This window comes from Uruburuella testudinis, assembly GCF_022870865.1.
Lineage (GTDB): Bacteria > Pseudomonadota > Gammaproteobacteria > Burkholderiales > Neisseriaceae > Neisseria > Neisseria testudinis.
Map to the genome: position 1 here is coordinate 864,119 of NZ_CP091508.1, position 57,400 is coordinate 921,518.

53 protein-coding genes (2 of these 53 cut by a window edge) are annotated in these 57,400 nt (G+C 55.0%); 27 read left to right on the plus strand and 26 right to left on the minus strand.

The annotated features are described in order from the left end of the window. Positions 1–202, plus strand: the 3' portion of a protein-coding gene (locus tag LVJ83_RS03900) for a hypothetical protein (RefSeq protein WP_244786493.1). It extends 83 nt beyond the left edge of the window; the window shows 202 of its 285 coding nt (coding positions 84–285); its start codon lies off the left edge, out of view; its stop codon occupies positions 200–202. A gap of 155 nt (positions 203–357) precedes the next feature. Here LVJ83_RS03900 and LVJ83_RS03905 read toward each other — a convergent pair whose 3' ends face one another. The 5 genes from LVJ83_RS03905 to lpxK all read right to left on the minus strand — a co-directional run bounded on the left by LVJ83_RS03905 (position 358) and on the right by lpxK (position 3,625). Further along, positions 358–498 (minus strand): hypothetical protein, encoded by a 141-nt coding sequence (locus tag LVJ83_RS03905; protein WP_244786495.1) that lies wholly within the window; start codon positions 496–498, stop codon positions 358–360. Between the two features lie 106 nt (positions 499–604). Further along, positions 605–1,252, minus strand: coding sequence for an adenylate kinase (gene adk / locus LVJ83_RS03910; protein WP_244786497.1), 648 nt, complete (start codon positions 1,250–1,252; stop codon positions 605–607). A 393-nt stretch (positions 1,253–1,645) separates the two neighbouring features. Then, positions 1,646–2,413 (minus strand): 3-deoxy-manno-octulosonate cytidylyltransferase, encoded by a 768-nt coding sequence (gene kdsB, locus LVJ83_RS03915; protein ID WP_244786499.1) that lies wholly within the window; start codon positions 2,411–2,413, stop codon positions 1,646–1,648. Next, complete coding sequence (locus LVJ83_RS03920) at positions 2,410–2,592, minus strand: Trm112 family protein (protein WP_244786501.1); 183 nt, start codon at positions 2,590–2,592, stop codon at positions 2,410–2,412. Before LVJ83_RS03920 ends, kdsB begins: the two co-directional genes overlap by 4 nt. 13 nt (positions 2,593–2,605) lie before the next feature. Next, positions 2,606–3,625, minus strand: a complete 1,020-nt coding sequence (gene lpxK, locus LVJ83_RS03925) for a tetraacyldisaccharide 4'-kinase (RefSeq protein ID WP_244786503.1) — start codon at positions 3,623–3,625, stop codon at positions 2,606–2,608. 105 nt (positions 3,626–3,730) lie between these two features. Here lpxK and xseA point away from each other — a divergent pair, with 105 nt between their 5' ends. After that, on the plus strand, positions 3,731–5,086 hold the full coding sequence (gene xseA / locus LVJ83_RS03930) for an exodeoxyribonuclease VII large subunit (protein WP_244786505.1): 1,356 nt from the start codon (positions 3,731–3,733) through the stop codon (positions 5,084–5,086). A gap of 80 nt (positions 5,087–5,166) precedes the next feature. Here the strand turns inward: xseA and dapC are convergent, their stop codons facing one another. From dapC to LVJ83_RS03995, 13 genes are all read right to left on the minus strand, one after another. Further along, positions 5,167–6,354 carry a succinyldiaminopimelate transaminase gene (gene dapC / locus LVJ83_RS03935; protein WP_244786507.1) on the minus strand — a complete coding sequence of 396 codons (1,188 nt, stop codon included), beginning with the start codon at positions 6,352–6,354 and terminating at the stop codon, positions 5,167–5,169. A gap of 143 nt (positions 6,355–6,497) precedes the next feature. Next, positions 6,498–7,679 carry an NAD(P)H-dependent flavin oxidoreductase gene (locus LVJ83_RS03940; protein ID WP_244786509.1) on the minus strand — a complete coding sequence of 394 codons (1,182 nt, stop codon included), beginning with the start codon at positions 7,677–7,679 and terminating at the stop codon, positions 6,498–6,500. Positions 7,680–8,108: 429 nt separating this feature from the next. Further along, complete coding sequence (locus tag LVJ83_RS03945) at positions 8,109–8,936, minus strand: symmetrical bis(5'-nucleosyl)-tetraphosphatase (protein WP_244786511.1); 828 nt, start codon at positions 8,934–8,936, stop codon at positions 8,109–8,111. A 74-nt stretch (positions 8,937–9,010) separates the two neighbouring features. Then, complete coding sequence (locus LVJ83_RS03950) at positions 9,011–9,400, minus strand: RidA family protein (protein ID WP_244786513.1); 390 nt, start codon at positions 9,398–9,400, stop codon at positions 9,011–9,013. Positions 9,401–9,782: 382 nt separating this feature from the next. After that, on the minus strand, positions 9,783–10,958 hold the full coding sequence (gene hemW / locus LVJ83_RS03955) for a radical SAM family heme chaperone HemW (protein ID WP_244786515.1): 1,176 nt from the start codon (positions 10,956–10,958) through the stop codon (positions 9,783–9,785). Between the two features lie 168 nt (positions 10,959–11,126). Next, positions 11,127–11,732, minus strand: a complete 606-nt coding sequence (rdgB, locus tag LVJ83_RS03960; protein WP_244786517.1) for an RdgB/HAM1 family non-canonical purine NTP pyrophosphatase — start codon at positions 11,730–11,732, stop codon at positions 11,127–11,129. After that, complete coding sequence (locus tag LVJ83_RS03965) at positions 11,725–11,958, minus strand: NGO_0222 family membrane protein (RefSeq protein ID WP_244787644.1); 234 nt, start codon at positions 11,956–11,958, stop codon at positions 11,725–11,727. The genes rdgB and LVJ83_RS03965 overlap by 8 nt, the downstream gene beginning before the upstream one ends. 222 nt (positions 11,959–12,180) lie before the next feature. Then, positions 12,181–13,848: an ABC transporter ATP-binding protein/permease gene (locus LVJ83_RS03970; RefSeq protein WP_244786519.1), complete on the minus strand. Its 1,668-nt coding sequence runs from the start codon at positions 13,846–13,848 to the stop codon at positions 12,181–12,183. Positions 13,849–14,019: 171 nt separating this feature from the next. Beyond that, positions 14,020–16,764 carry a M16 family metallopeptidase gene (locus LVJ83_RS03975; protein WP_244786521.1) on the minus strand — a complete coding sequence of 915 codons (2,745 nt, stop codon included), beginning with the start codon at positions 16,762–16,764 and terminating at the stop codon, positions 14,020–14,022. 97 nt (positions 16,765–16,861) lie between these two features. Further along, entirely contained in the window at positions 16,862–19,390 is a 2,529-nt protein-coding gene (locus tag LVJ83_RS03980) for a TonB-dependent receptor plug domain-containing protein (protein ID WP_244786523.1), read from the minus strand. 615 nt (positions 19,391–20,005) lie between these two features. Next, positions 20,006–20,773, minus strand: coding sequence for an MOSC domain-containing protein (locus LVJ83_RS03985; RefSeq protein ID WP_244786525.1), 768 nt, complete (start codon positions 20,771–20,773; stop codon positions 20,006–20,008). Between the two features lie 249 nt (positions 20,774–21,022). Then, the gene (gene azu / locus LVJ83_RS03990) at positions 21,023–21,598 is read right to left on the minus strand and encodes an azurin (RefSeq protein ID WP_244786528.1); all 576 of its coding nucleotides are present in this window, start codon (positions 21,596–21,598) and stop codon (positions 21,023–21,025) included. A gap of 316 nt (positions 21,599–21,914) precedes the next feature. Continuing rightward, a complete protein-coding gene (locus tag LVJ83_RS03995) occupies positions 21,915–22,352 on the minus strand; it encodes a DciA family protein (RefSeq protein WP_244786534.1) in 438 nt (145 codons plus the stop codon). Positions 22,353–22,526: 174 nt separating this feature from the next. On the opposite strand from LVJ83_RS03995, the gene secA reads away from it, so the two are divergent. After that, complete coding sequence (secA, locus tag LVJ83_RS04000; RefSeq protein WP_244786536.1) at positions 22,527–25,283, plus strand: preprotein translocase subunit SecA; 2,757 nt, start codon at positions 22,527–22,529, stop codon at positions 25,281–25,283. A 348-nt stretch (positions 25,284–25,631) separates the two neighbouring features. Here the strand turns inward: secA and aspA are convergent, their stop codons facing one another. The 5 genes from aspA to gdhA all read right to left on the minus strand — a co-directional run bounded on the left by aspA (position 25,632) and on the right by gdhA (position 31,451). Then, positions 25,632–27,083, minus strand: coding sequence for an aspartate ammonia-lyase (gene aspA / locus LVJ83_RS04005; RefSeq protein ID WP_244786538.1), 1,452 nt, complete (start codon positions 27,081–27,083; stop codon positions 25,632–25,634). Positions 27,084–27,689: 606 nt separating this feature from the next. After that, the gene (gene lapB / locus LVJ83_RS04010; protein WP_244786540.1) at positions 27,690–28,859 is read right to left on the minus strand and encodes a lipopolysaccharide assembly protein LapB; all 1,170 of its coding nucleotides are present in this window, start codon (positions 28,857–28,859) and stop codon (positions 27,690–27,692) included. A 6-nt stretch (positions 28,860–28,865) separates the two neighbouring features. Continuing rightward, positions 28,866–29,180 carry a LapA family protein gene (locus tag LVJ83_RS04015; protein ID WP_244786542.1) on the minus strand — a complete coding sequence of 105 codons (315 nt, stop codon included), beginning with the start codon at positions 29,178–29,180 and terminating at the stop codon, positions 28,866–28,868. A 222-nt stretch (positions 29,181–29,402) separates the two neighbouring features. Next, positions 29,403–29,885, minus strand: coding sequence for a DMP19 family protein (locus LVJ83_RS04020; protein WP_244786544.1), 483 nt, complete (start codon positions 29,883–29,885; stop codon positions 29,403–29,405). Between the two features lie 228 nt (positions 29,886–30,113). Further along, positions 30,114–31,451: an NADP-specific glutamate dehydrogenase gene (gdhA, locus tag LVJ83_RS04025; protein ID WP_244786546.1), complete on the minus strand. Its 1,338-nt coding sequence runs from the start codon at positions 31,449–31,451 to the stop codon at positions 30,114–30,116. Positions 31,452–31,879: 428 nt separating this feature from the next. On the opposite strand from gdhA, the gene LVJ83_RS04030 reads away from it, so the two are divergent. The 4 genes from LVJ83_RS04030 (at position 31,880) to LVJ83_RS04045 (ending at position 36,654) form a co-directional block, all read left to right on the plus strand. Then, positions 31,880–32,674 carry a thymidylate synthase gene (locus tag LVJ83_RS04030; RefSeq protein WP_244786548.1) on the plus strand — a complete coding sequence of 265 codons (795 nt, stop codon included), beginning with the start codon at positions 31,880–31,882 and terminating at the stop codon, positions 32,672–32,674. Positions 32,675–32,756: 82 nt separating this feature from the next. Then, positions 32,757–34,382: an ABC transporter substrate-binding protein gene (locus tag LVJ83_RS04035; protein WP_244786550.1), complete on the plus strand. Its 1,626-nt coding sequence runs from the start codon at positions 32,757–32,759 to the stop codon at positions 34,380–34,382. A gap of 168 nt (positions 34,383–34,550) precedes the next feature. Further along, complete coding sequence (locus LVJ83_RS04040; protein WP_244786552.1) at positions 34,551–34,829, plus strand: hypothetical protein; 279 nt, start codon at positions 34,551–34,553, stop codon at positions 34,827–34,829. A 199-nt stretch (positions 34,830–35,028) separates the two neighbouring features. Beyond that, complete coding sequence (locus LVJ83_RS04045) at positions 35,029–36,654, plus strand: ABC-F family ATPase (protein WP_244786554.1); 1,626 nt, start codon at positions 35,029–35,031, stop codon at positions 36,652–36,654. 72 nt (positions 36,655–36,726) lie between these two features. On the opposite strand, the gene LVJ83_RS04050 is transcribed toward LVJ83_RS04045, so the two are convergent. Beyond that, the gene (locus LVJ83_RS04050; protein WP_244786555.1) at positions 36,727–37,380 is read right to left on the minus strand and encodes a carbonic anhydrase; all 654 of its coding nucleotides are present in this window, start codon (positions 37,378–37,380) and stop codon (positions 36,727–36,729) included. Between the two features lie 460 nt (positions 37,381–37,840). Between LVJ83_RS04050 and LVJ83_RS04055 the strand changes: the two genes are divergently transcribed. The 12 genes from LVJ83_RS04055 to LVJ83_RS04110 all read left to right on the plus strand — a co-directional run bounded on the left by LVJ83_RS04055 (position 37,841) and on the right by LVJ83_RS04110 (position 48,238). Beyond that, positions 37,841–39,559, plus strand: a complete 1,719-nt coding sequence (locus tag LVJ83_RS04055; RefSeq protein ID WP_244786557.1) for a proline--tRNA ligase — start codon at positions 37,841–37,843, stop codon at positions 39,557–39,559. A gap of 72 nt (positions 39,560–39,631) precedes the next feature. Next, entirely contained in the window at positions 39,632–40,285 is a 654-nt protein-coding gene (locus LVJ83_RS04060) for a fumarylacetoacetate hydrolase family protein (protein WP_244786559.1), read from the plus strand. 136 nt (positions 40,286–40,421) lie between these two features. Continuing rightward, positions 40,422–41,252, plus strand: coding sequence for an amino acid ABC transporter substrate-binding protein (locus LVJ83_RS04065; protein WP_244786561.1), 831 nt, complete (start codon positions 40,422–40,424; stop codon positions 41,250–41,252). Positions 41,253–41,274: 22 nt separating this feature from the next. Next, a complete protein-coding gene (locus LVJ83_RS04070) occupies positions 41,275–41,958 on the plus strand; it encodes an amino acid ABC transporter permease (protein WP_425316019.1) in 684 nt (227 codons plus the stop codon). Between the two features lie 9 nt (positions 41,959–41,967). Further along, positions 41,968–42,720 carry an amino acid ABC transporter ATP-binding protein gene (locus tag LVJ83_RS04075; protein ID WP_244786565.1) on the plus strand — a complete coding sequence of 251 codons (753 nt, stop codon included), beginning with the start codon at positions 41,968–41,970 and terminating at the stop codon, positions 42,718–42,720. 208 nt (positions 42,721–42,928) lie between these two features. Next, positions 42,929–43,564, plus strand: coding sequence for a phosphoribosylanthranilate isomerase (locus tag LVJ83_RS04080; RefSeq protein ID WP_244786567.1), 636 nt, complete (start codon positions 42,929–42,931; stop codon positions 43,562–43,564). After that, positions 43,561–43,755, plus strand: a complete 195-nt coding sequence (locus LVJ83_RS04085) for a hypothetical protein (protein ID WP_244786569.1) — start codon at positions 43,561–43,563, stop codon at positions 43,753–43,755. The genes LVJ83_RS04080 and LVJ83_RS04085 overlap by 4 nt, the downstream gene beginning before the upstream one ends. Positions 43,756–43,813: 58 nt before the next feature. Continuing rightward, entirely contained in the window at positions 43,814–44,377 is a 564-nt protein-coding gene (locus tag LVJ83_RS04090; RefSeq protein WP_244786571.1) for an ADP-ribosylglycohydrolase family protein, read from the plus strand. 63 nt (positions 44,378–44,440) lie between these two features. Further along, positions 44,441–45,643 carry a tryptophan synthase subunit beta gene (trpB, locus tag LVJ83_RS04095; RefSeq protein ID WP_244786573.1) on the plus strand — a complete coding sequence of 401 codons (1,203 nt, stop codon included), beginning with the start codon at positions 44,441–44,443 and terminating at the stop codon, positions 45,641–45,643. Positions 45,644–46,009: 366 nt separating this feature from the next. Then, positions 46,010–46,282, plus strand: a complete 273-nt coding sequence (locus tag LVJ83_RS04100; protein ID WP_244786575.1) for an ACT domain-containing protein — start codon at positions 46,010–46,012, stop codon at positions 46,280–46,282. A gap of 12 nt (positions 46,283–46,294) precedes the next feature. After that, entirely contained in the window at positions 46,295–47,656 is a 1,362-nt protein-coding gene (locus tag LVJ83_RS04105) for a PFL family protein (RefSeq protein WP_244786577.1), read from the plus strand. A gap of 423 nt (positions 47,657–48,079) precedes the next feature. Then, positions 48,080–48,238 (plus strand): hypothetical protein, encoded by a 159-nt coding sequence (locus LVJ83_RS04110; RefSeq protein ID WP_244786579.1) that lies wholly within the window; start codon positions 48,080–48,082, stop codon positions 48,236–48,238. A gap of 389 nt (positions 48,239–48,627) precedes the next feature. Here the strand turns inward: LVJ83_RS04110 and LVJ83_RS04115 are convergent, their stop codons facing one another. Together LVJ83_RS04115 and LVJ83_RS04120 are read right to left on the minus strand one after the other, a co-directional pair. Beyond that, positions 48,628–49,992 (minus strand): DEAD/DEAH box helicase, encoded by a 1,365-nt coding sequence (locus LVJ83_RS04115; RefSeq protein ID WP_244786581.1) that lies wholly within the window; start codon positions 49,990–49,992, stop codon positions 48,628–48,630. A gap of 423 nt (positions 49,993–50,415) precedes the next feature. Further along, a complete protein-coding gene (locus LVJ83_RS04120) occupies positions 50,416–51,012 on the minus strand; it encodes a CNP1-like family protein (RefSeq protein WP_244786583.1) in 597 nt (198 codons plus the stop codon). Between the two features lie 97 nt (positions 51,013–51,109). Between LVJ83_RS04120 and LVJ83_RS04125 the strand changes: the two genes are divergently transcribed. The 8 genes from LVJ83_RS04125 to greA all read left to right on the plus strand — a co-directional run. After that, positions 51,110–51,334 (plus strand): sulfurtransferase TusA family protein, encoded by a 225-nt coding sequence (locus LVJ83_RS04125; RefSeq protein WP_244787646.1) that lies wholly within the window; start codon positions 51,110–51,112, stop codon positions 51,332–51,334. A gap of 14 nt (positions 51,335–51,348) precedes the next feature. Next, a complete protein-coding gene (locus LVJ83_RS04130; RefSeq protein WP_244786585.1) occupies positions 51,349–51,927 on the plus strand; it encodes an NMCC_0638 family (lipo)protein in 579 nt (192 codons plus the stop codon). A 404-nt stretch (positions 51,928–52,331) separates the two neighbouring features. Beyond that, positions 52,332–53,375: a dihydroorotase gene (gene pyrC / locus LVJ83_RS04135; protein WP_244786587.1), complete on the plus strand. Its 1,044-nt coding sequence runs from the start codon at positions 52,332–52,334 to the stop codon at positions 53,373–53,375. Between the two features lie 338 nt (positions 53,376–53,713). Then, entirely contained in the window at positions 53,714–54,337 is a 624-nt protein-coding gene (locus LVJ83_RS04140; RefSeq protein WP_244786589.1) for a lytic transglycosylase domain-containing protein, read from the plus strand. 242 nt (positions 54,338–54,579) lie between these two features. After that, the gene (locus LVJ83_RS04145; RefSeq protein ID WP_244786592.1) at positions 54,580–55,977 is read left to right on the plus strand and encodes an MFS transporter; all 1,398 of its coding nucleotides are present in this window, start codon (positions 54,580–54,582) and stop codon (positions 55,975–55,977) included. Further along, positions 55,964–56,488: a single-stranded DNA-binding protein gene (locus LVJ83_RS04150; RefSeq protein WP_244786594.1), complete on the plus strand. Its 525-nt coding sequence runs from the start codon at positions 55,964–55,966 to the stop codon at positions 56,486–56,488. The genes LVJ83_RS04145 and LVJ83_RS04150 overlap by 14 nt, the downstream gene beginning before the upstream one ends. A gap of 103 nt (positions 56,489–56,591) precedes the next feature. Next, the gene (locus LVJ83_RS04155; protein ID WP_244786596.1) at positions 56,592–56,849 is read left to right on the plus strand and encodes a hypothetical protein; all 258 of its coding nucleotides are present in this window, start codon (positions 56,592–56,594) and stop codon (positions 56,847–56,849) included. A gap of 153 nt (positions 56,850–57,002) precedes the next feature. Next, positions 57,003–57,400, plus strand: the 5' portion of a protein-coding gene (greA, locus tag LVJ83_RS04160) for a transcription elongation factor GreA (protein WP_244786598.1). 79 nt of this gene lie beyond the right edge of the window; only the first 398 of its 477 coding nucleotides appear in the window; the start codon lies at positions 57,003–57,005; the stop codon falls past the right edge of the window.

Genomic DNA, 57,400 nt, shown 5'->3' on the forward strand with positions numbered 1-57,400 from the left:
CCACGGGAGAGGGAACTCGGTTGCTGTTGTGTTTGCCGTTACGCGTTTTTTGCCGTTGCGCATTTTGGTCGGCGTTTGTTTTTATCGCCAATCTTACCGTTTCAGCAACCTGGCTCCCTCCTGTGGGGGAGGGCTGGGGAGAGGGCGGCAAACCGCAGGTTTGCTTTATTGCGCTTTCCACTATCATTTTCAGACGGCCTGACCGTTATGCAAGCCTTGCGGCTTGTGCCCTCTCCCTAACCTTCTCCCACGGGAGAGGGAATTCGGTTGCTGTTGTGTTTGCCGTTGCGTGTTTTTTGCCGTTGCGGTGTTTGGGGCGGCGTTTGTTTTTCCCGCCAATCTTACCGTTTGAGCAAGCTAGATATCCTGCCCATTCGATTGATGGGTGGTCTTTGCTTCTGAAAACGCATCTACCGTTTCAGTAAACCTCGCAAGATGTTCAACTTTACTGCGTTTTTTGCTTGGCATCTGCATTTCCAGAGGCAAAAATCCCCTCATCAACAACACATCAGGATACCCTGGGGTATCCTGATGTGTTGTTGATGAGGGACAAAAAGCGCTCATCAATCGAATGGTCAGGAAGCCCTAAGGCTTCCTGAAAAGCTTATTTGCCCAATGCGGCCAAGACTTGTGTTTTCACGCTTTCAACTGCTTGCGTGCCGTCGACTTTGATGTATTTCGGTGCGTGTTCGCCGCTCAGTTGGCTGTAAAAGCCCACCAGCACTTCGGTTTGCTCGTGGTAAACGGCCAGGCGTTTTTGCACCACTTCTTCTTTGTCGTCATCACGTTGAATCAGCTCTTCGCCGGTTACATCGTCTTTACCTTCTGTTTTGGGCGGGTTGTGGGCGATGTGGTAGGTGCGGCCTGAAGCCAGGTGTACGCGGCGGCCGCTCATGCGGTTGACGATGACTTCGTCGGGCACGTCGATTTCTACCACAGCATCCAAATCCACGCCGGCTTCCACCATGGCTTCGGCTTGTGCGAGTGTGCGCGGAAAGCCGTCAAACAGGAAACCGTTGGCGCAATCGGCTTGGGCAATGCGCTCTTTTACCATGCCGATGATGATGTCGTCGCGCACCAGGCCGCCTTCATCGATGATTTTTTTGGCTTCCAGCCCCAGCGGTGTGCCGGCTTTGATGGCGGCGCGCAGCATGTCGCCGGTGGAGATTTGCGGGATGTTGAAGGCAGCAGTGATGAATTGTGCTTGAGTGCCTTTGCCTGCGCCGGGAGCGCCGAGCAGTAATACTTTCATGTGTGGTTCCTTAACAATGTGGAAAAATATTAAATGGGAAGCGTATCTGCTGAGATGATATTAATACGTTTATAGGCCGTCTGAAAAGCTTTATGCCGTCATCAAAATAATTTGACTGCATTAATTTCCCCCGATGTCTGCATATATTATCAGGACGCCCTAATCTTGAGCAGTATTCGGCACGGCTTCGTGTTGCATCTTGCAGCGGACAATCTGCTTCATCACAAAATAGCCGGAAGGCATCAGCACACCATTGTTTAGCAGCAGATTTTCATGGAAGCGGCTATCGCCCGGTGCTCCATAGCGATAGCCGTGCGGGAATCATTTGGGCGCAACTGCTTATCAATAAACCAATGCGGCAACCATGGCTTGATTTATTTTCATCTGAATCGTTTATTTCACGCTGGTCTGAAACACTTCGCGCACGCGGTCTAGATCTTCCTGCGTGTCTACACCGGCGGCGGGTGCTTCGGCGGCGATGTCTACGGCAATCTGATGGCCGTGCCACAACACGCGCAGTTGTTCGAGCGATTCGATGTTTTCCAGCGGCGATACGGCCATTTCGGCATAGCGTTGCAAAAAGCCGGCGCGGTAGGCATAAATGCCGATGTGGCGCATCGGTGCGGCTTGTGCCGGCAGTTCGCGCCGGCCTTCGCGCATCGGATCACGCGGAAAAGGCATCATGGCGCGGCTGAAATAGAGCGCGTTGCGGTTTTTGTCGAGCACCACTTTTACCACGTTGGGGTTGGCGAATTCGTCGAAATCATGAATTTCGTGGGCGGCGGTGGCCATTTGCACATTGTTTTCCACCAGCACTTCGGCGGTGCGGTTGATCAGCTGCGGGTCGATCAGCGGCTCGTCGCCCTGCACATTCACCACGATGGTGTGGGCGGGCAGTTTCAAGGCGGCGGCGGCTTCGGCCAGGCGGGTAGTGCCGCTTTCGTGGGTGGCGGCGGTCATCACCACTTCTACGCCGTGCGCTTCGCACTCGGCGGCGATATCGGCATGGTCGGTGGCGACCACCACGCGTTCGGCCGCACTTTTGCGGGCTTGTTCGGCCACGCGCACCACCATCGGTTTGCCGTGGATGTCGGCCAGCGCTTTGCCCGGCAGCCGTGAAGACGAGAGGCGGGCGGGAATCAAAACGGTAAACGCGGTCATGCGTGCAGCTCCTCTTCACTCAATGCGCGTGCTTCGTTTTCGAGCATAAACGGAATGCCGTCTTTAATCGGGTAGGCCAGCTTGCTTTGGCGGCACCACAATTCTTGTTGCGCTGGTTTGTATTCGAGCGCGCCTTTGCAGACGGGGCAGACGAGGATGTCTAAAAATTTCTTTTCCATGCGGTTTCTTTCTTTATTTCAGGTTCAGACGGCCTGCAACCCACGCCGCCAAATCAGGTTGGATTATCGCACAAACCGGCAATACCCACACATTATCGGCATCAAAATCCGCCAGTTTCACCGCATCTTTTTCGGTAATGATAACGATATCGGCTGCGGGCAGGTCGGCGGGTGTGATGGCGGCGTGGTCGGGCAATGCCAGGGTTTCGTGAACGGTGATGCCGATGGCGGCCAGGCTTTGGAAAAAACGCTCGGGCTTGGCAATACCGGCCACAGCCGCTACGCGCCGGTTTTTCAGACGGCCTGTATCCAATAATATATCGGGCCGGTGCAGGCGGTAAATGCGGCCGTTTTCAATATGGCTGGTGAAAATGTTTTCAGACGGCCTGAAATAAGCCTTGTCAATATGGCCGCGACAGCCGCTGACCACTACCGCATCGGTGCTGTGCAGGCGCGACAAGGGCTCGCGCAGGCCGCCGTTGGGGAGCAAATCCAAATCGTGCCGGCCTATGTCGGCGGCGGGAAATACGGCGATTTCGATGTCGCGCTGCAAGGCGTAATGTTGCAGGCCGTCGTCGGCAAGCAATAATTCGATGTGCGGATGCGCGGCCAGCAGGGCTTTTGCTGCTTCGGCACGGCGGCTGCCCACTGCTGTGGGTGCGCCGGTTTGGCGGTAGAGCATCAGCGGTTCGTCGCCGGCATCGGCGGCGGTGCTGGCGCGGGTTAATACATGCACGCCGCTGTTGCGGCGCCCGTAGCCGCGGCTGATGATGCCCACTTTGATGCCGCGCGCCTGCAAAGCGGCGGCCAAGGCGGCGGTAATCGGCGTTTTACCCGTGCCGCCGGCATGGATATTGCCCACCACCGCCACCGGCACCGGCAGTTTTTCACGCTTCAGACGGCCTGTTTGATATAAATACCGGCGCACCCGGTAAACCGTTTGAAACAGGCGCGACAACGGCCGCAGCAATGCTGTGAACAGCGGTTGCGGTTGTTGCCAGTGGCGCTCGATGATTTGGTGCGGTTTGCGCATGAAGGGTTCAGACGGCCTGAAAATAAAGATATTACCACAAGCGTATCAACAGCCGTCTGAAAAGCCTTATAATCGACGTTTTCTGTTTTGATGATGTTGCCCGCCATGTCTGAACTTTTTGCCCCTGCCGCCGTTTCTGTATCCGAATTGAATGCGTTGGCCAAAAACCTGCTTGAACAAAACCTGTTCGGCCTGTGGGTGGCGGGCGAAGTGTCCAACCTCACCCGTGCCGCCAGCGGCCATTATTATTTTTCGCTCAAAGATCAGCGCGCGCAGGTGCGTTGTGCCTTGTTTAAAGGTGCCGCCGCCAAACTGGCCGCGCCGTTGAAAGAGGGCGACCATATCGAATTGAGCGGCAAAATCAGTATTTACGAAGCGCGCGGCGAATTTCAGATTACGGTCAGCGAAGTGCGCCTGAAAGGGCTGGGGCGGCTTTATGAAGCGTATGAAAAGCTTAAAGCCCAATTGCAGGCCGAAGGGGTGTTTGCGGCCGAGCGCAAACGGCCGCTGCCGGCTCATCCGCGTGTTATCGGCATTGTAACCAGCACCGCGGCGGCGGCCTTGCGCGATGTGGTGTCGACTTTAAAACGGCGGGCGCCGGAAATCCCTGTGATTGTGTATCCCGCGCCGGTGCAGGGTGCGGGCAGTGAAATGCAGATTGCGCAAGCGGTTCAGACGGCCTCGGAGCGTGCAGAAGCCGATGTATTGATTGTGTGCCGCGGCGGCGGCAGTATTGAAGATTTGTGGGCATTTAATGAAGAAGTGGTGGTGCGGGCGATTGAGGCCTGCACCATTCCGGTGGTCAGCGGTGTGGGGCATGAAACCGATTTTACGCTGGCCGATTTTGTGGCCGATATGCGCGCGCCCACCCCCACCGCAGCGGCTGAATTGGTCAGCCCCAACCGTGCCGAATCGCTGCAAAAGCTGCGGCAGCTTGAAACGCAATTGAAAAATGTGTTGCAGCAGCGCTATTACGATGCCAGCCAGCGCTTCGATTGGCTGACACGCCAGCTGCGCCATCCGCAGCAAAAGCTGGACGAACAGAAATTATCGGTGGCGGCGGTGCAGCAAAGCCTGCGTTTTGCCATGCAAAACCACCATCGCTTCAACAGCCAGCAGCTTGCGCAGCAACGGCAAAAACTTGCCCACCTGCGCCCCGGCGTTACGCATGCGGCCAATGAGCTGGCGGCTTTTCAGACGGCCTTGAAGCAGGGCTGGCAGGCTTTATTCACGCAGCGCTGCCGGCAGCTGGAAAAACAGGCCGCGCTGCTTGAAGCGGTGTCGCCGCAGCAGATTCTCGAGCGTGGGTTCAGCGTGGTGAAAAACAGCCGCGGGCAGGTGGTGCGCAGTGCGCATCTGTTAAAGCAGGGGCAGAAGCTGCACATTGTGTTTGCCGACGGCGAAACCGATGTGCGCGTTACCCGCGAACAGGCGCAGCCGGATTTGTTTGATTATTCGTGATGCGGGTTTGATTGAATCATGCAAAGGCCGTCTGAAAGCATTTTCGTTCAGACGGCCTTTCGTTTATTGATTGCAACACATCAGCGCGGATACAGCGCCACCATGGTTTCGGCGGCTTGCACGCATTCGGCGGCGCCCGCCACCAGGGCGATGCGCACATAGCCGGCGCCGGCATTGCCGTGTTCGGTATCGCGGGCGAGAAAGCGGCCGGGCAACACCTGAATCGCGGCTTTTTGCCACAGCGTTTTGGCAAAGGCCAAATCATCGCCGTCGGGCACTTTCAGCCAAATGTAAAACGAAGCATCAGGCATCTGCACATCAAACGCTTGTTGCAGAATCGGCACGACTTTATCAAATTTTTCCTGATACAGGCGGCGGTTTTCCGCCACATGGGTTTCATCGTTCCAGGCGGCGATGCTGGCGCGCTGCACCGGCACGCTCATGGCGCTGCCGTGGTAGGTGCGGTAGAGCAAAAAGGCTTTCAGCAAAGCGGCATCGCCGGCGGCAAAACCCGAGCGCAGGCCGGGCACGTTGGAGCGCTTCGACAGGCTGGTAAACATCACGATGCCTTTGTTACCGCGCCCCAATTCGGCAGCGGCTTGCAGGCCGCCGATGGGCTTGTTGCCGCTGAAATAGATTTCGGAATAGCACTCGTCGGAAGCAATCACAAAACCATAGCGGTCTTGCAGGGCAAACAGCGCTGCCCAATGCTCAAGCTGCATCACGCTGCCGCTGGGGTTGTTGGGCGAACACACGAATACCAGCTTGGTGCGCTGCCAGGTTTCTGCGTCGATTTGCGACCAGTCGGGCAGGAAATCGGGCGCGTGGCAGTCGGCAAAACGGATTTTTGCACCGCCCAGCAGCGCCGCGCCTTCGTAAATCTGGTAAAAAGGGTTGGGGCTGACCACGATGTCTTTGCCGTCTGAAGTCGGGTCGAGCACCACTTGTGCAAACGCAAACAGTGCTTCACGGCTGCCGAGCACGGGCAGGATTTCGGTGTCGGGGTTAAGCTGCAAACCATCGTAGCGACGGGCTGCCCAATCGGCGCAGGATTGGCGCAATTCGGGCAATCCGGCCGAGAGCGGGTATTTTTCCAATTCGCTTAAAGAAGCCGTGAGCGCATCGGTAATCACTTTGGGGGTGGCATGTTTGGGTTCGCCGATGTGCAGCGGCACGGGCGTGATGCCGGCGGGCGCGTCAAGGCCTTGCATGGCTTCGCGCAGACGGGCGAAAGGGTAGGGTTGCAATTGGTTGAGTAGCGGATTCATGCGGTTTGTATTCTGAATGGTTCAAGCGGCTATCTTAACATTTTTAGCCTGCCCGGCGTGTTTTCTGATGATAAAAAGGCCGTCTGAAAAACTGGATTGCGCTTTCAGACGGCCTTTGCAAGGTTGGGCGCCCCGGCCCTGAATCAGGCTTGTTTTTGCAGCGGCATTTCCAGCGGCATTTCGCCGCTGAGCAGGTAATGCACGGTTTCTTGCACGCTGCGCAGGGTTTTGCCGAAGGGCAGCGGGTCTTTGCCGCGGAAAAAGAGGCCTTTGTCGACTTCGCCGCGCCAGGCTGCGGCCAGCTTCAAATCGATGCAAAACTGGCCGACTTTTTCGAGGCCGTCGCGCAGGCCGCAAACAGAAAGGCAGTTGATGCCTTGGGTGCAGCGGCGTTGGTCGGCTTTGGCGTTGGCCTGTAGAATGGTTTCGCGCTTCAGGTAGCTTTCGAGAAATTTGGTTTTTACGCCGCGGGCAGGCAGGCCGGCAACGGACATAAATTCCACCACTTGTTCGGTGTCGGCACCGGCGAGGGTTTTTTTGAAATTGAGATGCGCATCACCTTCGTGGGTAACGGCAAAGGCGGTGCCGATTTGCACGGCGGAGGCGCCCCAGTCTTTCAAGGCCGTCTGAATTTTTTGGAAGTTGGCCATGCCGCCGGCGAGTACCAGCGGAATTTTTTCGCCTTCCAGCCCCAGTTTTTTGAACACTTCAAACGTTTCTTCAATCACGCGCTTGAATTCGAATTTTTCGTCGTTAACGCCGTCTACCGTCATTGCGCCGAGGTGGCCGGCGGCGTGGGCGGGGTGTTCGATAACGATGGCATCGGGCAGCACGCCTTTTTTCATCCAGCGTTTGAGCACGATGTTGATGCCGCGCGATTCGGAAAGAATCGGCAGCAGGGCGATATCGGGATAGCCTTCGGCCATTTCAGGCAGGTCGAGCGGCAGGCCGGCGCCCATCACGATGGCATCGGCGCCTGATTCGCAGGCTTGGCGCACCAATGCCTGATGGTCTTTTACCGCTTTCATCACGTTGACCGCAATCATACCGCGGCCTTCGGAATCGGCTTTGGCTTTGGTGATTTCGCGGTCGAGCGCGATGCGGTTGAGTTTGTCGTATTTGGCTTCGGTGGGGTTGATTTTCGATTCGGCCAGCAAATCATCGTGCAGGTGGCGCAAATCGACGCTGGCAATAGTGCCGACGCCGTTTTCGCGGGCCACGGCGCTGGATAATTTGGATGCGGATACGCCTACGCCCATACCGCCTTGCACAATCGGTATCAGTGATTTGCCGCGGATAATCAGAGGGTCGAAGCTGTGTTGCATGAGGGGTTTCCTTTTGTAGCTTTATATATTGATGTGTGCTGTGTGGTTTAATTTCAGTAGGGATTATACTCTAAAATTTGTTGGAATTAGAGTAGAACTATAGTTTTTTTGCCAACAAGCTGTAAAATTTGGTATGTGTTTAATAATAATTTTATAAAACAAATATTTGCTTCTGGTTTGGGGTGTGGTATACAAGTCGGCGGCATGGCATTTCTGCTCATCCGACTCACGGCCATTATTGCTTCTGATGGTTATTGGCGGCGTAAACAACGCCCGGCCTCTGCATTTTCCGGAACATTTGTTGCCGCGACGGTATTCAGCAAACTGTAGGCCGTCTGAAACTGTGGCGCCGCCCGGCACGGCAATATCGGTTGACCGGCCATTATAACCCGATGAGATGACAGGTGTTCGCGGTGTGGCGGCGGTGCGTTATAAAGCGGTTTGCCAGCTTAATTCGCTGCCGGAAGCGATTTGGGTGATTTCGTGATCGGCCAGGTTGACGGCGGTCAGCTCGCCGCCCCAAAGTGCGCCGGTATCGAGCGCGATAACGCCGTTGTTGTTGAGAAAGCCTAAGGCCGACCAGTGGCCGAACACAATGGTGTGGCTGAGGTTTTGGCGGTCGGGCGCTTCAAACCAGGCGCGCAGGCCGCTGGGCATGTCGGCAAGGCCGGCTTTGAAATCGCAGTCGATGGCGTTGTCGTAGGTGAGCGCGCGCATGCGGGTAAAGGCGTTGGTGATGACGCGCAGGCGGTCGTAGCCGCTCAATTCGGGCTGCCATTGGCGCGGTTTGTTGCCATACATGTGGGCGAAATAACCCTCGGCGCGGTTGCCGGAGAGCTCGGCTTCCACTTCGCGGGCGAGGCTTTCGGCCTCTTCGATGCGCCATTGCGGCAGCAGCCCGGCATGCACCATTACGTGCCGGCCGTGGCGCAGCATCAGCGGTTGGGCGCGCAGCCAGTCGAGCATTTTCCGGCATTCGGGGTGTTCTAAAATCGGCGTGAGGGTGTCGCTGCGTTTGATTCTGCCGTAGCCGTAAGCCACGGCGAGCAGGTGCAGGTCGTGGTTGCCGAGCACGATTTGCACGCTGCTTTCGTGTCGGATGGCAAATTGCAGGCATTGCAGCGATTTGGGGCCGCGGTTGACGATATCGCCGGTGAGCCAGAGGGTGTCGTTGCCGGGGTTGAAGCCGATTTTGGCCAGCAGCGCTTCGAGTTCGTCGTAGCAGCCCTGCAAATCGCCGATTGCATAATGTGCCATAAAAATTCTTTAATGCTTGAGGGGAAATGGTTTTCAGACGGCCTGTTTGTATCGCAAAGGCCGTCTGAAAAAGATTATGAGTTTAACACCAATACCGCTTCGGCTTCGACCTGCACGTTTTTGGGCAGGGCGGCCACGCCGACGGCGGCGCGGGCGGGGAAGGGTTGGGCGAAATATTCGGCCATCACTTCGTTGAAAACGGCGAAGTTGCCCAAATCGGTGAGGTAGGCGTTGACTTTTACGATGTCGTCGAGCGAGCCGCCGGCGGCTTCGGCCACGGCGCGCAGGTTTTTAAACACTTGGTGTGCTTCGGCACGGAAGTCGCCGTCGCCGACCACAGTCATGTCGGCGGGGTTGAGCGGGATTTGGCCGCTCATGTAAACAGTGTTGCCGGCGCGCACGGCTTGTGAGTAAGCGCCGATGGCGGCGGGGGCGTTGTCGCTGTGGATGATGGTTTTGGCCATAACGGGTTTCCTTCGGATAAGTGGTGGAACGATTATCGTATAAATCTTGGGGTTTGACTATGTTTCAGACGGCCTGATACCCATTCACAACAATCACCTAACAGCGTTGGCTCGCCTGAGCTCGAAGAGGACTGGTCGCTGAAGCGCCAAGTCAACCAGCCCCGTATGTGTGTACTGTCTTCGGCTCGCCGCCTTGTCAGCTTGCTTTGGTGAATGGGTATGAATGCTTGAGGCCGTCTGAAAGTTTACTGCATTCGGATGACAAGAAAACATTGGCGTATGCCGATTCATAAAAATAAGCTAACGGCGTTGGCCTGCTTTGTTGTGCTATCTGTGCTGTTTTCAGCTCGCTGCTTTGTTTGCTTACTTTGGCGAATGGGTATTACAAAAAACATTGCAGCAGATCATTTAAAAAACGTTTGCCCTGTTCAGACGGCCTGAAATAAAGCGGGTCTTTATCGAGCAGGCCTTTTTGCTGTGCGGTTTGAATTTGGGCGGCGATTTGGGCGGGGCTGATGCCGGTGCGCTCTTGCAGCAAAACCGAAGGCACGCCCTCGGCGAGGCGCAGCGCGTTCATCATAAATTCAAATGCCAAATCTTCGGCGGCGATGGGTTTGCGCCCGATGGCGGTTGGCGGATTGCTCTGCATGGCGGCCAGATAATCGTTGGGATGGCGGCGGCGGGTGGTGCGCTCGATGTGGCCGGGATAGGAAATTTTGCCGTGCGCGCCTGCGCCGATGCCGAGATAGTCGCCAAACTGCCAATAATTGAGATTGTGGCGGCAGGCTTGACCGGGCTTGGCAAAGGCGGAAGTTTCGTAGTGTTGGAATCCGGCACTCAGCAGCGCGGCATGCACCGCATCTTCAATGTCTTGCGCGGCTTCGTCGTGGGGCAGGTTCGGCGGCGGCGTGTGGCCGAAAGGCGTGTTCGGCTCCATGGTGAGGTGATAGGCGCTGATGTGGGCGGCACCGGCGGCGATGGCGGTTTGCACATCGGTTAAGGCCGTCTGAACGCTTTGGCTGGGCAGCGCATACATCAAATCGATATTCACTTTGTCAAACAGATTCAAGGCGGTATCAATGGCGGTGAGCGCTTCGTCGCGGTTGTGGATGCGTCCCAGCGCCTGCAAAGCGTGGTTGTTGAAACTCTGTACGCCGATCGACAGGCGGTTGACGCCCGCCTCTTTAAAGCCTTGAAACTTCTCTTTTTCAAAGGTGCCGGGGTTGGCTTCGAGCGTGATTTCGGCCTGCGGTTGCAGGTTGACCAAGGCGCGCACGCCGTTGAGCAGGCGGTTAATCGAGGCCGCTTGAAAAAGGCTGGGTGTGCCGCCGCCGATAAACACGGTTTCCACCGGCCGCCCCCAGATGTTGGGCAGCTCGGTTTGCAGGTCGGTCAGCAGCGCATCAACATAGGCGGTTTCGGCCAAATCGCGCTTGGCCTGATGCGAATTAAAGTCGCAATACGGGCATTTTTTTACGCACCACGGAATGTGGATATAGAGCGACAAGGGCGGCAGGGCGGTCAGTGTGCCGGGTTTTTGAAAGGTAATGGATGACATGTTTTCTTTATTGAGGCCGTCTGAACGTTTCAGACGGCCTTGGTGACTAGGATATCTTGGCCATTCGATTTATGGGTATTTTGCTCTTGAAAACGCATCTGTTGCGTTTTTCTGGCATCTGCATTTGCAGGAACAAAAATTCCTTTGTAAACGATACGTCAGGACACCCTAAGCTTGCGGATAGAGCCAATCGATTTTCTGTTTCAATTCAATTAAAGCCAAGCCGCGGTGGCTGATTTGGTTTTTGATTTCAGGCGCGAGTTCGGCGGCGGTGCAATCGTGTTGGGGCAGGTAAAAATGCGGGTCGTAGCCGAAGCCGTTGCCGCCTGCTGCTTCTGCTTGCCAAACGCCGCGCCAGATACCTTCGGCAATGATCGGCTGCGGGTCGTTTTCGTGGCGCACCAATACCAGCACGCAAACGTAATACACGCTTTGGTCGGCTTTTCCGGCCAGCTCGGCAGACATTTTGGCATTGTTGGCGGCATCTGATTTCGGGTGTTCGCCGGCAAAACGGGCGGAATAAATGCCCGGCGCGCCGCTCAGCGCATGGGCGCAAATGCCGGAATCGTCGGCCAGCGCGGGTTTGCCGCTGTGTTTGGCGGCGTGACGGGCTTTGGCGAGGGCGTTTTCGATAAAGGTAACGTGCGGCTCGGGGCATTCGGGCACGTCAAAATCGGCTTGCGGCAATACGCGCACGCCGCGCTCGGCAAACCAGCGGCCGAATTCTTTCAGTTTGCCTGCGTTGCCGCTGGCGAGAACAATTTCATCAAACACGGCGCGCTCCTTGTGCCGCCAAGCGGGCTTTATCGCGGGCGGCTTCGCGGGCATACAGCGCCAGAGAGCCGACTTGGCCGAAGACGGCACCAAAGGCAAACAGAAAACAGGCAACGGCGTATTGGCGGCTTTCGATAGAAAGCAGCCAGCTGCCGAGCAGAATCAGCGCCATAAATAACAGGGTAAACAGGGCGATGGCGATGAGATAGGTTTTGCGTGCGCTCATGGTGGGTGCGGGGTGGTTGGCCGGAGCGGCCATTATAGCCTATAACCGCCTGAGCGCCACTACCGTGTGGTGCTGCCGTGTCGATATGGTTGGCGGCTGTGTGTTTTTAAAGTTAGTATATTGTTTTTCAAATAATATTTTGCAACAAGGTGTGAGTATTGCAATTGGCCGTCTGAAGGTTTTCAGACGGCCTTGTTGTGTTGCAGCTGTTTGAAGGCCGGCTCAAGCGGCTTTGAAGCGGCTCAAGTCTAAAACCTCATCATAGATGTCGGCAAGGCTGCTTTGATGGCTGACCATCACCACGGTGGTATCGGGCAGGCGTTGTTTGATCAGCATTAACACTTCGCGGGCGGCGGTTTCATCGAGATGGCTGGTGCTTTCATCGAGATAAAGGTAGTCGGGGCGGCTGAGCAGGGCACGGGCAACGGCGAGGCGCTGCTGCTCGCCTGCGGAAAGGGTTTGCGCCCAGTTGAGCGCGCTGTTGAGGTGGGCTTTCCAGCTGCCCAGGCCGACGGCTTCGAGCAGCTCGTGCAAGACGGCATCGCTGGCGGCCGGCTCGTTGGGGTAGCTCAGAGCCTCGGCCAGTGTGCCGTTGCCGATATAGGCTTTTTGCGGCAGCAGCAGGCGGCTGCCGGGGCTTTGCTGCCATTGGCCGTCGTAATGCGACCATAAGCCGCCGATGGTGCGCAACAGGGTGGATTTGCCCAAACCGCTGGGACCGGCGAGCCGGGTCCATGCGCCGGGGCGGATGCGGCCTTGGATGTTGCTGAGCACGGGAATACGGGCGGGGGTGTAGAGGTTTAGGCCGTTAAAGCTTAATTCGCGGCCTTCGAGCACGGGTTTGTCTTGCTTTTGTTCGCGTTCGACGGTTTGGCGGAACTGGCTCAAACGTTGCAGGCTGGCGCTCCATTCGGGCAGGATGCTGTAGGCAAATACAAACCAGCTCAGTGAGTTGAACACGGCACTGAAAGCGCTGCGGATCTGCATCAGGCCGCCGAGGGTGATGGCTTTGGCCATAAACAGCGGCACTGAAGCGAGCACCGGCAGCATCAGCGAGAAGCGGTCGTAGGCGGTGGTGAAAAAGCCTAAATCGCGCTCTTTGTTCATGAGTTTGCGCCAGTTGCCGATGATGTCTTGAAATTCGCGGCGCAGGCCGGCCTGTTCTTTGGCTTCGCCGCCGTAAAGGGCGATTTGTTCGGCATGGTCGTGTTTGCGCAGCAGTGAGGCGCGGAAGTTGGCCTCGAAGCGCTGCTGGTTATAGTTGAAGCGGTGCAGTTTTTGGCCGACAAGCTGGGTGATGATGCTGCCGGCCAGGGTGTAGGCAACGGCCAGCCACACCAGATAGCCGGTAACGGTCAGGCTGTGGCCAAAAATGTGAAAGGTGTGGGTGCCGGAGAGTTTCCACAAAATCACCAGAAATGAATACAGCTGCGCGAGATTGGTAATCAGCGAAATAAACAGCTCGATGGTGCGCGACACGAATACATTGATGTCTTCGGCGATGCGTTGGTCGGGGTTGTCGGTATGGTCGTTGAGCGACATGCGGTAAAAGGCGCGGCGGCTCAGCCATTGGCCGGTAAACTGCTCGGTAAGATGGCTGCGCCAGCGGATAATCAGCAGCTTGCGCAACCAGGCGCGGTAAACGGCGCACACCACGAAAATGGCGATATAAATCAGATATTCTCCGATCAGGCCGTAGAGCTTGTCGGCTTCAAAAGCGGTGAGGGTGTCGTAAAAGGTTTTGCTCCATTCGTTGATGTGCACGTTGATGGCCACCACGGCCAGGCCGAGGCCGACCAATACGGCCAGCAACAGCCATGAGGAAAAATGGCTGCGTTTGAGCCAGTAGTCTTTGAGAAACCAGTTAAATTGTGTGAGCAGGGTTTTCATAAGCGTTTGGTGTTTTCAGTTTGGTGTTGTCGGTTTGGCTTGAGGCCGTCTGAACGGGTTTCAGACGGCCTGATGAACACGGTAATGAAACATTAAAATTTTAATTTTAAAAATCTATTATTTTCAACAATTTGAAATGCAATATAATCATATTTCATGGCGGGCAGCCGGTTAGGGTTGCGGATCAATCACCAGCACTTTGCGGTTGGCCGGCTGCCACAGCAGGCGGGCGGTGTCGCGCATATTCTCTAGGGTGATGCCGTCTGAAAGCTGCTGCATGCTGCTTAAATAGCGGGCGTCGCCGTAGTGGCGCTCGCTCAGCATCAGGCGGTTGAGCAGAGTTTCGGGCGACTTGAGGCGTGCGGTTTCGGCTTTGGCAAATTGGGCGGCCTGGGCGTTGATTTCGGCCTGGGTGAGCCTGTCGGGCAGGGTTTGCAGCACGTGTTCGGCGCTTTGCCACAAGGCATCGGCGCGGGCGGGTTCGCCGGCAAATTGCAAATGGCTTTCGATGCGGCCGAGTTTTTCATTCAGGCTGCTTTCAAAGCGCAGGCTGTATACGCCTAATGCTTTGTCGCGCAATTCGGCTTTCAGGTGTTGCGCGGCGATATTGGCCAACAGCGTGGTGCGGGCGGCGGTTTCGGGCTGCCACGGCTGCGCCGTCCACGACCAAGCGTTCACATCGCTGCGCTGCTCGGTGCCGGCGGCCAGATGTTGTGCTGCGGCGCCGGGCAGGGCGGCATAAGGGCGGATGTCTGCGGCGTGCGGCTGGCGCTCGATGGAGGCCAGATAGCGCGCCACCAGCGGTTTCAGACGGCTTTTGCGTTGGTTGCTGACCAGATAATGCACCGCCGGTGTGTGGCTGAGCTGCTCGAATTGTTGCAATAAGTCGTCCGGCTCGATGGCGGCCAAATCTTCTTGTGTGGGCTGTGCATAAGCTTGATGGCCGAAGCGCAAATCGGTGGCGGCTTGCGCTTGCTGGGCCCGGCCGCCGTTTTCGCGAACGGCCAGTTGGCGCATCATTTGCAGCAGCGGTTCGCGGTAGTCTTCACCGATTTGCGGGGTGGTTTGGTAGGCGTGGTAAAGCCGGAGCAAGTCGGCGGCGCCGCGTGCATGGCCGCTGATTTGCCAATGATTGTCTTGCAGGTTTTGGCTCAGAAAGGTTTTCTGCTGTTTGCGCCAGCTGTCCAATTGCAGGCTGTTCCAGCCTTGCGGAGCCGACTGCCACACGATTTGGGTGGCGAGCTGGCTCAGCCACGGGTTGAGCTCGGGGTTGAGATAGCCGTTTTCGGCGCGGCTGGCAAAATAAGTGCTGTCGCCGGCCTGCGCTGATTTCAGCCACACTACGCGGTCGCCGTTGCTTAACTGCCAGTAGGTCACGCGGTGTTGTTTGTCGGTGTGTTCGGCGGTGATTGTGCCGGGTTTGGCATGGGCGGCAAATGTGCCTTGGCCGGCTTGGGCTTCCGGCAGCGGCGCGGGGGTGCCGGCTTGGGCGGTGCGTTCGGCTTCGGCGGCGATGGCGGCAGGCTCGGCGAGGGTGATCGGGGTAAGTGAGGGTGCTTGATATTGCACCAGTTTGTCGTCGGCATTGAGCCATTGTGCTATGCGTGCCTGCACTTCGCCGGCGCTGATGCTGTCGAGCATCGGGCCGACGATGGCGGCGTTTTCAGCTTGGGTGCGGATGGGTTTGCCGGCGAAAAAGTTGTCGCCGACGCTGCGGATGATGTCGCCAAACGGCTCCGGCAGGCGGGTTTTGGCGGCGGCACGGGCAACCACGCCGCGCATGGTTTGGGTGTAGGCCGAGATTTCGGCATCGGTAACGGGGTGGTCGAGCATTTGCTGGCGCAGTTGCAGCAGGCGGCTGAGGCCTTGTGCGTGGCGGTCGGGGGCAACGGAGGCAAACAGGCCGATGGCGACGGTGTGGCGGCCGATGTCGGCTTTGCGCAGGGTGATGTTGCTGATGCCTGCGCCCAGCCGGCTTTGTTCGTTTTTCAAACGGCGGCTGATGATGTGGGCGGCGTAGCGGTCGATGAGGCGTGCGCGGGCGCCTTCGCGGCTGTGGTTATCGCGACTGGGGCTGTCGTCAAGGCGGAAAATCACGGCCACATGGCTGCCGCCGCTGTCGCGGTCTTGCAGTTGCGCGGTGTGCCAGCCCGATTGCAGTACCGGTTCGTAATAATCTGCGCCGCGTTGGGGTATGGGCGCAGGTTTCAGACGGCCTAAGGTGCGTTGTAGCAGCGGCACGATGTCGGTATTTTTGAGATCGCCGGCAACCAGCAGCTGCATATTGCCGGGGCGGTACCAGCGTTGGTGGAAGGCTTGCAGGGCGGCAACATTCATGCCGCTGATGCTTTCGGGGGTGCCGATGATGCCGTAGCGCGCCTGACGGCTGCCGCTGCGGATGGCGGCGGTGCGCTGGCGGTTCATGCGCTCGTTGACGCCTCTGCCGTTGCGCCATTCGGCCAGAATAATCTGCTGCTCTTTTTGCCAGTCGGCGGCGGTAAAATCAGGCTGATCGAGCATGGCGGCCAGCGCTTGCAAGGTTTCCTCTGCCTGGTGTGTGCCTTTGGGCGGGCTGAACATATAGAGCGTGCGTTCGTAATTGGTCATGGCGTTGAAATGGCGGCCGCGTTGCCAGCTGTTGTTCATCAGCGTTGTGCCGATGCCTTGCGGATAGCCGGGTGCGGCGCGGTAAACCATGTGTTCGACCATGTGCGCTGCGCCTGTTTCGCCGGTGTTTTCATCGCTGGCGCCCGCATTGACCTGTAGGCGGATTTCAAGACGGCCCGGCTCGGCAGGTGTATTCAGTAAGACATAATGCAGGCCGTTGTTCAGACGGCCTTCGCTGTAGCTGTTGGCGGCAAACGCGGGCGCGGCCGCAACAAGGGCGGCCAGGGGCAGGAGGGTGTAGGGGGTCATGAAGCAGGCTTTCTTGTGAAGCATCTTGGTTTGGGCGAAAAGCTTTCAGACGGCCTTGGGCAGTATATTGAGGCCGTCTGAAAAATGGTGGCGGTGTTTACCAGCTGTAGCGTGCGCCGAGCCAGTATTGGCGGCCGAGTTTGTAGGTGACATTGCTGCTGTTGCCGCCGGTTGAGCTGCTTTTCTTGGTTTTAATCACACGGTCGAGAACATTATGAATATCGGCATTCAGGGTCAGCTTTTTGCCGCGCCCCATCGGTAGATCGTAACCGAAATGCCAGTCGAGCGTGAATGCGTTGGCAAATTTCTGCTTGGTGTATTCTGTAGCAGAACCGGTGTAGCTGCCGCAAGCGGGGTTGTTGTCGGTGGCGCAATTGACGCTGGTGCTGTCCCATGTGGTATAGCCGGCCGTATAGTTGAGACTGTTGGTCCAGGTAAGGTTTAACTTGGGAAAGTGGGTGGTAATGTCGGCAAACAGGCGCCAAGGTGTACTGTATTCGGTTTCTGGTCTGTCGTTGATGCCGCGCAGCTGGCCGTTCACGATAATTTTGTCGTCAAGCACGTCATCGCTGAGCGAATCTTCGTAGGTGTCGGAATTGGATTTTGTGCGTGAAATATTGAAGCCGCCTTTAATACGCAGATGTGCATATTTCAACTGCCACGGACGCATCAATTCGCCTTCGAAAGTAAAGGTATTGCTTTGGCTGAATCCTTCGTTGTTGAGTACGCGGTAGGCGGTGCCGTCAACGGTGACGCTGTTGCGGCCAAACTGTTTTTTGCCGTGGCGCTGCACCCACTTGGCCGTCCAAAGGCTGTCGCCCCAGCGTTGTTGCAGGCCGAGATTGATTTCATCGCTATAGGGCGTTTTGAGGCCGTCACGATGCAGATAACGGCGGGCGTTGCTGCTGGTTTCGGTGCCTTCTTCCCAAGCACTGTTGTTGTCGGCGCGAACTTCAATAGCCTGACCGCCGGTGGCCTCGCGCAGCTTGTAGGCGAGCATGTTGGCAGAATAATAACGGTTGAGGCCGCCGAAAATTTGGGTGTTTTTGTTACCGAAAATATCGTAAGACGCCGTAAAGCGGGGGGCAATGTCGGTGTTTTTCAGGAATTGGTCGTGATCGATGCGGATGCCGGGTGTGATCTGCCATTTGCCCCAGTCGATTTTGTCTTGGATGTAGGCGGCATAATGGTTATTGTTGACATGAATATTTTTGGCGTAATAGGCAGTGCGGCGTTTGAAGTAATAGCTGCCGTCTACACAGGCATCATCACCATCGGCGCAAACAAGGTTGCTGTCTTGCGTGATGTTGGCATTGTTGCCGCCATAGGCATAGGTGTTTTGGTCACGACGGTACGAGGCGCGGGCTTTGTCGGCCTGCCAGCCAAAAGCCAATGTGTGCCGACTGTTGCCCCAGGTTAACGGATCAAGCAGGTAGTTTTGCTTGGCTGTCCAAGTTTTATTGCCGGTTTCAAATCGGCCGTAGCCGCCTTCAGCAGCAAAAGAACAGTTGAGGTTGGAACACCAGTCAAAATCGTTGTTGGGGTTGTACCAGTTGTAATAATTGCTGCCGGCATGTTTGATTTTGTTGTGGGTTTCTTTGTAGCCGATATAAGTATAAACCTGGCCATTGTCTAAGAAATGCTCCCATTCGCCATTGATACGCACACCGCCACCGTTGTTGGTATAAGCGCTGTTACGGATGCTGGGTTTCACATAAGTGGATTCGTGCGGTGAATATATGGCGGTGAATTTCAGTCTGTCTCCATCAGCAAGCTTGTAAAGGCCTTTAATCAGATAGGTTTCTGACTGGCGTTTCTGGTTTTCCCATTGCCCCAAATAGGCATGATGATAGGGAATGGTCGATTGGGTGCGGTTGTAGGAAAACAGCAGGGCGGCACGCTCACTCAAGGGTTGGTTGATGTTGGCTGAATAAATATGTTTGGTGAATTTGGGTTGGTTAAGCAGGCTTTCGGCTTTGAAAAAATCTTCATCGTCGATATGGTATTTGGTCCAGCTGGAGCGGGTGGTGCGGTAGGAAATGTTGCCAAAAACTTTTTCGGTGCTCGGATCCATCAGTTTCGCATCAATCACGCCGCCGGTAAATTGGCCGTATTCGGCAGAAATATTGCTGTCGTATACGTTGACACGGTCGATGATGTCGGAATTGATCCAAAACGATTGGGTACCGCCGGCAGGTAGATCAAACGGGCTGGAGCCATCGGGATCGGTGGTGGCGATGGCTCCTTTGTCGGCGCCTGGGTTGACGGTGTCGTTATTCGACATGCCGTCAATCATCCAGTTGTTGTTATAAAATTTTTCACCATGAAATGATACGTTTTCCGGCGCGATTTCACCGGGTGTGTTGGAGTTGCCGTCGGTGTTGGAAAATTGCACGTTAAGATTGTTTTTGAGTAATTCGCTAATGGTGCCGTTGCCGGTTACGCGGTTTTGGATTTGTTCTTGCGTGATCCGCTGTGTGCCCATTTTTTGGGCAAACGGGGTGGCGGTAACGACCAGGGCGTTCATTTCTACTTGGCGGGTGTTGTCGGAAGTGTCTGCTGTGTCAGCCGCATAGGCACCTGAAAATACTGGGAATAAGGCGAGAATAAGCGCTTTGGGTTGCATGTTGGGTCTCTATTGTCATGAAGCGTTGGCAGTATTGGCAAAGCGGGCTTGTGGAAAGCGGCTCGGTTTGCGGAAAAGGAGTGAGGGTTTAGTTGGTCGTGAAAACGACTTTGTATTTATTTGTGGTTTTATTTGATGTAATGATAATAAGTATTTTTTGTTAATTCAATTGGAAAGTTAGAGTTTGTCATAAAAGCGTAATAATTTTTGTTTTTTTGTTGGCGAAAGGCAACAACAGGCCGTCTGAATGGTGCTGTGTGCACAGCGTCCATTCAGACGGCCTTTAGGGGGCGGCTATTCGATTTGCGGGTATTTTGCCCCTGAAAAATGTATCTGCATTTCAGGAGGCAAAAATCCGCTCATAAACGAATGGTCAGGGCACTCTAAGCAAAGTGGTTTAATAATGTGAGTGCAGGATAAGATAAGTCATAAGATATAAAATCCTTCACGGTTTCACTCCACCCTAACCCTCCCCCGCTGGGACGGGGGGCAGAGTGCTGCGATACCAAACGAATGCGGCAATATCTAATCGGGCGGTGGCTTGATTGGCGGGTCGGATGGGTATCCGGCTTTGCGGCTGCGGCGGGTAAGGCCGGGCTTTGAGATTGCGTTTTGTTACAGCAGGGTGATTTCATCATTCAGGTAAACGGTGCCGCTGTTGCGGGCAATCATGTTCATGCCGAAGCAGGCGTTGCGGGTGACGGCAAGGGTGGCAAGCGGCTCTTGATGCGGGTGTTTGCGGCCGTTGTCGAGATCTATGGTGGTCATCACGCAGCGGGTGCAGGGCTTGAACAGCTCGAATTCGACTTCGCCGATGCGGATGCGCTGCCAGCGGTCTTCTTCATAGGGGTTGTTGCCGTCAATCACTAAATTAGGCCGGAAGCGGCGCATTTCTACCGGCGTTTCGAGTTGGCTGTTTAATTCGTTTAAGGAGGCGGTGCTGGTGAGCAGATAGGGGGCACCGTCGGCAAAGGAGAGCAGGGTTTGGGAAAACGAAAGCAGGCGGCGGCTTTGGCGGCCGAGATAATACAGGCGGCAGGCGGTGCCGAGTTGTTGGGAAAGCCAGGTATCGGTGTCGGGGCTGCCGTGGCAGGCGTTAAAACGGTCTTTCCACACGGCTACTTCGGCATTTTGGGTAAAGTCGCCGGTGTGCACGCTGCGGCTGCTGCCGTCGGGGGCGGTGAGGGTAAGGCCGTCGTTATGGGGTGTGGCTTGCCAAAGCAGCATTTGCGGCAGTTTGCGTGCGGTAAGAAACATGCCTTCCGGCGTGGCAATCAGCCATTCGCGGTCGTGCGGCATGCCTTCGGGGCGGATAAGGGCGGATTGGGCATTGATGCCGCGCATGGATTTGACAGGGTAGTAAACGATTTCGGTGAGCTGCATGGCGGTTTTCTCCGATGGCGGTGATGCGGTTTATCATAACGCAAATCATGTGGGGGGATAAGGCCGTCTGAACAGTTATGATCATGATGTGTTAAGTATATATTTTCAGACGGCCTTTGTCGTGCGGTGCGCTTTGCCGGTTGTTTTTTTGCATGGGCAGGCAGATTTTGGGGTTTGCCGGGTCTGAAACGGGGTGGTCAAAAATAAAACGGCCTGCGTGTGCAAGGCCGTTTGTCGGATAAGGTGTTATCAGTCTACCAGGTTCACATTGCCGCGCATCATGGCGATGTGGCCGGGGAACGAGCAGAAGAATTCGTATTTGTTGCCGGCGGCAAATTTGCTGGTGTCGATGGTCACAGACGTTTCTTCGCCGCCGCCGATCAGCTTGGTGTGGGCGATAACGCGGGGATCGTCGGTTTTGATGAAGTCTTTGTCTACGCCTTCGGCCGCGCCTTCTTTATCAACGGCATCGGTGTCTTCAGCTTTGGTGATCACAATGTTGTGACCCATAGCAGCTTTCGGCATTTTGCCGACGTGCTTCAGGGTAACGGTGAATTGCGGGCAGGCTTTGCTGATGTTGATTTCGGATACGTTGAATTTCATGGCATCGTCTGATTCGATAACGGTCGAGCAAGCGGCATCGGCAGCGGCAGCCGGTGCGGCAGCTTCAGAAGCCGTTGCCGGTGCAGATGCGGCCGGTGCAGATGCAGCCGGTGCTTCGGCAGAGGCGGCCGGCGCTGCGGTTTCGGCAGGTTGGGCAGGCTCTTGCGAGCAGGCGGCCAGGCCGAGTGCGGCGGCAGAAATCAGGGCTAAATAAGCTTTCATGCAAATACTCCTTTAATGGTTGGGGGTTTTGGCTGTAATCGTTATGGTAAGCCGATGCCAAAAAACGTTTTCAGTATGCGTCCGAATTTTTAAGCGGATATTGTTCTATATCAAATATCCTACAGGATTTTACTTGTGTTCACATAAAGCAGCCGTTTTGATTAGTGTGCGGTAACGGGAAATAGTTCGGTCGGATAATCGGATATGGCAGTTCGGGGCGTGCCGAACCATCCGGTTGGCGGGCTGTTGTGGGTAAACAGGTGTTTTTGTGTGGTTGAAATGCGGGCGGCTGTGATTTTATATTTTATAGTCTGCGTTATTTGCGTTGTTTCCGCACCAAATTTTGCAGCGCTTCGGCCAATTCGGGATGATGTTGCAAACGCTGGGCGGAGTCGTTTAACGCGGCCAGTGCGGCTTCGCTCATGTGTAGGCGGTTTTCGCGAACCGGGGCGGGCGGTTTGGGAACCAGCTTGGTGCGCGCGTCTGTGATGTGCGGGTTGAGGTTGCGCAGTTGCGGCAGCAGCGCCGGCAGCATCATGCGCAGGCGCGATGCGGCCATATTGTTGGCGGTCAGCAGAATCAGGCAGCCTTCTTCAATACAGGCCGTCTGAACATGGTCGCGCAGATTGGGCGGCAGCAGATTTTTAACGGCGGCATCCAAACGGCGCCATTGCTTGGCTTGGGCAATCAGGCGTTGTATGTGGTTGTAGTCTGCTGCACTAATCTTACGGGCACCGAGGCGATCCAGGTTCATGGTGTTCCTTAATCAATATCATATATCTGCATGCGGATACAGCAAATTTTCAGACGGCATGTTGAAATTTGGCGGGCTTGCCGTTATATCAGACGGCATTGTCCCTTAAACCGCAGCGCTTGTGTTAAAATCGGCCATTATTTGCCAATTTAACAGGGCGCAGGAAACCGATTCATGCTTACCAATCTAGCCAAAAAAGTCTTCGGCAGCCGTAACGACCGTCTGCTCAAACAATACCGTAAAACCGTTGCCAAAATCAATGCCCGCGAAGCGGAAATGCAGGCTTTGAGCGATGAAGCCTTACAGGCCAAAACCGCCGAATTCAAACAGCGCCTGGCCGAGGGCGCCACGCTCGACGATATTCTTGAAGAAGCCTTTGCCGTATGCCGTGAAGCCAGCCGCCGCGTGCTGGGCATGCGTCATTTTGATGTGCAGCTGATCGGCGGCATGGTGTTGCACGACGGCAAAATCGCCGAAATGCGCACCGGCGAGGGTAAAACATTGGTGGGCACGCTGCCGGTATATCTCAATGCTTTGAGCGGGCGCGGCGCACATGTGATTACGGTCAACGATTATCTGGCCAGCCGCGATGCCGGCATCATGGAGCCGCTGTATAACTTTCTCGGCTTGAGTGTGGGCGTGATTGTGAGCGATATGGAGCCGTTTTACCGCCAAACCGCCTATAACGCCGACATCACCTACGGCACCAATAACGAATTCGGCTTTGATTACCTGCGCGATAATATGGTTACCGACCAATACGACAAAGTGCAGCGCGAGCTGGCTTTTGCCGTGGTCGATGAAGTGGATTCGATTTTGATTGACGAAGCGCGCACGCCGCTGATTATTTCCGGCCAGGCCGATGACAATGTGCAGCTTTATCAGGTAATGAATACCGTGCCCGCACAGCTGGTGCGGCAGCAAACCGAAGAGGGCGAGGGCGATTATTGGGTGGATGAAAAAGCCCACACGGTGATGTTGAGCGAAGCCGGGCATGAGCATGCCGAAAGCATTTTGACGCAAATGGGTTTGTTGCAGGAAGGCGATTCGCTGTATTCCACCGGCAATATTATGCTGATGCATCACTTGATGGCTGCTTTGCGCGCCCACAGCCTGTTTCACAAAGACCAGCATTATGTGATTCAAGACGGCGAAATTGTGATTGTGGATGAATTTACCGGCCGCCTGATGGCCGGCCGCCGTTGGTCGGAAGGCCTGCATCAGGCAGTGGAAGCCAAAGAAGGTGTCGACATCAAGCGTGAAAACCAAACGCTGGCCTCGATTACCTTTCAAAACTATTTCCGCCTGTATGACAAACTGGCCGGCATGACCGGTACGGCCGATACCGAAGCATTTGAATTCCAAAGCATTTACGGCCTGGAAACGGTGATTATCCCCACCAATCGCCCGATGCAGCGCAAAGATGCCAATGACCAGATTTTCCGCACCGCCGAAGAAAAATACGAAGCGGTAGTGGCCGACATCAAGCGCTGCCACGAAGCCGGCCAGCCGGTGTTGGTCGGCACCACCAGCATTGAAAATTCCGAGCTGGTATCGCGCCTGCTCAATCAGGAAGGCCTGGCGCACAATGTATTGAATGCCAAAGAGCATGAACGTGAGGCGCTGATTGTGGCGCAGGCCGGCAAGGCGGGCATGATTACCGTGGCCACCAATATGGCCGGCCGCGGCACCGATATTGTGTTGGGCGGCAATGTGCAGCACCAAAGCAACGCCATTCGCGCCGATGAAAGCTTGAGCGACGAAGAAAAAGCCGCTCGTATTGCCGAATTGGAAAACGGCTGGGAAGCCGAGCATGAAAAAGTGCTGGCTGCCGGCGGCTTGCACATCATCGGCACCGAACGCCACGAAAGCCGCCGCATCGACAACCAGCTGCGCGGCCGTGCAGGCCGCCAGGGCGACCCCGGCTCGAGCCGCTTTTATCTCTCGTTTGAAGACCCGCTGTTGCGCCTGTTTGCACTCGACCGCGCCGCCGCCATCCTCAACCGCCTGGCGCCCGAACGCGGCGTTGCCATCGAACACGGCCTGCTCACCCGCCAGATTGAAGGGGCGCAACGCAAAGTGGAAGGCCGCAACTTCGACATGCGCAAACAAGTGCTGGAATATGACGATGTGGCCAACGAGCAGCGCAAAGTGATTTACCACCAGCGCAACGATATTCTGATGAATCAGGATGTGGGCGGATTGGCCAAAGACATCCGTGAAGAAGTGGTCGGCGATTTGGTCGATTTGCACATGCCGCCCGACAGCATGGAGGAGCAATGGGATCTGCCTGCGCTGGAAGCGCAATTGGCCGGCGAATTCCGTGTGCATGCCGATATCCGCGGCTGGCTGAAAGAAAACAATACCCTCGACAACCAAGAGGTGAAAGAGCGCCTGATTGAGCAAATCGAGCGCGAATATGCCGAGAAAACCGAAATTGTCGGCCAGCAGACCATGAGCGGTTTTGAGCGCAACGTGATGCTGCAAGTGATTGACAGCAATTGGCGCGAACACCTTTCGGCAATGGACTATCTGCGCCAAGGTATCCATTTGCGCAGCTATGCTCAGAAAAACCCCAAGCAGGAATACAAACGCGAAGCTTTTGCCATGTTTGAAAACCTGTGGAGCAACATCAAGCAAAACGTGGCCTCTTTGCTGGTATCGGTGCAAATCGAGCGCAACGAAGATATTTTGGCCGACAGCGAGCCGCAAGAGCCGGTGATGATGGAAGCCGTGCATTCCGGTGCGCCGGGCATGGAAGATGTGTTGGGCGAATCACGCAATGAATTGGCCACCGAGGCATTTGATCCCACCGGCAACGATTTCAGCCCCGAAACGCTGGCCGCCAAAGGCCGGGTAGTGCACCGCAACGACCCATGCCCGTGCGGCAGCGGCTTGAAATACAAGCAATGCCACGGCAAATTGGCTTGATTTCAGACGGCCTTTGTAAAGGGTGCACCATGTGTGCACCCTTTTTTATGTGCCTGCCGGATAGAGTAAAACGCAAATAGATGTATGCCCATTCACACAAATAAGCCAACGCGGTTAGGTTGTTTTTGTGAATGGGTATATGTGTTTTTCCGCGGGCGGCGCTTACGCTACCATACTGCCTATTTTACCGTGCACAGCAATAGCGCAGGTTAAATGTTTGCCGATGGGTTAAGGCCGTCTGAAAACGGCGAAAGTGCAGTTTCAGACGGCCTTGCTTTGATGAACGGGCATGATGCCGTCTGAAAGCTTGCGAGGGCGATAAACAAGACCTTAATCAGCAATATGTTTTCAGACGGCCTGTTGTACAGACGTTGTGTGGGCGGTGTCGGCAAAGCGCTTGGCTTTATATTGCGGATACATCAGGTTTTGCGGCGACAAAATATCATCCAGCTCGGCTTCGCTGAGCAAACCCAGCTCCAGCACCACTTCGCGCACGCTTTTGCCGGTTTGGGCGCAGATTTTGCCGACGATATCGCCGTTGTGGTGGCCGATAAAAGGGTTGAGGTAAGTGACCAAACCGATGGAATGAAACACATAATATTCGCACACTTCGCGGTTGACGGTAATGCCGCGCACACACTTTTCTTCCAGATTGATACAGGCATTGCCCAGCAAGGTGATGCTTTCAAATAAAGCTTGGGCAATCACCGGCTCCATCACGTTTAATTGCAGCTGTCCGGCATCGGCGGCAAAAGTAACCGTGGTGTCGTTGCCGATAATCTTGAAGCACACCTGATTGACCACTTCGGGAATCACCGGGTTGACTTTGGCCGGCATGATTGATGAGCCGGCCTGCATTTCGGGCAGATTGATTTCATTCAAACCTGCGCGCGGGCCGGAAGAGAGCAGGCGCAGGTCGTTACATATTTTGGCCAGCTTGACCGCCGTGCATTTGAGCGCGCCGTGCACCATCACATAAGCGCCGCAATCGGAAGTGGCCTCAATCAGATTGGGCGCCGGCACACACGGCAAACCGCTGACCAGGCTCAATTTTTCTACCGCCAGTTTGGCATAGCCCGGCGGCGTGTTGACTCCGGTGCCGATGGCGGTGGCGCCGAGGTTGACTTCAAGCATCAGCTCGGCAGTGCGCGAAAGGTTGCGGATTTCTTCTTCGAGCAAAATGGCAAAAGCCTGAAATTCCTGCCCTACCGTCATCGGCACTGCATCTTGAAGCTGGGTGCGGCCCATTTTTAAAATATCTTGAAATTCAAGCGCTTTATGCTCGAATGCCTGTTTCAGACGGCCTATTTTCTGCAACAGCCGGATAATGCTGTTAAACGCCCCTAGGCGCAGGCCGGTGGGGTAGGCATCATTGGTGGATTGGCTGGCGTTGACATGATCCATGGGGCTGACCACATCGTAATGGCCTTTTTCGATGTGCAGCAGCTCCAATGCCAGATTAGCCACCACTTCATTGGTATTCATATTCACCGAAGTGCCCGCGCCGCCTTGATACACATCAGAGGGAAACTGATCCAAACAGCGGCCTTGCAGCAGGATTTCATCGCAGGCGGCGGCAATGGCGGCGGCGATATGCCCCGGAATCACACCCAGCTCGCCGTTGGCCAGCGCCGCTGCTTTTTTAACCATAATCATGCCGTGTACCAACTCGGGAATGTCGGAAATTTTTTGGGTAGAAATATTAAAATTTTCTACTGCGCGCAAAGTGTGGATGCCCCAGTAAACATCGGCGGGAATCTGGCGTTCGCCAAGCAGGTCGGTTTCGGTACGGGTGTGCATGTCATGCTCCGAGAGTCAGTTGTGGCGGATTATAGGCAGCCGTCGGCAAGCGTGGCAACCGCATCAAAAAGGGCCGGTGGTGCGGTTTTGTTGTTTTATTAGAGAAGCGCGGGTAAAGCGTGCGGTTGCTGTTTGAGCGTCAATGGTTTGTGTAATTCAAATACAAAATCTGCTGAAACCGCTATGAAAAGGCAAAAAGGCCGTCTGAACAGGGTGTAATGAGAAAGATAGTTTCATGCAAAAAATAATAAATTTTTGAATAAAAATACCACAGGCTGATGGCCGGCAAACGGCCGCGGAGGCTTTAGAATGCATGCTGCTGATTTGAAAACAGCCTGTTTCGGGCTTGAAATCATTGTTGCGAAAATATCGACAGATTAACAGTTTGTGTTATGCCCATTCACAAAAGTAAGCTGACAAGGCGGCGAGCCGAAGACAGTACACACGTACGGGACTGGTTGACTTGGCGCTTCAGCGCCTTAGCGAAAGCAGTCCTCTTCGAGCTCAGGCGAGCCAACGCCGTTAGGTTATTTTTGTGAATGGGTATAATTAAAAATCAGCGGATAAGGCTGCCTTACCTTATCCGCTGATTTTTTCAGGCGGGCATTACACCTCAATCCGGTTGGGCGTAAACGTTTCCCATTTGTTGCAGGCCGGGCAATGCCAGAAAAAAACTTGTGATTTGAAATGGCAGTTGCGGCAGCGGTACATCACCGCTTTTTGCAATTGGCGCCCGATTACGCCGCGCATCATATCCGCATCGGCTTTCCAGCTTGGCTCCAAGCCGCTGATTTGCAGGCCGAGCAAACGGTAGACGCCTTGCAAATCCGGTTTTTGGCGCACCAGATCCAATGCCGTTTGCGCCGCTTCGGCTTCGCCGTCGAGCAGCAGCACTTTGTCATAAATCACATTAATCAGATCAAGCTGCGGAAAGGTCTGCATATAGCCCACCAGCACGCTCAAGCCTTCTTGAGGCTTGCCGAGCGCATCGTAAGCATCATACAGGCGCTCGCCCACCATGCTCAAATAAGCATGGTTTTGCTTTTCAATGGCGCTGTAAGCCTCAATGGCCGCCTCGTAACGCCCTTGTTTTTGTTCGATATCGCCCAAAATCATATTGGCACGGGTGCATTTTTTATTGGCATCCAAAGCTTGTTGCACATCGGCACGGGCGGCGTCGAAATCGGATTTAAACAGCGCCGCCTGCGCCAGCTCGCAATAAAACTGCGCAATTTCAAATTGATAAGTTTGCTCGTCGTGGCTCAAAAGCTGCGCCATTTCGATGGCTTTTTCCCAATCGCGGTCTTGCTGGTAAATGCTCAACAACACTTGGCGCGCTTCCTTGGCCATATTGCCGTTTTGCAGGCCGAGAAAAATTTGTTCGGCGCGGTCGACCAGGCCGGCGCTTTGGTAATTCTGGCCCAATTCAAACAGCACCCGCTCGCGCTTGTCGCCCACGGTGTCGGGCGAATCGAGCAGAGCCTGATGCATGGCGATGGCTTTGTCGTTTTCGCCCCGCTGGCGGTAGAGTTTGCCCAGCGTCAGATTCAAGTCATACGATTGCGGCTGCTGGTCGATTACTTCGGCCAGCTCGCGCGCCGCCTTGCCGCTGTTGCGGTCTACCAGCGCATCCAGGCTTTTGTAAAAGCCCACCGGCACGCTTTTGGCCTGCTTGAGCACGGTTTTCATGTCTACCCGGGCGGCAAACCAGCCCATGGCGAAAAACACCGGCAGCAGGATAATCGGCAGCAGCCACATCCACATTTCGTTTTCCATGTGCGCTTATTCCTTGCCGGCCGGCACAACGGCTGTGGCAGCGGCCGGCGCGGCCAAATCCTGCTCGGTGAGGCGGGCGGATTTTTTAACTTCTGCGCGCAGGCGGCTGTTTTCACTGCGCAAGGCCAGCAGGCGGCCGAACAGGGCAAACAGGCCGAACACCGCGCCAATCACAAAAGCACCGAACAACACTACAATCAAGGGCAAATCTACCTCTTGGCCGGGCAGATAGAAAAATGGCACGGTTTGCGTATTGCTGACCGCCAATATCAGAAACACCAATAAAATAAGCAGCTTGATAATGCTGTAAACGATTTTCATCGTATTCTCCGTAAGCTTTGGGGTTGTTCAGGCCGTCTGAAAGCAGACTTTTTTCAACAGACAGTTTAAACGATTTGCGTGATGCACACAAAAAAAGCGCATCTTGGCTGCTTTGTCTGCTTGCTTTTGCGAATAGATGTGAAACAAATGGTTCAGACGGCCTCAAAATAAGCAGGCCAAGCGGTCGGGCAAGGCAGTTTAGATGATTTGGATAAAGGGGGCTTATTCGATGAATTTTGCCGGATTGGCCTGTATGTATGCGGCGGCCGCGGCCAAATCTTCATCGGCGGCTTCGTAATAATCGCCGTCGGGTTCTTCAAAATCGTTGAAGCGGGTGCGGATGTTGTCTAAAGATTCGCCGGCTTCGGCCAGGGCTTCGATATCGGCGCCATGTTCGGCATACAGCGCTTTGGCCTGTTCGATGATTTTCGGGGTGGGTTTGATGCGCCAGCGGCGCAGGCTGTCGGCCAGCGGGTTCATGAAAATATATTCACCGTAGCCCGCAGCAATCAGCTGTATGAAGCCGCCTTCCTGCACTTGGCTGTCGAGATAGCAATAAGCCAGCAGCGTGTGTTGCTCGTCGTTGAGCTTATCCATAGCGGTTTCGCCTTCGGCTTCGGCAAAAGCCAGATAGGCATCGCTGAGCCGGTAGAGAAAGGCGGCGGGGTCTTGCGGGGTGTAGTCGGGCAGGGTGAATTTGGGCATGGTGTTTTCTTTCAGACGGCCTGGAGGATAGTTGCCGTTCAATGAAATGGTTGATGCGGCATTGCTTGCCGGTTACGGGGTATGGGTTGGAGAATACGCGAAAAATTTGCGCGATTCAAATCTGCGCTCAGGTTGTTTTTGCAGATGGGTATCAGGACGCCCTGAGCCGTCTGAACGTAACCGGCTTATGCGGATGAAGAGGTTCAGACGGCCTGAGGCTGCGTTTGCCTACACAATACCTTGTGCCAACATGGCATCGGCCACTTTAACGAAGCCGGCAATATTGGCGCCGTCTACATAGTTGGTAAAACCGTTTTGACGGCCGTGTTGCAGGCAGGCTTCGTGGATGTTGGTCATGATGTTGTAGAGATGGCGGTCTACTTCTTCGGCCGGCCATGGCATGCGCAAGGCGTTTTGGCTCATTTCCAGCCCGGAGGTGGCTACGCCGCCGGCATTGCTGGCCTTGCCCGGTGCATACAGGATTTTGGCCTTGATAAAGGCATCGGCGGCGGCGATGGTGGAAGGCATGTTGGCGCCTTCGGCCACGCAGATGCAGCCGTTGGCAAGCAGGGCGGCAGCATCGGTTTCGTCCAACTCGTTTTGCGTGGCGCAGGGCAGGGCGAGATCGCAGGGCACATGCCACGGGCGCAGGCCTTGGTGGTAGGGCAGGCCTTGCTCTTCAGCATAAACCGCCAGGCGGGCGCGGCGTTCGTTTTTCAATTCTTTGAGTGCGGCAAGTTGGGGTTCGGTCATGCCGTGGGGAAAATACACGAAGCCGTCTGAATCAGATACGGTCAGCACTTGTGCACCGTTGTGCAGCAGTTTTTCGCAGGCATATTGCGCTACGTTGCCCGAGCCGGATACCACGGCGCGTTTGCCGGCGAGGGTGTCGTTGCGGGTGGCGAGCATGAATTCGGCAAAATAAACCGTGCCGTAGCCGGTGGCTTCGGGGCGGATCAGGCTGCCGCCGTAGCTGAGGCCTTTGCCGGTGAGCACGGAAGCGGATTCGTTGCTCAGGCGTTTGTATTGGCCGAAAAGATAGCCGATTTCGCGGCCGCCCACGCCGATATCGCCGGCGGGCACGTCGGTGTCGGCGCCGATGTGGCGGAACAGCTCGGTCATAAACGATTGGCAGAAGCGCATCACTTCATGGTCGCTCTTGCCTTTGGGGTCGAAATCGGCGCCGCCTTTGCCGCCGCCCATCGGCAGCGTGGTGAGGCCGTTTTTAAACACTTGCTCAAACGCCAGAAATTTCAACACGCCCAGATTCACACTGGGGTGAAAACGCAGGCCGCCTTTATAAGGGCCGATGGCGGAATTCATCTGCACGCGAAAGCCGCGGTTGACCTGCACATTGCCCGCATCGTCCATCCACGGCACGCGAAACATAATCACCCGCTCCGGCTCCACCAGCCGCTCCAACAGCCCCTGCCCGGCATAGTGTGGGTTGGCGGCCAGAAACGGCGTCAGGCTGGTAAACACTTCTTCTACCGCTTGGTGAAATACCGCCTGATGCGGATCGCGCTGTTTGACTTGCCCGAAAAGCTGATGCAGGTCTACGGCCATGATGATACTCCTTTGTTGATAATTTATTTTAAAAAACAATTTTTTATAAGATATTGGCTAGGCTGTTCGTATTTGAGCGGCAGCCGGCAGAGATGAAAAAAGCCCCGATAAATCCGATAAAGAATCTTGACCGGATTCAGTCGGAGCCGCGTTAACCGGCAGCCGCTTACGCTTGCTGAGGCAAAAGATGTAGCCGCGTGTAATATAAACGCATCGGCGGGTGTTGCCAAATAAAATTTCCGCATACCGGCGTGCTTTGGCCTGCATCAAATGCGATTGTGGTGCACGGCATTTAAAAAAACAGCCTGCCGGTGCTACAATAGCCCATCTTTATTTCAGGCCGTCTGAAACCCATTGGAAAAACAACCTGCCTGCTTTGCCGGTTGGTTGTTGAAAGAGATAGGCAACGGCGCCACACAGGAACTTTCATGCAGGCATATCAAGATTTAATGCGCCATGTGCTCAAACACGGCACCGATAAAGCCGACCGCACCGGCACCGGCACGCGTTCGGTATTCGGCTACCAAATGCGCTTCGATTTGAGCGAGGGCTTTCCGCTGCTCACCACCAAAAAGCTGCACCTGCGCTCGATTATCCACGAATTGTTGTGGTTTTTGCAGGGCGACACCAACATCAAATACCTGAAAGACAATAATGTGTCGATTTGGGACGAATGGGCCGATGAAAACGGTGATTTGGGGCCGGTTTACGGCTACCAGTGGCGCTCATGGCCCGCGCCCGACGGCCGCCACATCGACCAAATCAGCAACCTGATCGGGCAAATCAAAAAAAATCCCGATTCGCGCCGCCTGATTGTATCTGCCTGGAACCCGGCCTTGGTTGATGAAATGGCTTTGCCGCCCTGCCATGCGCTGTTTCAGTTTTACGTGGCCGACGGCAAATTATCGTGCCAGCTTTACCAGCGCAGCGCCGATATTTTTCTCGGCGTGCCGTTTAACATCGCCAGCTATGCGCTGCTCACCATGATGGTGGCGCAGGTATGCGGCTTGCAGGCGGGCGAATTTATCCATACTTTCGGCGATGCACATCTTTACAGCAACCATTTCGAGCAGGCCGAACTGCAACTGAGCCGCGAACCGCGTGCCTTGCCCACCATGCACCTCAATCCCGAAGTGACCGACTTGTTTGCCTTTAAATTCGAAGATTTCGAGCTCTCCGGTTATGATCCGCATCCGCACATCAAAGCCGCAGTTGCTGTATAGCCACAAAGAGGCCGTCTGAAACACAGCTTTCAGACGGCCTGATGCATCATGATCATGACAAAATGTTTATAAAGGAAGAATCATGAAACCTTATTTCCCCTTTTCCGCCCTTGCCGTTGCCGCCGCTTTGGCATTGAGTGCCTGCGGCGGCAGCGAGCCGGCAGCACAGCAGGCCGCCGCTGTGCCGGCCGATGCGATTACCCGCAATAACGTTACCGAACCGCAATCGCTCGACCCGCACCAAATCACCGGCGTGCCCGAAATCAACATCGTGCGCGATTTGTTTGAAGGCTTGGTGGAAACCGATGAAAAAGGCGACATCATTCCCGCCGTGGCCGAGTCTTGGCACAGTGACGACAATAAAGTGTGGACGTTCACACTGCGCGCCGATGCCAAATGGAGCAACGGCGAGCCGGTAACGGCAGAAGATTTCGTGTACAGCTGGCGCCGCCTGGTCGACCCAAACACCGCATCGCCCTATGCCTCTTATCTGCAAGCGGCGAAAATTGACAATATCGACGACATCCTCGCCGCTAAAAAAGCGCCCGAAAGCCTCGGCGTAAAAGCCATCGATCCGCAAACGCTCGAAATTACCCTCACCGCCCCCGTGCCATACTTTCCCAAAATGCTCTACCACGCCGCCACCAAGCCCGTGCACCGCGCCACAGTCGAAAAATTCGGCGTGAAATGGACGCAGCCGGAGCATTTTGTCGGCAACGGCGCCTATAAAATCAGCAAATGGGTGGTAAACGAGCGCATCGAATTGGCGAAAAACCCCGAATACCGCGATGCCGCAGCAGTAAAAACCGAGCGGATGGTGTTTTTGCCCATCGGCTCGCAAACCGATGATGTGGCGCGCTATAAAGCCGGCGAAGTCGACATTACCGATGCATTGCCGCCCGAAATGTTTGCCAAGCTCAGGGCGGAGCACCCCGACGAATTGAAAATCAGCCCCTATTTGTGCACCTATTATCTGGAAATCAACAACCAAAAAGCCCCGTTTGACGATGCCCGCGTGCGCAAAGCATTGGCGCTCACACTCGACCGCGACACCATCGCCGCCAAAGTATTGGGGCGCGGCGAAGAGCCGGCCTATAACCTGACCCGCGTCGGCACCGCCGATTTCGTGCCTTATGTGCCGGCATGGACAAAAATGGACTACACCGCCCGCATCGACGAAGCCAAAAAGCTGCTGGCTCAGGCCGGCTACAGCGAAGGCAAACCGCTGACGTTTACGTTTTTATACAACACCTCCGAGCAACACAAAAAAATCGCCGTGGCCGCCGCCTCGATGTGGAAACAGGCGCTCGGCTTTGTGAATGTGAAGCTGGAAAACCAGGAATGGAAAACCTATCTCGACAACCGCCGCAACGGCAACTACCAGCTCGCCCGCGCTTCATGGTGCGGCGACTATAACGAGCCTTCCACATTTTTAAACACCTTGCGCAGCGGCAACAGCAGTAACCGCGCGTTTTACCAAAGCGCCGAATACGATGCACTGCTGGATAAAACCCTCGATGCCGATATAGATGCCGCCGCCCGCAGCGAGCTTTACCGCCGGGCCGAATCGAAGATTGATGAAGACGCCGCGATTATTCCGGTATACGGCTATGTCAACGCGCGTTTGGTCAAGCCGCATATCGGCGGTTATTCGACCGAAGATGTGCTAAACGAATTGCCGGGCAAACGCTTGTTTGTCAAGCAATAAATTGAAGTGAGCAGAGGCCGTCTGAAACTGGGTTTTAAGGTTTCAGACGGCCTTTTTTATACATAGCGCTCAATCAGCAAGGCCGACACAGGATAAAGAAAAAAAGAGCGGCGACGGTGTATGCCCCCATTTTTGAATGACACCCTAGGGTATCCTGATAATTCGTTTATGAGGGGATTTTTGTTCCTGGAAATGCAGGTGCAAGGCAAAAAACGCAGCAAGATTGGACATCTTGCGAGGCTTTTTAACGCAGCAGATGCGTTTTCAGGGGCAAAAAGCATCCGTAAATCGAATTGTCAGGATACCCTAAGGTTGCTGATTCAATCAATGAGCGGGCTCGATGTTTGTTGGTCGACAATTGCATCAATCGTGATAACCGGCACGTCAGCGATGAAATCCAGCGTGGCGGAACATCAGTTTATCCGGCCGGGAAAAGTATTGGATTGAGGCAAACACAGGCCGTCTGAAAAAGTGAACCGCCCCCAAAGCTTAGGCATTTTCAAACCACTGAATCAATCACGCTGCAAGCGGCGGTTGCCCATAGGGAGTTGTGTTTCAGACGGCCTACAATAGCACGGCAGCGTTTGCGCAGATATGATACAATCGCCGCCGATTAAATGATTCTTTTGCATAAGGTTTACACAAAATGATTTCTACCAACGGCATTACCATGCAGTTCGGCGCCAAGCCGCTGTTTGAAAATGTGTCTGTGAAATTCGGCGAAGGCAACCGCTACGGCCTGATCGGCGCCAACGGCTCGGGCAAGTCTACTTTTATGAAAATCCTCGGCGGCGATTTGGAGCCGACCAGCGGCGAAGTGGCGATTGAAAACGGCGTGCGCCTCGGCAAACTGCGCCAAGACCAATTCGCCTATGAAGACATGCGCGTGCTTGATGTGGTGATGATGGGGCATGTGGAAATGTGGGCGGCGATGACCGAGCGCGATGCGATTTACGCCAACCTCGACGCCACCGAAGACGATTACATGCGCGCCGCCGATTTAGAGGCCAAGTTCGCCGAATACGACGGCTACACCGCCGAAGCGCGTGCGGCCGAGCTGTTGAGCGGCGTGGGCATTTCCGAAGATCTGCACAATGCGCTGATGAGCGAAGTCGCCCCCGGCTTCAAGCTGCGCGTGCTGCTGGCGCAGGCGCTGTTTTCCAAACCCGATGTGCTGCTGCTCGACGAGCCGACCAACAACCTCGATATCAATACCATCCGCTGGCTCGAAGGCGTGTTGAACCAATACGATTCGACCATGATCATCATTTCGCACGACCGCCACTTTTTAAATGAAGTGTGCACCCACATGGCCGACGTCGATTACCACAGCATCACCATCTATCCCGGCAACTACGATGACTACATGCTCGCCTCCGCCCAATCGCGCGAACGGGCCATGAAAGACAACGCCAAAGCCAAAGAAAAACTGCAAGAGCTGCAAGAATTTGTGGCGCGCTTTTCGGCCAATAAATCCAAAGCCCGCCAGGCCACCAGCCGTTTGAAACAGGCCGATAAAATCAAATCGGAAATGGTAGAAGTCAAACCGTCTACCCGCCAAAACCCGTATATCCGTTTTGAAGCCGATGAAAAAGCCAAGCTGCACCGCCAAGCCGTGGAAGTGGAAAATTTGGCCAAGCGCTTTGAAACCCCCTTGTTTAAAAACCTCAATTTCATGCTGGATGCCGGCGAGCGCCTGGCGATTATCGGCCCCAACGGCGCCGGTAAATCCACATTGCTGAAGCTGTTGGCCGGCGCATTTAACCCGGAATACAGCGAAGGCGTAGCGCCTGATGCGGGTAAAATCAAGTGGGCGGAAAAAGCCAATGTCGGCTACTACCCGCAAGACCACGAAAACGATTTCGATGTCGACATGAATCTCACCGAATGGATGCGCCAATGGGGTCAGGAAGGCGACGACGAACAAGTGATCCGCGGCACGCTCGGCCGCCTGCTGTTCGGCAGCAACGATGTGGTGAAGCAGGTGCAGGTGCTCAGCGGCGGCGAAAAAGGCCGCATGCTCTACGGCAAACTGCTGCTGCTCAAACCGAACGTGCTGGTGATGGACGAACCCACCAACCACATGGATATGGAAAGCATCGAATCGCTCAACATGGCGCTGGAAAAATACAACGGCACCCTGATTTTCGTGTCGCACGACCGCCAGTTTGTATCGTCGCTGGCCACTCAAATCATTGAGTTGGACGGCAGCGGCGGTTATGAACATTATTTGGGCGATTATGAAAGCTATCTGGATAAAAAAGGCGTGTAATTATCGTTGATACTGACAAAGGCCGTCTGAAACATCGTTTGTTTCAGACGGCCTTTATACACAGACAGCGGCTTATACCGACCATTCGCTGTCGGTCAAATCGTAAATCCGCTGAATATCGTTGAGAATGCCTTTGAAATCAATCTGCAAATCTTTCAGACGGCCTGTGCGGATATCAAACACCCAGCCGTGCACGGTAGGGTATTGCTCTTTCAGATAGCGTTTCTGCACACAGGCGATTTTAATCAGATTGATACACTGCTCCTGCACATTCAATTCCACCAGCCGGTCGTAGCGCGCATGTTCATCGGCAATCGCATCCAATTCTTCACGGTGCAGGCGGTAAACATCGCGGATGGTGCGCAGCCAAGGGTTGAGCAGGCCGTAGTCTCGCGGCTGCATGGCCGCGTGGATGCCGCCGCACTGGTAATGCCCGCACACCACGATATGCTTCACTTTCAGATGCTCCACCGCATAGCGCACCACCGAGGCGGCATTGATGTCGAGCGCATTGACCATATTGGCAATATTGCGGTGCACAAACACCTCGCCCGGCGCCATGCCCATCATTTCTTCGGCACTCACGCGGCTGTCAGAGCAGCCGATATACAGATAATCAGGCGTTTGCGTGGCGGAAAGGTGCTCAAAAAAATGCGGGTCGGCCTGTAGTTTGTCCTCAGCCCAGCGGTGGTTGTATTCGAAAATATCGTGTTGGGTTTTGCTCATGATGCATCCTTTTTTTGTGTGTGCAGATGATAATCATCTGGGGGCTACTCTAATCCCAACGGCAGCATCACACAAGAGCGTATGATTTACTTTCGATTACTTTTATGACCGCCGCCGCCGGCATGGCGGGGCAGCGTCACAAATCATACACATTATCTGTGGATAAGTGTGTGTATAACCTTGGTGTAAGCTGAAAAAACCTTTATGTTACCAACCTGTGTTTATTGTTGCTTAAAAAATAATCAAAATAAAATATATAAAAATCAACAACTTAAATTTAATCAATCGTTTTTAGGCAGATGATTAAGAAAAATCTTAGCAAAAACAAGGCCGTCTGAAAGCTGTGTATGAAACCGCTTGACAGCCGTGCCGAATAGCCTGCGATGCTGAGAAATACATGCCTCGAATGCGGTTTCGCGGTACAATCGGGCATTATTTTACACACCAGAATTTACATATCATGAAAGCCAGCCGATTTTTTATTTCCACCCTCAAAGAAGCCCCTGCCGAAGCCGCCTTGCCCAGCCACAAACTGATGCTGCGTGCCGGCCTGATCAAAAGTGTGGCTTCCGGTCTTTACACCTGGATGCCGATGGGCTTGCGCGTTTTGCGTAAAGTTGAAGCGGTGGTGCGCGAAGAGATGAACCGCGCCGGCGCGGTAGAATTGCTGATGCCGGTAGTGCAGCCGGCCGAGTTGTGGCAGGAGAGCGGCCGTTGGGAATTTTACGGCAAAGAATTGCTGCGCCTCAAAGACCGCCACGAGCGCGATTTCTGCATGGGGCCCACATGTGAAGAAGTGATTACCGACATTGTGCGCAAAGAAATCACCAGCTACAAACAATTGCCGAAAAACTTCTACCACATCCAAACCAAATTCCGCGATGAAGTGCGCCCGCGTTTCGGCGTGATGCGCGCCCGCGAGTTTGTGATGAAAGATGCTTATTCTTTCCACGCCGATTACGAATCACTGGTGCGTGACGGCTATCAGCCCATGTATGACGCCTATTGCCGTATTTTCGACCGCCTCGGCCTGGATTACCGCCCGGTGGCCGCCGACACCGGCAGCATCGGCGGCACCGGTTCGCACGAATTCCAAGTGTTGGCCGACAGCGGTGAAGACGTGATTGCCTACAGCGACACATCCGATTTTGCCGCCAACGTTGAATTGGCCGCCACTTTGCCGCTGGCAGGCGAACGTGCCGCCGCCGCCGCCCCATTGGCCAAAGTGCATACCCCCTCCGTGAAAACCATCGCCGCATTAGTTGAATTTTTAAACCTGCCGATTGAGCAAACACTGAAATCGATTGTGGTGGAGGGTGAAGAAGCCGGCGAAATCGTGCTGCTGCTGTTGCGCGGCGACCATGAATTCAACGACATCAAAGCCGAAAAACTCGCCGGCGTAAAATCGCCGCTCACCATGGCCGACCCCGCACTTATCCGCGAGCAATTCGGCGCCAACGGCGGCTCGCTCGGTCCGGTCGGCTTCAAAGGCCGCGTGTATGCCGATTTTGCCACTGAAAAAGGCGCAGATTGGGCCATCGGTGCCAACGAAGACGACTACCACTACACCGGTTTCAATTTCGGCCGCGATGCTGCCGAGCCGGAATTTGTCGATTTGCGCAATGTATTGGAAGGCGATGCCAGCCCTGATGGTCAAGGCCGTCTGAAACTTGCACGCGGTATCGAAGTCGGCCATGTGTTCCAATTGCGCAGCAAATATTCCGAAGCCATGAATGCCACCGTGCTCGACAACAACGGCAAATCGAAAATCATGGAAATGGGCTGCTACGGCATCGGCATCACCCGCATCGTGGCTGCCGCTATCGAGCAAAACAATGACGAACGCGGCATCATTTGGAGCAATGCCATGGCGCCGTTTACCGTTGTGGTGGTGCCGATGAGCTACAAAAAATCCGACAGCGTGCGCGAAGCCGCCGACAAATTGTATGGCGAGCTCTTGGCCGCCGGCGTGGATGTTTTGCTGGATGACCGCGATGAACGCGCGGGCGTGTTGCTCAACGATTCCGAGCTTTTAGGCATTCCGCACCGCATCGTTATCGGCGACCGCGCTTTGAAAGAGGGCAACGTCGAATATGCCGAACGCCAAGCCGGCGAAGCCCAAAGCGTGGCAGTGGATGAGGTGGTGCGAAAAGTGTTGGACGCATTGGCCGCGAAGTAAACCAACAGGCCGTCTGAAAGGGTTCAGACGGCCTGTGTGTATCTTAAAACAGTATTATTCAGGAGCAATCTTATGCGACAGGTCTGCCTCGAAACCCAACCCGTTCGCCTCAACAATATTTTCTGTATCGGCCGCAATTATGTCGACCATATCGCCGAATTGAAAAACGAAACGCCCACTGAGCCGGTGGTGTTTATGAAGCCGAACAACAGCCTGTTGCAAAGCGGCGCGGCCATTGTGCTGCCGCATTTCAGCCAATCAGTGCATTACGAATGCGAGCTGGTGTTGCTTATCGGCCAAGATGCAGAGGGCTTCGGTGATGGAGATAATCCGTTGGATATTATTGCGGGTTACGGTGTGGGCTTGGATCTGACCGCGCGCGATGTTCAAGGCCGTCTGAAAGAAAAAGGGCTGCCGTGGACCAAGGCGAAAGGTTTTCGCGGTGCGGCGTGTGTGTCGGATTTTGTGGCGGCGCAAAAGCTCACCCAACCGCAGGCATGCGGGTTTACGCTGCACATTAATGGCGAACTGCGCCAACACGGCCACACCGACCATATGATTTATCCGTTGGCGGCGGTTTTGCAGGAGCTGGCGGCAAGCTATGGTTTGCGCACAGGCGATGTGGTGTTTACCGGCACGCCCGCCGGTGTGGGCGAGTTGCACAGCGGCGACAGATTGTCGCTGGATTTGGCCGGGCTGGTGCAGGCGGAATTTGCGGTGGCGTGAGGCATTTATTCAGGCCGTCTGAAACCCCATTTGGCCGGCCGGCTATAACCGATAGAAGCATCGGTTCTTTGTGTTGTGGTGGCAAAACCCGTACAATACAGGGTTTATATTCTAACAAACCCATCAGGAAATCATCATGCTGAAAAAAATCATGCTCGGCGGCATTGCTGCTTTGGCTTTGGCTGCTTGCGGCAATGAGGGCGGCAACAGCGCTGCCGGTTCGGCTTCTGCTCCGGCGCAGGAGCAGGCCGGTTCGCTGCTCGACCGTATCAACAATCAGGGCACCATTATCGTGGGCACCGAGGGCACTTACGCGCCGTTTACTTATCATGACGATGCCGGCAAACTGACCGGCTATGATGTGGAAGTTACCCGAGCAGTGGCTGAAAAGCTGGGCGTGAAAGTTGATTTTAAAGAAACTCAATGGGATGCCATGCTGGCCGGTTTGAAAGCGGGCCGTTTTGATTTGGTGGCCAACCAAGTGAGCCTGACCACGCCCGAGCGTCAGGCTACGTTTGACAAATCGGCCGAATACAGCTATTCCGGCCCGATGGCAGTCAACCGTAAAGAGGATGACCGCATCAAAACGCTGGCTGATGTGAAGGGCTTGTCTTCCGCCCAATCATTGAGCAGCAATTATGGCGAAATGGCCGAAAAAGCCGGTGCGAAAATCGTGCCGGTAGACGGTATGGCGCAAGCGCTGGCGCTGGTGCAGCAAAGCCGTGCCGACTTTACCTTTAATGATTCGCTGGCGCTGCTCGACTACCTCAAGAAAACCCCTGATTCAGGCCTGAAAACCGCTTGGACGGCCGGCGCAGATCAAAAACTCGGTTCGGGCTTTATTGCCAATAAAGGCAACGATGAGGCATTGGCGAAAATCAGCGGCGCAGTAGAAGAATTGCGCGCCGATGGCACGCTGAAGCAGTTGGGCGAACAATTCTTTGGTGAAGACGTCAGTGTTAAGTGATATTTTAAGCGCCTTACCGTTTATGACCGAAGCCCGTGCGGCTTTGGTCATAAATGCTTTCTGGCCGATGGTGAAAGCCGGGTTTGTTTATTCGATTCCGCTGGCGTTGGTATCGTTTGTATTCGGCATCCTGATTGCGGTTGCCGTGGCATTGGTGCGCATCGTGCCGATGGGCGGCATCGTCCACCGCCTGCTGCTGGGCGTGGTGAAGTTTTATGTGTCTGCCATCCGCGGCACGCCGATGCTGGTACAGCTGATGATTGTGTTTTACGGCCTGCCCGCCATCGGCATTACACTCGATCCGCTGCCCACCGCCGTTATCGGCTTTTCGCTCAATATCGGCGCTTATGCTTCGGAAACCATCCGTGCGGCAATTTTGTCGGTGCCCAAAGGGCAGTGGGAAGCCGGTTTTACCATCGGCATGACTTATATGCAGACCTTCCGCCGTATCATTATGCCGCAGGCGTTCCGCGTGTCGGTGCCGCCTTTGAGCAATACCTTTATCAGCCTGTTTAAAGAAACTTCGCTGGCTTCGGTGGTAACCATTACCGAGCTTTTCCGCGTGGCGCAGCAAATTGCCAATGCCAGCTATGATTTTCTGCCGGTGTATATCGAAGCCGGGTTGGTGTATTGGGTGTTTTGCTTCTTCCTGTTTATCGGCCAGGCCAAGTTAGAAAAACGCCTTGACCGTTATGTGGCCAAATAGGAGCCGTGAATGATTAAAATCCGCAATATCCACAAAGCGTTTGGCGATAATGAAATCTTGCGCGGCATTGATTTGGATGTCGATAAAGGCAATGTGGTGGTGATTCTCGGCCCGTCCGGCTCGGGTAAAACCACGTTTTTGCGCTGTCTCAATGCACTGGAAACGCCGCAGCAGGGCAGTATTGAATTTGAAGGCGCCGAGCCGCTGAAAGTGGATTTCGCCGCCCGGCCTTCCAAAAAAGAGATTCTGGCGCTGCGCCGAAAATCGGGCATGGTGTTTCAGCAATACAATCTGTTTCCGCACAAAACGGCGTTGGAAAACGTGATGGAAGGCCCGGTGGCGGTGCAGGGCAAGCCGCAAGCCACTGCCCGCGCCGAAGCTGTGGCGCTGCTCGAAAAAGTGGGCTTGGGCGATAAAATCGACCTTTACCCCTACCAGCTTTCGGGCGGCCAGCAGCAGCGGGTCGGCATTGCCAGAGCGTTGGCCATCCAGCCTGAGCTGATGTTGTTTGACGAGCCGACTTCCGCGCTCGACCCCGAATTGGTGCAGGATGTGTTGAATACCATGAAAGGTTTGGCGCAGGAAGGCTGGACGATGGTGGTGGTGAGCCATGAAATCAAATTTGCGCTCGATGTTGCCACCACGGTGGTGGTGATGGACGGCGGTGTGATTGTGGAGCAGGGCGCGCCCGAGCAATTGTTCCGCAATCCGCAACACGAGCGTACCAAGCGCTTTTTGCAGCAGATTCGCGCCGAAGCCTGAAGTTTGGATACTGATGGCCGTCTGAAAGAGGATGAGGCGAATCCGGCAGATGTGCTGCGCCGTAAAAATCTGCCTGCCAACACCTTGCCGGATGCCCTAAGCCTGCTGTTATGGTTATATAATAGGCCGTCTGAAAAGTGTTTCAGACGGCCTCAATTTTTACAGCATGCCATTATGGCCGGCCGATACCGATTACGCTGGAGTAAATATGAGCAAAATCCGCACGAAAATCTGCGGCTTTACCCGTGCCGAAGATGCCGCTGAAGCTGCCCGTTTGGGCGTGGATGCGGTCGGCCTGGTGTTTTATGAAAAAAGCCGACGTTTTGTCAGCGCTGCCCAAGCGCAGGCTGTGGTGCGGGCGCTGCCGCCGTTTGTCAGCGTGGTGGCTTTGTTTGTGAATGAAACTGAAGCCGTTATCCGCCAAATTTTGCAACAGCTGCCGGTGGATATAATTCAGTTTCACGGCGACGAATCCCCCGAATTCTGCCGCCGCTTTGACCGCCCGTATATTAAAGCCGTGCGCGTGCGCCATACGCAAGATATGCTCGATGCCGCCGTGCTTTATGCCGATGCGCGCGCCGTGTTGTTTGATGCCCATGTGGCGGGCGAATACGGCGGCACGGGCCACAGCTTCGACTGGCGCATGCTGCCGGATGATTTAAACAGCCATTGGATATTGTCGGGCGGATTAACGCCGGATAATACAGCCGAGGCGGTGCGCACCACCGGCGCGAAAGCGGTTGATATTTCCAGCGGTGTGGAAAGTGCACCAGGGGTGAAATGCCCGCAGAAAATGGCGGCGTTTTTGGCAGCGGTGCGGCAAATGGAAAAGGGCGCAAGATGAGTCATCAGGTATTAATCGGCGCAGCCGTGGGTGATGTTGTAGGCTCGTGTTTTGAATTCAATAATTACCGTGCCACAGATTTTACGCTGTTTGCAGACAACTGCATGATGACGGATGATACGGTGTGCAGCCGATTGGCTGCTGCACGACTGCCGCGAAGATTTGGCGGTGCTGATGCGGCGCTGGTGTAAAAAATATCCGGGTTCGGGCTATGGCAATATGTTTGTCCGCTAGCTCGATATTCCCGATATGGCCGCTTACAACAGCTTCGGCAACGGCGCCGCCATACGCACTTCGCCGCTGAGCCGGGCGGCGGAAAGCCTGCAACAGGCGTTGGATTTGGCCGAAGCCAGTGCGGCGATTACCCATAACCACCCCGAAGGCATCAAAGGGGCGCAGGCGGTGGCAGCGGCAGTGTTTTGGGCGCGCGAAGGGCGCAGCAAGGATTTTATCCGCCAGCAAATTGCACAGCGCTTCGGCTATTCGTTTGCCCGCAGTTGCGACGATATCCGCGAGGTGTATGAGTTTAACGAAACCTGCCAGGAAACCGTTCCCGAAGCGCTGACGGCATTTTTTGAAAGCCGTGATTTTGAACATGCGCTGCGGCTGGCGGTGTCGCTCGGCGGCGATTCCGACACGCTGGCAGCCGTTACGTGCAGCGTGGCCGAGGCTTATTACGGGGTGCCGGATGATATTGCCGAGCGGACACATGCTTTTTTGCCGGATGATATTGCTGCAACGCTGGCTGCTTTTACGGCGCGTTGCTGCCGGCAGACACCGGCGCAAACAAGCACCATATCAAGTACCATATGATGATGTTTCAGACGGCCTGATAAGGTGATGCCGTCTGAAAAGCTGATTTTAAAAGGGTAAAACATGAAAAACTATCAATCTCCCGACGAACAGGGTTTTTTCGGCGAACACGGCGGCGTATATGTTTCTGAAACGCTGATTCCCGCGCTGCAAGAATTGGCCGATGCGTATCAAGAAGCCAAAAACGATCCTGAGTTTTGGCAAGCATTCCACCATGATTTGAAACATTATGTCGGCCGCCCCAGCCCGGTGTATCACGCCGAGCGGTTGAGCGAAAAACTCGGCGGCGCGCAAATCTATCTGAAGCGCGAAGACCTCAACCACACCGGAGCGCACAAGGTCAACAACACCATCGGCCAGGCCTTATTGGCGCAGCGCATGGGCAAAAAACGCGTGATTGCCGAAACCGGCGCCGGCCAGCACGGCGTGGCTTCAGCCACGGTAGCGGCGCGCTTCGGCATGGAATGCCATGTGTATATGGGGGCAGACGATATTCAACGCCAGGCGCCGAACGTGTTCCGCATGAAACTGTTGGGCGCCAATGTGGTGGCTGTGGAAAGCGGTTCGCGCACATTGAAAGATGCCATGAATGAAGCCATGCGTGAGTGGGTGGCGCGTGTGGACGACACATTTTACATCATCGGCACCGCTGCCGGCCCCGCGCCTTATCCGGAAATGGTGCGCGATTTTCAGTGTGTCATCGGCAATGAAGCCAAAAAGCAGATGCTCGAAGCTATCGGCCGCCAGCCGGATGTAGCGGTGGCCTGTGTGGGCGGCGGCTCCAATGCCATCGGTCTGTTTCACCCTTATATCGAAGAATCGGGCGTGCGCCTGGTGGGCGTGGAAGCAGGTGGCCGCGGCGTGGATACGCCCGACCATGCCGCACCGATTACCAGCCAAGCCCCCATCGGCGTGCTGCACGGTTTCCGCAGCTATCTGATGCAGGACGACAACGGTCAGGTGTTGGGCACGCATTCGGTGTCGGCCGGTTTGGACTATCCCGGTATCGGCCCCGAGCACAGCCATCTGGCCGATATCGGCCGCGTTGAATACCACGCTGCCGACGATGAATCAGCGTTGGCGGCTTTTGATTTGTTGTGCCGGTATGAGGGCATTATCCCCGCGCTCGAATCCAGCCATGCGCTGGCTTGGGCGGTGGCCGAGGCGCCGAAAATGAGCAAAGAGCAGGTGATTTTGGTGAACCTCTCCGGTCGGGGCGATAAAGACATCAACACCGTGGCCAAGCTCAAAGGCATTGAGTTGTAAAGATAGTGAAATGAATAAAAAAGTGTTACGGCGACGGGATGCCCCGGCTGTATTGCCTGCGGGCTTGCTGCCTTGTATCACTTCTTTTCGGATTCCACTATTAGGGTATCCTGATGTGTCGATTTAGGGTGTATTTTGCCCCTGACAACGCATCTGCTGCGTTAAAAAGCCTTGTAAGATGCCCAATCTTGCTGCGTTTTTTGCCTTGCACCTGCATTTCCAGGAACAAAAATCCCCTCATAAACGACACATCAGGACACCCTAGGGCGGAAAATTGAGTTGCCCATCGTTCAGACGGCCTCTTCGATCATACGAGGCCGTCTGAAAAGATAAAATTTCATCTCAAATCAACCAAGGAAGCGCACTATGAGCCATTCTGTGATTACCGTTATCGGCAAAGACCGCATCGGTATTGTGTATGACGTATCCAAACTGTTGGCCGAAAACCAATTGAATATCCTCAACATCAGCCAACAGCTGATGGATGATTTTTTTACCATGATTATTCTGGTCGATACCGCCAAATGCCCGAAAAGCCGCCGGGAAATGCTCGATTTGTTTGCCGAACAAGGCCAAGAGCTGGCGCTGGACATCCGCATGCAGAATGAAGACATTTTCAACGCCATGCACCGCATTTAAAGGATGGAAACCATGAGCACCAGCATTCAGTCTAACGAAATCCTTGAAACCGTGAAAATGGTGGCCGATCAGAATTTTGACGTGCGCACTATCACCATCGGCATCGATTTACACGACTGCATCAGCGCCGATATCGATGTGCTGAACCAAAATATCTACACCAAAATCACCCGCGTGGGCAAAGATTTGGTGAAAACCGCGCAACACCTGTCGGCCAAATACGGCGTGCCGATTGTGAACCAGCGCATTTCGGTGACGCCGATTGCCCAAATTGCCGCCGCCACTAAAGCCGACAGCTATGTGAGCATTGCCCAAACGCTTGATAAAGCGGCCAAAGCCATCGGCGTATCGTTTATCGGCGGCTTTTCCGCCCTGGTGCAGAAAGGCATGTCGCCATCAGACGAAGTATTGATCCGCTCGATTCCCGAAGCCATGAAAACCACCGATATCGTGTGCAGCTCCATCAATATCGGTTCCACCCGCGCCGGCATCAATATGGATGCGGTAAAACTGGCGGGCGAAACCATCAAACGCACCGCCGAAATCACGCCCGAAGGTTTCGGCTGTGCCAAAATCGTGGTGTTTTGCAATGCAGTCGAAGACAACCCCTTTATGGCGGGCGCATTTCACGGCTCGGGCGAGGCCGATGCGGTGATTAATGTGGGCGTGTCCGGCCCCGGCGTGGTGAAGGCCGCACTGGAAAATTCCAACGCGCAAACGCTCACCGAGGTGGCCGAAGTGGTGAAAAAAACCGCATTCAAAATCACCCGTGTCGGCGAACTTATCGGCCATGAAGCCAGTAAAATGCTCGATATCCCGTTTGGCATTCTCGATTTATCGCTCGCGCCGACACCCGCCGTGGGCGACAGCGTGGCGCGTATTCTCGAACAGATGGGCTTGAGCGTGTGCGGCACCCACGGCACCACCGCCGCGCTGGCGCTGTTGAACGATGCAGTGAAAAAAGGCGGCATGATGGCCAGCAGCGCCGTAGGCGGTTTGAGCGGCGCGTTTATTCCCGTTTCTGAAGACGAAGGCATGATAGCCGCCGCCGAAGCGGGCGTGCTCACGCTTGACAAGCTCGAAGCCATGACCGCCGTCTGCTCGGTCGGCCTCGATATGGTGGCTGTGCCGGGCACCACCTCGGCAGCCACCCTTTCCGGCATCATTGCCGACGAAGCCGCCATCGGCATGATCAACAGCAAAACCACCGCCGTGCGCATCATCCCCGTGCCCGGCAAAGACGTGGGCGAGAGCGTGGAGTTTGGCGGTTTATTGGGCTATGCACCGATTATGCCGGTGAAAGAAGGCAGCTGCGAAGTGTTTGTGAACCGCGGCGGCCGTATTCCGGCACCGGTGCAGTCGATGAAAAACTGATACCCGTTTACAAAAATAAGCAGATAAGGCAGCGAGCTGAAGACAGTGCACACGTGCGGGGCTGGTTGACTGGGTGTTTCCGTATCTTAGCGAAACCCGTCCTCTTCGAGCTCAGGCAGGACAACGCTACCATGCTGCTTGCCATCGCGCTGCTCACAGCAATGCCGAAGCGGTGTGGCCGACAGCGCCGGTTAAGCGTTTGCTGATAGGTTAAGGCCGTCTGAAAACGGTAAAAGTGCAGTTTCAGACGGCCTGATTTGAATGGAATTGCGGGTAACGGTTGGCAACGCAGATGTAGCGTGAGCCTTGTCTGCGAGCTTTCTGCTTGTGGTTAAACCCATTCACAAAAGTAAGCCAGTCATGCTGCTCGCCATCGCGCTGCTCACAGCAATGCCGAATCGGTGTGGCCGACAGCGCAGTTAAGTGTTTGCCGATAAGTTAAGGCCGTCTGAAAAGTGTGAAAGCGCAGTTTCAGACGGCCTCATTTTAATGGAGTTGCGGGTAACGGTGGGCAACGCAGACGTCAGCGTGGGCTTTGCCCGCGAACTTTCTGCTTGCAGTTATACCCATTCACAAAAATAAGCCAACATTACCATGCTGCCTGCCATTGCGCTGCTCACAGCAATGCCGAATCGGTATTGGCCGACAGCGCGGTTAAGTGTTTGCCGATAAGTTAAGGCCGTCTGAAAAGTGTGAAAGTGCAGTTTCAGACGGCCTGATTTGAATGGAATTGCGGGTAAAGAGTGGCAACGCAGATGTAGCGTGAGCCTTGCCGGAGAACTTTCTGCTTGTAGTTAAACCCATTCACAAAAGTAAGCCGGCGGCGTTAGGTTGTTTTTGTAAATGGGTATGAGTCTGTAGGCACCTGCGGCGTTTGCAGTATAACGAGGCCGTCTGAATGATGAAAGTTATTCAGACGGCCTCGTTGGTTTGCTGCCGCTGTATCGGTTTATGCCGCGGCCGGGGTGGTATCAGCCTTTTTTAGGCGCTCGTGCGGGTTTGCTGAAACCGCTTTGTGTTGCCGGTTTTTTCTTGCCTTTGAAGCCGCCTTCGCTGCGTGGTTTACCGCCGAATCCGCCCTCGCTGCGCGGTTTGCCGCCGGGTTTTTTGTCGCCGAATTTACGGTCGCCGAAGCCGCCTTTGCCGCCCCAGCTTTTGCCTTTGGGCTTGCCTGCGCCGGCTTTGCCGCGTTTGCGGGTCGGCTCCATGCCTTCGATGGTCATTTCCGGCAGCTTGCGGTTGATGTAGCGCTCGATTTTGTGCACTTTAACGTATTCGTTGACTTCCGCAAATGTAATCGCCAAGCCGGTGCGGCCGGCGCGACCGGTGCGGCCGATACGGTGGACATAATCTTCCGCCTGCTTGGGCAGGTCGTAGTTGATCACATGGGTGATGCTGGGCACGTCGATGCCGCGTGCGGCAACGTCGGTGGCCACAAGGATTTTGATGCGGCCTTTGCGCAAGTCCATCAATGTGCGGTTACGCCAGCCTTGCGGCATATCGCCGTGCAGGCAGTTGGCGGAAAAGCCTTGTTCGTATAATTCGTCGGCCAGTTGTTCGCTCATTACTTTGGTGGAGGTGAAAATCACGGCTTGATCGATGTTGGCATCGCGCAAGATGTGGTTGAGCAGGCGGTTTTTGTGGTTTTTGTCGTCGCAGTATAAAAGCTGTTCTTCGATTTTGCCTTGGTCGTCTACGCGTTCCGCTTCCACCACTTCGGGGTTTTTGGTGAGTTTGCGGGCGAGTTTGCCGACGGCGCCGTCCCAAGTGGCGGAAAAGAGCAGCGTTTGGCGGTCTGCGGGCGTGGCGGCAACGATGGTTTCGATATCGTCGATAAAGCCCATGTCTAGCATGCGGTCGGCTTCATCGAGAATCAGTACTTCGAGGCGGTCGAAATCGATGCGGCCGCTGCGCATGTGGTCCATCAGGCGGCCGGGGGTGGCGACAATGATGTCGACCGGACGGCCGAGCGCGCGGATTTGCTGGCCGAAAGAGGCGCCGCCCACGAGGGTAACGGTGCGCAGCCATTTCATGTCGGCGGCGTAGGTAAGGGCGCTTTTCTCAACTTGGGCGGCCAGTTCGCGGGTGGGGGTCAGCACCAGCGCGCGCGGGCCTTTGCCGGGTTTTTCGCTGCGCTGGGTGAGGTGTTGCAGGGTGGGCAGCAAAAAGGCGGCGGTTTTGCCTGAGCCGGTTTGTGCCGAAGCCATGATGTCGCGGCGGGCAAGGGCATGGGGGATGGATTGTGCCTGAATCGGGGTGGGGGATTCATAGCCGGCGCCGGTGAGCGCAGAAAGGATGTTTTTATCGAGATTCAGGTCGGTAAATTTGACAGACATGGTTTTCCTAAACGGGCAACAACGCATTCTGCCTGAAATATTCGGGCAGCCTGAAGCAATGGAGCGGGTAACGGATATTCGCGGCGGAAGAGGTTACGCAAGGTTGTCGCAAGCCTTATGGCTTGTGGTTAAACATCGGCGACAACCTGCAATTTAAGAGAGCGCTCAAGGGCGCAGCAAGCAAAGGCTTGGGTTGGCTGAAGACGATGGCTTCAAAGAATAGTCGGCGGATGATAAAGATAAAGCGCGCACCGGTCAAGCAAAATCGGCTTAAATTGTGTGCGGGCAGAGGAAATGTGTTGTGTAAAAGGCCGGCTGTTTTCACGATACGGCGCCGGACGCAGCATGGCCGCATCATGAAACAGCTTGTGATGGCCGGCTTCTGAGCGTTGTTGCGGGCGGCTTGGAAGTCGGCCTGATGTGTCAACTGCCGATTTTGCCGTTGTAGCGGCCGCTGCGTTCGCGCACGCGTTGTTGCAGCGCGGCATCGTTGTCGGGCAGGCCGTCTACGCAAAAGGCGCGGTAAAGCACGCCGCGAATCGGATCGGCGCTGTTTAAAATCGCGCCGATGGGTTTCCACTCGGCATTGCGCGGGGTAATCCAGCGCTTGTTGACGGTGTCGGCATAGCCGAATATTTTATAAGTGGAGCGGCTGTTGGCATTGAGCGACAATGAATTTTCGGCGCAGAAAATACCTTCGGCGCTGAGATTGTCGTGGCCGCGGGCGGATTGTGTGTTGAGTATATAGCGCACGGTGCGGTCGGGTGCGAAGGCAATGCTGTCGAGCAGGATTTTCGGCTTTTTGGTAAAAGTGTTGTTGATGTAGAGGTCAAACCATTCGCCGCTGTCGGTGGCGGGTACGGCAGGCAGCGCCAACTCGGCTTCTTTGAATTCGCGGGCGGCGGTTTCGGCAGCGCTTTCAACATAGCGGGTGTTGGTTAAGGTGTTTTTGTCATTGCGGGGGGCTGCGTTGATTTGGGTGCTGATTAAAACCAAAGCCAGCAGGCAGAAGCGGCGCATGGGGTTCTCCGTGTCAGAATACATGCGCCATTGTATGGCTTAACAGGGGTAGGTGCAACACGCTATAATGCCTGTATTATTGATCGGGGCGTTTTTTATGGATATGCAGACTTTAGATGTAACCGGGCTGAAGTGCCCGTTGCCGATTTTGAAAGCCAAAAAGGCGTTGGCGCAGATGCAGCCGCAGCAAGTGCTGACGGTGTTGGCCACCGATGCCGGCGCGCCTGATGATTTTGCTGCGTTTTGCCGCCAAACCGGGCATGTGTTGCTGGAATCGGTGCAGCAGGGCGAGGTGTTCAAGCTGGTTGTGCAGCATAAATAAAGGCCGTCTGAAAAATGCGTTTAACTTTATGGCCGGTATGTTTGTTGTTGGCTGCTTGCGGCAATGATATCGGGCCCGACCGGCAGGCAGCGGCCGAAGAAGCGGTGCGCTTGTTTTTTGCAACCTGTGTGGCATCGGGTAAAAGCGAAACGGATGTGGCTGCGCCGGCCGGGCAGCAAGGGTTTGTGCCGATGGATGCGGCTGCGGTTAAAAAGCTGCCGCCGGGCATGATGGAGCTGGATATGCAGCAGGCGTGGCAGCTTGAGCGAAACGGCGCGCTGTTTTATCTGAGCCGCAGCCCGCAGGCATGCAGCATCAAAACACCGCTTGCAGATGAGGCGGCGCTGCGCCGGCAGTTTGCGACATTAGCCGAACAGGGCAGTGCGGGCATGGTGGTGCGCCTGCGTGCCGACCACCACACCGCGTCGCCTTTCCCATACAGCCAGTTGGTGTATGCCTGGCAGCCGGATAACGAACCGCAAGAGTTGTTGTTGGGCGCCAATACTTCGCCGTCCAAACATGTGCCTGTTCAGGCGGCATTGAATTTCAGCCGCAGAGCACTGTCGGCAAGGCCGGCGCTCAGCGCAGAATGATACTGATCTCAAAAGTAAATTGACAAGGCGGCGAACCGAAACCGGTGCCATTAGGGTGTCATGACCATTCGATTTACAGGTGTATGTTGTTCCTGAAAACGCATCTGCTGCGTTAAAAAGCCTTGCAAGATATTCAATCTTGCTACGTTTTTTGCCTTGCATCTGCACTTTTATCGCAAAAAATCTGAGTCATTCTGAATGGTCAGGACACCCTAGCATTACCGGGAGCAAAAATCCCCCCGTCAATGATGTTGGCACACCTTGGTACGGAGCCGGTCGGTTTGGCGATTCAGCGCCTTAGCGAATCCCGTCCTCTTTGAGGAATACAGGCGAACCAACGCGGTAACGCGGTTAGGTTATTTTTTTATGAATGGGTATGAAACAGTTTAATTAAAAGGAAAACCATGCAAACCTTAACCATTATCCAGCCCGACGATATGCATCTGCATTTGCGCGATGGCGATGCCTTAAAGGCAGTGCTGCCGTTTACCGCCCGTCAAATGGGGCGTGCCGTGATTATGCCCAACCTCAAGCCGCCGGTGGTTACGGTGGCGGATGCGCAGGCTTACAAGCAGCGTATTTTGGCGGCACTGCCGGAGGGCAGCAGCTTTGAGCCGTTGATGACGCTGTATCTGACCGATAAAACCACGCCGCAATTGGTGCGTGAAGCCAAAGCGGCGGGCATCGTGGCGTTTAAGCTTTATCCGGCGGGCGCGACCACCAATTCCGACAGCGGGGTTACCGACTTATTCAAACTGATTCCGGTGCTGGAAACCATGGCACAGGAAGGGGTGTTGTTTTTGGTGCATGGCGAAGTAACCGACCCGGATATTGATATTTTCGACCGTGAGGCAGTGTTTATCGAGCGGGTGATGAAGCCGGTGTTGGCGCAAGTGCCGGGTTTGAAAGTGGTGTTTGAGCACATTACCACCGCAGATGCCGCGCAGCTGGTGTCGGAGGCGGGCGATAATGTGGCGGCAACGGTAACGCCGCAGCATTTATTGCTCAACCGCAACGATTTACTGGTGGGCGGCGTGCGCCCGCACCATTACTGCCTGCCTGTGCTCAAGCGCGAAAGCCACCGCCTGGCGCTGGTTGCGGCGGTAACCGGCGAGAAAGCGCATAAATTTTTTCTCGGCACCGACAGCGCGCCGCATGCCAGATCTGCCAAAGAAAACGCTTGCGGTTGTGCCGGGATGTTTAGCGCCGCTACGGCCATCGAGCTGTATGCCGAGGTGTTTGACGAAGCCGGCGCGCTCGACAAGCTGGAAGCCTTTGCTTCGCAAAACGGCGCCCGTTTTTACGGCCTGCCTGAAAACCCGCGCACGCTGACTTTGTTGAAGCAGACACAGTTGGTGGTGCCGAAAGTGCCGTTTGCCGACAATGAGGTGTTGGTGCCGATGTGCGGCGGTGAAAGCGTGGCGTGGACGGTGCAGTATTCAGACTGATGCCCGGATGGTTGTGTGAATCCGGGTATCAGGTTTTACGATAAATACAACAGGCCGTCTGAAAAATCAGCCAACAGAGTTTGAGTGTGCCGGCAAACATTTTATAATATGCCGTCTGAAAGTTTCAGACGGCATATTATCATTGGATGATAACTGTCATACCCGCTCACAAAAATAATCTGACTGCGTTGGCCCCTGAGTTTGAAGAAGACGGGTTTTGCTAAGGCGCTGAAGTGCCAAGCCAACCAGCCCTGTACTCATTGTACTGTCTTCGGCTTTCCGCCTTGTTCGCTTACTTTTGTGAATGGCTATAAAATGGGTATAAATTTGATAGACGTATGATAAAAGAATCTGATTTAAATGAAAAAATAAGCCGGCGCAGGTTGCTGGCGGGTGGTGTTGTTCTGCTCTTGGCGCCCACGCCGGTGCTGGCCGGGCCGCAGCGGGAAGAAACTTTGTCGGATGATGTTGCCTCGCTGATGCGCAGTTCGGTTAACCATGTTAATCCGGCGCGGTTGGTGTTTGCCCGACCGGCCGACGGCGAACGGTGGCTGCGCGATATGTCGGCACGGCTGGCGCGGTTTGTGCCCGATGAAGCAGAGCGCCGCCGCTTGTTGGTCAATATCCAATATGAATCTACCCGCGCAGGGTTGGATACGCAGGTGGTGTTGGGGTTGATCGAGGTGGAAAGCGCATTCCGCCAATATGCCATCAGCGGCGTAGGCGCGCGCGGGTTGATGCAGGTGATGCCGTTTTGGAAAAACCATATCGGCCGGCCAAGCCACAATCTGTTTGATATCCGCACCAATTTGCGCTACGGCTGCACCATTTTGCGCCATTACAATAATGTCGAACGCGGCAATTTTGTGCGGGCTTTGGCGCGTTTTAACGGCAGCCTCGGCAGCAACAAATATCCCAATGCTGTGCTCGGAGCCTGGCGCAACCGCTGGCAGTGGCGCTGATGCGCCGGTTTTCAGGCGGCCTGCTGTTTGCCTTGCATCTGTACTTCTATCGCAAAAAATCTGAATAATTCTGAATTGTCGGGACGCCCTTGGATGTCTAAAAATTTCAGTGTGCATTTCTTAATCACGATTGCGGGTAAACGGGAATGCTATATTTCGAGGCCGTCTGAAACATCGTGTATAATCGCCGTTTTGTTAATTATTACAGGCAGCCTGTCGCGCGGTGCTGCTGAAGATTGATTATGGCCACAGACAACCGCACCAAAATGTTTCCTGAAGAATGGCGTGCCAGCAGCTCGTTGGCGGGTGTTTACGCTTTGCGCATGCTCGGAATGTTTTTGGTGCTGCCGGTGTTGGCGCTGTATGCGGCAACCTTGCCCGGTGCAGAAAATCATAAAGCGCTGGTGGGGCTGGCGATGGGCATATACGGCTTGACGCAGGCGCTGTTGCAATTGCCCTTGGGGATGGCATCAGATAAATTCGGTCGCAAAAAAGTGATTTATGCCGGCCTGATTGTATTTGCCGCCGGCAGTTTTATGGCGGCGGCTGCCGACACGTTGGAGATGCTGGTGCTGGCGCGCGCGGTACAGGGTGCAGGGGCGGTCAGCGCTGCGGTAACTGCGTTGGTGGCGGATTTGACCCGCGAGGAAGTGCGCACGCGGGCAATGGCCATGATTGGGCTGAGCATTGGTCTGACCTTTTCTGCCAGCCTGGTGGTGGCGCCAGTGTTGACCCGTTGGGTCGGTGTGCCCGGCCTGTTTGCGCTTACCGGTATCCTGACGGTGTTGAGCATTGCCCTAGTGGCCTGGATAACGCCGAACCCGGCACAGTCAAAATTGCATGAAGATGCCCAAGCGCAACCGGCACGTATCGGCGAAGTATTGAAAAACGGCCAGCTGCTGCGTTTGGATTTCGGCATTTTTGCCCTCCATGCCGCGCAGATGGCGCTGTTTACTTCGCTGCCGTTTGCCATGGTGGCGTTGGGGCTGGATAAGGTGCAGCATTGGAAGGTGTATCTGCCGGCCACTGTTGTCGGCCTGGTATTGATGGTGCCGCTGATTATCATCGGCGAAACCCGCAATAAGCTCAAACAGGTGTTTGTGGGCGGTATTGTCTGTATCGCAGCAGCACAGCTGGGCCTGCTGTTCGGTTTGCATTCGATTTGGTTGGTGGCACTTTGCCTGATTGTGTATTTTATCGGCTTCAATGTGCTGGAGGCGAGCCTGCCCTCGCTGGTGTCGAAAATCGCACCTTCCGATTTGAAAGGCACGGCGATGGGGGTGTACAACACGGCACAATCGGTAGGCTTGTTTTGCGGTGGTGCGTTGGGCGGGGTGTTGTTTGAATATTACGGCTTTAACGGCGTATTTGCTTTTTGCAGCGCGTTGATTGTGTTGTGGATGCTGTTGGCGGCGGCCGCGCCGGCACCGAGGCCGGTAAAAAATATCACGTTGGCGGTGCCAAAAACTTGGCAGCGGCGTGAAGACACTTTACACTCTGCCTTGATGTCGCTGTACGGTGTTGAGGCGGTCAGCTTCAGCGCCGACAGGCAAACGGTTTATATCAAGGCGTTGCAGCAGGGGTTTGATTTGGCAGCCGCCGAAAAGATTATTTCAGGAGTAGACAATGTCATTAAATAAAGTGTTGCTTATCGGCAATTTGGGCCGCGATCCGGAAGTGCGCTATATGCCTAACGGCGAAGCGGTGTGCAATTTCAGTATCGCTACCAGTGAAACTTGGAACGACCGCAACGGCCAGCGGCAGGAACGCACCGAATGGCACAATATCACCATGTATCGCCGGTTGGCTGAAATTGCCGGGCAATATTTACGCAAGGGCAGCCAAGTGTATATCGAGGGCCGCATCCAAAGCCGGAAATATCAGGGCAAAGACGGTATCGAGCGCACCGCATACGATATTGTGGCCAATGAAATGAAAATGCTCGGCTCGCGCAGCGGCGGCAGTTCTGCCGAATATGGCGACGGCGGCCAGGCGGGTGCTTACCAGCAGGCACCGCAGCAGGGCGCTTATCAACAAGCACCGGCTTATTCGCAAGAGGCCCCTGCCGCACCGCCGGCGGCTCCACGCCGTCAGGCGCCGGCAGCACCGGCAGCACCGGTAGATGATATTGACGACGATATTCCGTTTTAAACGGGTTTAAGGTGTTCTAACAAGGGGCATAATCATTCGATTTATGGGTGTTTCGCCTCTGAAAAATGTATGCGCTGCGCTAGGGTGTCCTGATGTCTCGTTTATGAGGGGATTTTTGTTCCTGGAAATGCAGATGCCAGGCAAAAAACGCAGCAAGATTGGACATCTTGCGAGGCTTTTTAATGCAGCAGATGCGTTTTCAGGGGCAAAAAGCATCCGTAAATCGAATGGTCAGGATACCCTAAAGGCCTTGCAAGATATTTTGTTCTGCTGGTTTGTTAGCGTAGTGCATGCATTTCCAGGAATAAAAGTTCCTGATAAGCGAATGGCCGGAAAGCTTTGGTGCGTAAAAGTCATTTAAGCCGTTGCTATTTTGGTTGTTTTTGATACAATGATGCATCATCAAACAGCTACCCAAGCAAGCCGCCGGGATTCCGGGCGGCTTGTGTTTTTATTTGTCAAAAAGAGCGCTATGCCGATGGGGCGCGCGCTTTTTTCATGGAGAAAAACCATTATGCAGAAAATTCCGTTAACCGTGCGCGGTGCAGAATTGCTGAAAGAAGAATTACAGCAGCTGAAAAGCGTGGCCCGCCCCGAAGTGATCGCCGCCATTGCCGAAGCGCGTTCGCACGGCGATTTGTCGGAAAACGCAGAGTATGAAGCGGCCAAAGAGCGCCAGGGTTTTATCGAAGGCCGCATTGCCGAGGTGGAAAATAAATTGTCGCTGGCTCATATTATCAACCCGGCAGAAATTCACGCCGAGGGCAAAGTGGTGTTCGGTGCAACCGTTACGCTGGAAGATTTGGAAACCGAAGAAGAAGTGCGCTACCAAATCGTGGGCGAAGACGAGGCCGATATCAAAGAAAACAAAATTTATGTCGGTTCGCCCATTGCCCGTGCGCTGATTGGTAA

Coding starts and splice junctions, on each gene's coding strand:
- LVJ83_RS04115 (WP_244786581.1), bottom strand. CDS start 49,992: ATGTCTGTCAAATTTACCGACCTGAATCTCGATAAAAACATCCTTTCT.
- LVJ83_RS04130 (WP_244786585.1), top strand. CDS start 51,349: ATGCGTTTAACTTTATGGCCGGTATGTTTGTTGTTGGCTGCTTGCGGC.
- kdsB (WP_244786499.1), bottom strand. CDS start 2,413: ATGACCGCGTTTACCGTTTTGATTCCCGCCCGCCTCTCGTCTTCACGG.
- LVJ83_RS04085 (WP_244786569.1), top strand. CDS start 43,561: ATGAGTCATCAGGTATTAATCGGCGCAGCCGTGGGTGATGTTGTAGGC.
- LVJ83_RS03945 (WP_244786511.1), bottom strand. CDS start 8,936: ATGGCACATTATGCAATCGGCGATTTGCAGGGCTGCTACGACGAACTC.
- LVJ83_RS04055 (WP_244786557.1), top strand. CDS start 37,841: ATGAAAGCCAGCCGATTTTTTATTTCCACCCTCAAAGAAGCCCCTGCC.
- pyrC (WP_244786587.1), top strand. CDS start 52,332: ATGCAAACCTTAACCATTATCCAGCCCGACGATATGCATCTGCATTTG.
- LVJ83_RS04145 (WP_244786592.1), top strand. CDS start 54,580: ATGGCCACAGACAACCGCACCAAAATGTTTCCTGAAGAATGGCGTGCC.
- lpxK (WP_244786503.1), bottom strand. CDS start 3,625: ATGCGCAAACCGCACCAAATCATCGAGCGCCACTGGCAACAACCGCAA.
- azu (WP_244786528.1), bottom strand. CDS start 21,598: ATGAAAGCTTATTTAGCCCTGATTTCTGCCGCCGCACTCGGCCTGGCC.
- aspA (WP_244786538.1), bottom strand. CDS start 27,083: ATGCACACCCGTACCGAAACCGACCTGCTTGGCGAACGCCAGATTCCC.
- LVJ83_RS04050 (WP_244786555.1), bottom strand. CDS start 37,380: ATGAGCAAAACCCAACACGATATTTTCGAATACAACCACCGCTGGGCT.
- LVJ83_RS04075 (WP_244786565.1), top strand. CDS start 41,968: ATGATTAAAATCCGCAATATCCACAAAGCGTTTGGCGATAATGAAATC.
- dapC (WP_244786507.1), bottom strand. CDS start 6,354: ATGAATCCGCTACTCAACCAATTGCAACCCTACCCTTTCGCCCGTCTG.
- LVJ83_RS03965 (WP_244787644.1), bottom strand. CDS start 11,958: ATGAGCGCACGCAAAACCTATCTCATCGCCATCGCCCTGTTTACCCTG.
- LVJ83_RS04065 (WP_244786561.1), top strand. CDS start 40,422: ATGCTGAAAAAAATCATGCTCGGCGGCATTGCTGCTTTGGCTTTGGCT.
- LVJ83_RS04035 (WP_244786550.1), top strand. CDS start 32,757: ATGAAACCTTATTTCCCCTTTTCCGCCCTTGCCGTTGCCGCCGCTTTG.
- gdhA (WP_244786546.1), bottom strand. CDS start 31,451: ATGGCCGTAGACCTGCATCAGCTTTTCGGGCAAGTCAAACAGCGCGAT.
- adk (WP_244786497.1), bottom strand. CDS start 1,252: ATGAAAGTATTACTGCTCGGCGCTCCCGGCGCAGGCAAAGGCACTCAA.
- LVJ83_RS04140 (WP_244786589.1), top strand. CDS start 53,714: ATGATAAAAGAATCTGATTTAAATGAAAAAATAAGCCGGCGCAGGTTG.
- LVJ83_RS04090 (WP_244786571.1), top strand. CDS start 43,814: ATGGCCGCTTACAACAGCTTCGGCAACGGCGCCGCCATACGCACTTCG.
- LVJ83_RS04040 (WP_244786552.1), top strand. CDS start 34,551: ATGAGGGGATTTTTGTTCCTGGAAATGCAGGTGCAAGGCAAAAAACGC.
- hemW (WP_244786515.1), bottom strand. CDS start 10,958: ATGTCATCCATTACCTTTCAAAAACCCGGCACACTGACCGCCCTGCCG.
- LVJ83_RS03995 (WP_244786534.1), bottom strand. CDS start 22,352: ATGAACCTGGATCGCCTCGGTGCCCGTAAGATTAGTGCAGCAGACTAC.
- trpB (WP_244786573.1), top strand. CDS start 44,441: ATGAAAAACTATCAATCTCCCGACGAACAGGGTTTTTTCGGCGAACAC.
- LVJ83_RS04060 (WP_244786559.1), top strand. CDS start 39,632: ATGCGACAGGTCTGCCTCGAAACCCAACCCGTTCGCCTCAACAATATT.
- LVJ83_RS03975 (WP_244786521.1), bottom strand. CDS start 16,764: ATGACCCCCTACACCCTCCTGCCCCTGGCCGCCCTTGTTGCGGCCGCG.
- LVJ83_RS03940 (WP_244786509.1), bottom strand. CDS start 7,679: ATGCAACACAGCTTCGACCCTCTGATTATCCGCGGCAAATCACTGATA.
- lapB (WP_244786540.1), bottom strand. CDS start 28,859: ATGGAAAACGAAATGTGGATGTGGCTGCTGCCGATTATCCTGCTGCCG.
- LVJ83_RS03985 (WP_244786525.1), bottom strand. CDS start 20,773: ATGCAGCTCACCGAAATCGTTTACTACCCTGTCAAATCCATGCGCGGC.
- xseA (WP_244786505.1), top strand. CDS start 3,731: ATGTCTGAACTTTTTGCCCCTGCCGCCGTTTCTGTATCCGAATTGAAT.
- LVJ83_RS04070 (WP_425316019.1), top strand. CDS start 41,275: ATGACCGAAGCCCGTGCGGCTTTGGTCATAAATGCTTTCTGGCCGATG.
- LVJ83_RS04120 (WP_244786583.1), bottom strand. CDS start 51,012: ATGCGCCGCTTCTGCCTGCTGGCTTTGGTTTTAATCAGCACCCAAATC.
- LVJ83_RS03970 (WP_244786519.1), bottom strand. CDS start 13,848: ATGAAAACCCTGCTCACACAATTTAACTGGTTTCTCAAAGACTACTGG.
- LVJ83_RS04150 (WP_244786594.1), top strand. CDS start 55,964: ATGTCATTAAATAAAGTGTTGCTTATCGGCAATTTGGGCCGCGATCCG.
- LVJ83_RS04080 (WP_244786567.1), top strand. CDS start 42,929: ATGAGCAAAATCCGCACGAAAATCTGCGGCTTTACCCGTGCCGAAGAT.
- LVJ83_RS04105 (WP_244786577.1), top strand. CDS start 46,295: ATGAGCACCAGCATTCAGTCTAACGAAATCCTTGAAACCGTGAAAATG.
- LVJ83_RS04030 (WP_244786548.1), top strand. CDS start 31,880: ATGCAGGCATATCAAGATTTAATGCGCCATGTGCTCAAACACGGCACC.
- LVJ83_RS04100 (WP_244786575.1), top strand. CDS start 46,010: ATGAGCCATTCTGTGATTACCGTTATCGGCAAAGACCGCATCGGTATT.
- LVJ83_RS03980 (WP_244786523.1), bottom strand. CDS start 19,390: ATGCAACCCAAAGCGCTTATTCTCGCCTTATTCCCAGTATTTTCAGGT.
- LVJ83_RS03950 (WP_244786513.1), bottom strand. CDS start 9,400: ATGGCCAAAACCATCATCCACAGCGACAACGCCCCCGCCGCCATCGGC.
- LVJ83_RS04015 (WP_244786542.1), bottom strand. CDS start 29,180: ATGAAAATCGTTTACAGCATTATCAAGCTGCTTATTTTATTGGTGTTT.
- LVJ83_RS04155 (WP_244786596.1), top strand. CDS start 56,592: ATGAGGGGATTTTTGTTCCTGGAAATGCAGATGCCAGGCAAAAAACGC.
- LVJ83_RS04125 (WP_244787646.1), top strand. CDS start 51,110: ATGGATATGCAGACTTTAGATGTAACCGGGCTGAAGTGCCCGTTGCCG.
- LVJ83_RS04045 (WP_244786554.1), top strand. CDS start 35,029: ATGATTTCTACCAACGGCATTACCATGCAGTTCGGCGCCAAGCCGCTG.
- secA (WP_244786536.1), top strand. CDS start 22,527: ATGCTTACCAATCTAGCCAAAAAAGTCTTCGGCAGCCGTAACGACCGT.
- LVJ83_RS03905 (WP_244786495.1), bottom strand. CDS start 498: ATGAGGGGATTTTTGCCTCTGGAAATGCAGATGCCAAGCAAAAAACGC.
- LVJ83_RS03920 (WP_244786501.1), bottom strand. CDS start 2,592: ATGGAAAAGAAATTTTTAGACATCCTCGTCTGCCCCGTCTGCAAAGGC.
- LVJ83_RS04020 (WP_244786544.1), bottom strand. CDS start 29,885: ATGCCCAAATTCACCCTGCCCGACTACACCCCGCAAGACCCCGCCGCC.